Here is a 57,671-nt window from a genome sequence, read left to right as displayed (position 1 = left end):
GGCGGCTTCCGGCCAGAGAGGGATGGGGGCGGGGGCGGCCGAGCGCGGGTTGAGCTCGGGGGAGGGGAGCGCGCCCTGGTCGAACGCCGCCGCGGTGTCGCCCTGGGTGAGCGCGGCGGCCTCCTGGGTGAGCGGGATCTCCTCGCAGTGGTGCCAGCGCAGGCTGCCGAGGCGGTCGAGCAGCTCGGCCTCGCCCCACCAGGCGTCGAGCAGCCCGGCGTGGGCGTTGGCCGCGTACGCGATCAGCACGAGGCGGGTGTCGTCGGGCAGGTCGCCGAGCGCCTCGGCCACCGGCGCCGCGTGAGGGGCGACGTCGTGCAGCGCGAGCTGCCGCATGCGCGGCTCTGGCCCGAACCGGTTGAACAGCGCCTGCACCAGCGCCGACGGCCGTCCGTCGCCGATGCGGGCGCTCATCACGCTGCCCGCCCGGTCTTTGGCGTAGCGGAACGGGAACAGCAGCGTGCCGTCGAGCACCACCAGCTCGTGCTGGGAGCCGCCTGGCTTGACGATGCGCACGTCACCGAGGTCCTGGAACGCCTCGGCCAGCGCCTCGAACTTGCGCGACATGAGCGTGAACCCGAACGGGTGCAGATGATCGGTGCGCGCGACCTCCTGGGCCTCGCGCGCGTTGTCGGCGGCCACCGACAACGCCTCGGCGACGCACTCCCTGACCAGGGACGCCCGCTGCCCGAACATGTCGTGAGCCCACTGCGACATCCGCACGCCGACCTCCCGCCGCTTTACTTTCCAACATCATAGACGCGCTGGGGCTTCACCCTGCCCTCGCGCCACGCCGGTGCTCGCGGTGTGTCACAGGAGGCGGGCCTCTCCGGCACGGCGTGACGGCCACGAGGTCCTGACCTGCCCGCCGCGACGCAGAGGGGGCGGCTCGCCCCAGCGGACGTGGTGCGCGTCACGTAACGATCGGTGGTCGGTGAGCGGGACGGCCACGGACGGAGGAAGCAGCGGACCGTGACACGAAACGTCCGCTGCTTCCTCCTCTCACGGCGTCCGGGTCAGCCGCGCCGGTCGAGCCGGAACGAGGGTTGTCCCGGTCTGCCGGGCTGGGCGTCCAGCGACTTGTCGTCGAGGATCCGTACGGCGTCCTCGGCGACGAACACCCGTACGTCCTCCTTCTCGACGACCTGGTCACCGGCGTGCGGCGTGCTCGCCAGCGTGACCTCCAGCGTTCCTGCCTCGTCTGCCTTCGGGGCGATGCGCAGGCCCGCGTCGGCGGGCACGTTCTCCCCGACCAAGAGGTCGCGGATGGCGACCACGGCGTTATCGGTCAATGTCAGCACGACCTGCTCCTTTGTCCTCTTGGAACCCTCCGACTCCCCCCACCTCGGAGCAGCAAACACATGCGCCGGGCGGCGCCGGGTAGCGGGGACGGCATGGCGAAGACCGATGAAGCCGTCCTGGAGGCGCTGCTCGACCGTTACGGCCGCACGTACGCGGGCGAGGCCGGCATCAAGCTCGCCGACCGCCCCAAACCGCTCTACGAGCTGCTGGTGCTCGCGACGCTGCTGAGCGCCCGCATCTCGGCCGACGTGGCGGTGGCGGCGGCGAAGGAGCTGTTCGCCGCCGGGTACGGCACGCCCAAGGGCATGGGCGAGGCGAGCTGGCAGGACCGGGTTGACGCGCTGGGGCGCGGCCACTACCGCCGCTACGACGAGCGCACGGCCACGATGCTCGGCGACGGCGCGAAGCTGCTGCTCGACCGCTGGAAGGGCGACCTGCGGCGGCTGCGCGACGAGGCGGGCGGCGACGAGCGGCGGATCGCGGAGCTGCTGACCGAGTTCCCCGGCATCGGCCCGACCGGGGCCGACATCTTCCTGCGCGAGGTCCAGGCCGTCTGGCCGCAGGTAGCGCCGCACCTGGACCGGCGGGTGCTGGACGGTGCGGGCAAGCTGGGCCTGCCGCGCCAGGCGGGGCCGCTCGCCGAGCTCGCCGGGTCCGGCGACGAGCTGGCGCGCCTGTCGGCGGCGCTCGTCAGGGTGGCGCGGAGCAAGAAGTCCGTGGACGAGGTCAAGGCGGCGGCCGCGCGGTGATCGGCGGCTGTTAGGTTCTGAGTCATGGGTGAGTTCGTAAGCGTCGAGGTGGCCGACCAGATCGCCACGATCCGTCTGGACCGTCCGAAGATGAACGCGCTCAACGCTCAGGTACAGCGTGAGCTCGCCGAGGCGGCCGCGCTGATCGACGCCGACCCGCAGGTGCATGCGGTGATCCTGTACGGCGGCGCGCGGGTGTTCGCCGCCGGCGCGGACATCAAGGAGATGTCCGACATGTCGTACGTCGAGATGTCCGCCCACTCCGTCGCCCTCCAGGGCGCGCTGACCGCGATCGCCCGCATCGGCAAGCCGGTCATCGCCGCCATCACGGGTTACGCCCTGGGCGGCGGCTGCGAGCTGGCGCTGTGCGCCGACTTCCGGGTGGCGGGCGAGTCGGCCAAGCTGGGCCAGCCCGAGGTGCAGCTCGGCCTCATCCCCGGCGCGGGCGGCACCCAGCGCCTGCCCCGGCTGATCGGCCCCGCGCGGGCGAAGGACCTCATCTTCTCCGGCCGCCACGTCGACGCCGCCGAGGCGCTCGCCATCGGGCTGGTCGACCGCGTGGTGCCGGACGAGCAGGTCTACACCGCCGCGCTCGAATGGGCGGCCACGTTCGTCGGCGGGCCTGCCGTGGCCCTGCGCGCCGCCAAGCAGGCCATCGACCAGGGCCTGGAGACCGACCTGGAGACGGGCCTGGAGATCGAGCGGCTGCAGTTCTCCGGCATGTTCGCCACCGAGGACGCGAAGGCCGGCATGCGCGCCTTCACCGAGCGATCCAAGCCGAAGTTCACGGGCCGCTGAGCGATTCCCCCCGAAGCCATCACATTCGGTTACGCCCGTCCATAGCGGGATTCGTTTACCACTATGGTGGCCTTCCATGAAGCGCGTCCCGGTCCCCGCACGGCTCAGAAAGGCCGTGCGCACGTGGTTCGACTCCCGCTACATCTCGATCGCCGATCACCGTCAGGACATCAGGGACGCACTCTGGGAGGTGCAGACGCTGCGGCGGGAGATGCGGACCCTCCAGGAGGAGGTCGAGCGGCTGCGCAAGGCCCGCCCGCCCGTGATCGACAAGAAGAAGGTGGACGAGACCCACCGGCTCGCCCAGGAGACCGCCAAGGCGCTGGACGGCGTGCTGCAGAACGAGGTCCTCGTCTGGCAGGCCATCGACCAGCTGCGTGACGAGCGGGGCCGCACCGAGGAGCAGCCGTGCGCGTGACCTGGACGGGCGCCGCGCAGCTGAGCTTCCGTCTCGACCCCGAGGACGAGATCACCGGCAGGGCCTCCGACGACTACCCGATCAAGCTGGCCATCAACTCCTGCTCGATCACCGGAGTCCCCGAGGACGCGCACCCCGACCTGTACGCCGTCGCCGCCTGGACGGTCGTGGCCCCGTGGACGCGCCGGCGCGTCACCTTCGACCGGGCGATCTCCGCCGAGCTGGCCGCGGTGCTGCACGACGGCTTCGGCGTCGAGGCGGGCCCGGTGGGCGCGGAGCGGCGGCGGCCGGGGGCACGGCTGGCCATCTCCTACAGCGGCGGCGCCGACTCGGTCGCGGCGGCCGCGATGTACCCGGACGCCCCGTTCGTCCACTTCCAGCGGGTGGCGCATCCGCGCGTACCGAACCGCTGGCCCCACTACCGCTCCGACGTGCTGGCCAAGCTGGCCGCCAAGACCGGCCGCGAGCTGACCACGGTCGGCTCCGACCTCGAGTACACCCTGGCCGAGCCCCGCCCCGGCTACCCCGAGCACCACGCGGTCGCCGCCGGCGCGCTGCTGCTGGCCGACCAGCTCGACCTGGGCGGCCTCGGCTTCGGCTACGAGCTGGGCTCGCGCTGGCTCGGCGGCGACCGCTACCTCGGGCGCTTCACCCCCGACAACCCCATGTGGGCGCCGCACGGCCGCTGGGGGCGCTTATTCGCGGCGGCGGGCCTGCACATCGTGCTGCCCGTCGGCGGCGTCAGCGAGGCGGTCACCATGCGTCTCGCGCTCGGCTCGCCGCTGCGCGAGCAGGTCCGCTGGTGCCTGCAGGGCGTGGACGGCCCCTGCCGCAAGTGCGGCAAGTGCTTCTACAAGGAGCTCATCCAGGCCGCCGTCGAGCGCCGCCCGCTGGACTCGCCGATGAGGGCCGAGCACCCGTCGGTCAGGAAATACCTCAAGAAACCGCCGTACGGCGGCCAGGAGATGATCCAGTACGGGCTCTCCCGCGTCCCCGGCATCGAGAAGACCGTCCTGGCGCCCGCGCTCGACTACTTCGACGTCAGCGAGGAGGCGACGAGCTGGCTCGACCACTGCTACCCGCCGGCCCTGGAGGAGATCCCTGAGCCGTGGCGCGCGGAGGCGGCCGCGTTCGTCGAGGCGAACGTCGGGTTGATGACGGAGTCGGAAGTGCGCCAGGTGGAGACCTGGGGGAGTGGAGCAGGGGCGTGAAGGTTTACCTGTCGGTGGACATGGAGGGCGTGACCGGGCTGACCGACCCGGAGGAGATGCACGCCGGCAAGCGCGGCTACGAGCGCGGCTGCGAGCTGATGACGGCCGACGCGAACGCGGCGGTCGAGGGCGCGTTCGCGGCCGGCGCGGACAGCGTGCTGGTCAACGACGCCCACGGCTCCACCAAGAACCTCAGGATCGACCTGCTCGACCCGCGGGCCAGCCTCATCAGGGGGCCCGGCAAGGCGCAGCGGATGGCGCAGGGCCTCGACGGGACGTTCCAGGCGGCCTGCTTCGTCGGCTACCACGCCCGCGCCGGGGTGCCCGACGGCGTGCTCAACCACACCTGGATGGGCAAGGAGATCCAGAACGTCTACCTCAACGGCGACCTGTGCGGCGAGACCCGGCTGGTGGCGGCGTGCGCCGGGTTCCACGGGGTGCCGGTCGTCCTCGTGACCGGGGACGAGGCGGTCGGCGATGAGGCCCGCGAGCTGCTCGGCGACGTCGAGACCGTGGCGGTCAAGAAGGGCATCGACAAGTTCTCGGCCGAGCTGCTGCCGCCGAGCGTGGCCCAGGGCAGGATCCGTGAGGCCACCGCGCGGGCGCTGGGCCGGTTGAGCGACTTCACGCCGTACGTGGTGCCGGCGCCGTACACGCTGGGCGTGGAGTGGAACTCGACCGCCATCGCCGCCGCCGTGTCGCTGGTGCCGGGCGTCAAGCAGGTGGGCACCCGCCACACCGAGTTCACCACCGACGACTTCGCGCAGATCATGGCCCTGTTCGGGATCTTCGCCACGATCGGCGGCCAGGTCGCGTGCGGCAGCGGGCCCTATGGCTGACGGCAAGGGGGCCGCGCTCACCCGGCGCGGCCTGCTCGTCGGGATCGGCGCGGCGGGCGGCGCGGGCGCCATGTACGCGGCCATGGGCGCGCTCGGCCTCGCCCCCACCGGGCAGGACAAGGAGTTCACGCCGCCGCGCGCGGGCGACTTCACGCTGCGCGGCAAGGCGTCGGCCAGCGTGGTCATCCTGGGGGCCGGGGTCGCGGGGCTGACGGCGGCGTACGAGCTGGGCAAGGCCGGCTACGACTGCACGCTGCTCGAAGCGCGGCCCAAGGCCGGCGGCAGGAACCTCACGCTGCGCGGCGGCGACCGCCTGACCGAGCTGAACGGCCCGGCTCAGGAGGTCACGTTCGGCGAGGGCGTCTACTTCAACGCCGGGCCAGGCCGCATCGCGCCGTGGATGGTCACCCTCGACTACTGCCGCGAGCTGGGCATCCCGATCGAGACGTTCGTCAACTCCAACGCGGCGGCGTACGTGCACGTCAACAACAGGACGGTCAGAGCCCGCACCGCCCGCGCCGACATGTACGGATATGTCGCCGAACTTCTCGCCAAAGTCACCGACTCCGGCGCCCTGAACAGGACCCTCACCAGGGACGACAGAGAACGCCTGCTGGAGTTCCTCAGGCGATTCGGCGACCTCGGACCCAAGCACGAGTACGAGGGCTCGCCCAGGCGCGGCTTCGCCGACTTCCCCGCCGTCGACGGCGGCACCCCGCTCGACGCCCCCGGCACCCTCCGCCAGGTGCTGGCCGCCGGCACCGGCCGCGCGATCACCAACGACTTCGGCTACGAGCAGGCCACCCCCATGTTCCAGCCGGTCGGCGGCATGGACGCGATCGTCGCCAGGCTGCAGGAGGCCGTCGGCGCGGGGCGGATCAAGACCGGCGCCAAGGTCACCAAGATCACCACGATGGACGACGGCGTCGAGGTCGCCTACACCGGCGGCGTGCTCAAGGCCGACTACTGCATCGCCGCGCTCCCGCCGCACGTCCTCGCCAAGATCCCGCACAACCTCGGCGCCCAGGTGACCAGCGCCCTGGCCACCCCCGTCCCGGTCGCCGCCGGCAAGATCGGCCTGGAGTACGGCACCCGCTGGTGGGAGCGCGAGGACCGCATCTACGGCGGCGTCACCGAGACCGACCTCGACATCACCCACATCTGGTACCCCTCGCACGGCTACCACGCCGAGCGCGGCCTGCTCGTCGGCTACTACAACACCGGCCCCGAGGCCGAGCTGTACGGCGCGCTCACCCCGGAGGACCGCAGGCGCAGGGCGCTCACCCAGGGCAAGAAGATCCACGGCGAGAAATACCGCCAGAACGTCCTGGGCAGCGCCTCCATCGCCTGGCACCGGCAGGAGCACATCCTGGGCGGCTGGGTGCGCTGGCCCTCCTTTGATCCGTCGTTCACTCTTCTGCAACGCCCGGCAGGAAGGGTCTACTTCGCGGGCGACTGGCTCACCCACCTCATCGCCTGGCAGGCGGGGGCCATGGAGTCGGCCCGCGCCGTCGTCACCGGGCTGCACCAGCGCGTGTTGCGGTCTCCGTGACGTCGCACGCTGCTCCGGCGGCCGCAATAGGCTCGTCAGGAGAAGCGAGACGAGGAGTTGGAGATGACGTTGCAGTGGGTGCCCGCGACCGGACGGCCCGACCTCCTGGCCGGCCCGGTGGCGCGTGCCGTCGCTGACCTGGAGGGCGTCGAGGTGGCCGAGATCGACCCCGAGCTGGCCGACACGGCGGCGTTCTGCGAGCGCTACGGAGTGTCACTCGACGAGTCCGCCAACTGCGTCGTGGTGGCGGCCAAGCGGGGCGGCGAGACGCGCTACGCCGCCTGCATGGTGCTCGCGACGATGCGGGTCGACGTCAACGGCGTCGTGCGCAGGCATCTCGACGCCCGCAAGGCGAGCTTCGCGCCGATGGCCGACGCGGTCGAGCGCACCGGCATGGAATACGGCGGCATCACCCCCCTCGGCCTGCCCGAGGAGTGGCCCGTCCTGGTAGACACCAGGGTCGCCGAGCATCCGCGCGTGGTGATCGGCAGCGGCGTGCGCGGGTCGAAGCTCGCGGTCTCGGGCGCCACCCTGGCCGGGCTGAAGAAGGCGGAAGTGCTCTCCCTGGCCGGCTGACGGCGGAATCGAGGCCATTTCGAGACCGTCGTTGGGGAAACCGGAGAGGGCTTCTTGGACGTTGTACGAGTGGGAATGTGGCCTCATGGTTCATCTCGTGGGCGGGGATTAAGCCGGTATGGTGCTTCATGCCATGAACGATGACCGACTAGGCCCTTACCGGCTGCTCAGGCGGCTCGGTGAAGGCGGGATGGGCGTTGTCCACCTCGCTGTCGACCCCCAGGGCCGGCAGGTGGCGGTCAAGGTCCTGCGCGCGGAGGTCGCCGGCGACGAGGTCGCCAGGCGGCGGCTCTCGCGCGAGGTCGAGACCATGCGCAGGGTGCGCAGCAAATACATCGCCGAGGTGCTCGACGCCGACGTCACCGGTCATCGTCCCTACATCGTCACCCGCTACGTGCCGGGCCGGCCGCTCGACGAGATCGTCAAGGACGACGGCCCGCTCGACCTGCCCGCGCTGGTCAAGGTCGCGCACGGGGTGGCCACCGCGCTGGCCGCCGTCCACTCGGTCGGCGTGATCCACCGCGACCTCAAGCCGGGCAACGTGCTGATCCTCGACGGCGAGCCCGTGCTGATCGACTTCGGCATCGCCCAGGCGGTCGACGCCACCCGGCTGACCCAGACCGGCATGTTCATCGGCACGCCCGGCTACCTCGCGCCCGAGATCATCGAGGGCCAGGAGGCCGGGCCCGAGGTCGACGTCCACGCGTGGGCCGGCACCCTGCTCTACGCCGGCACCGGCCAGCCGCCCTTCGGCAAGGGCACGCTGGAGATGATCTTCTACAACATCACCGCGGGCAAGGCCGACATCAGCGCCGCTCCGGCCGAGCTGCAGCCGCTGCTCAAGGCCGCGTTCTCGCGCAACCCCGCCAAGCGGCCCAAGGCCGCCGAGCTGGCCGAGCAGACCGCCCGCATGCTGCCCAAGCCGCCGCCGGGCGACGCTCCCGACGAGATCTCCACGGTGCCCCGCACCGACGGCTCGCGCGCGGTCCCGCCGAGGGTGAGCGACAAGCCGTCATACGACGTCTCCACCCCGCCGGTGACCCCGCGGCGGCTGCTGGAGGGCCAGGACCACCAGGCGGGCCCGCCGGTGCCGCCGCCCGCGCAGCCCGAGCAGCAATACGTCTCGCTGCTGCCCGACCAGCCCGACCCCTGGCCGACCCGCCGGGTCTCGCCCGAGGAGCTGCGGCGCATCCAGCGCGAGGCCGGTCTCGGCAACCCGCCGCAGAGCCAGAGCCTGCCCCAGCAGGGGCTTCCCGTGCCGCCGCCGGCCGGCGAGGGCGACGTGCCCACCCGGCGCGTACGTCCCGACTCGCCCGAGTTCCGGCGCCTCACCCAGCCGCCGGTGCCCAACGCGAGCCAGCCCAACGCCAGCCGGCCGCACCCGGGCCTGCCGCACGCGGGCCACCCCAACGCGGGTCACCCCAACGCGGGCCACCCCCATGTGAGCCATCCCAACGCCGGCCATTCCAACGCCGGTCACCCCCACGCAGGCCGGCCCGACCACGCGCGGCCCAACCCGATGCCGCTGCAGCCGCCGCCGTACATCCCGGCGCAGCCGCAGCCCTACCCGCAGCAGCAGCCCGACCCGAGCACCATGCGCGAGCCGTACATCCCGAGCGTGCCGCCCGGCCGGGTGCTGCAGCGCTCCCGCGCGTACGGCGTCTCGGCCGCCATGCTGCTGGTCCTGATGCTCGTGGCGGCCGTGCGGGCGCCCGTCATCGTGGCCGTCCTGGCGCTGCCGGCGGTCATCCTGCTGCGCGCCGCCGACCTGGCGCAGCCGCAGCTGACGGCCCGCAGGGCGGCGGGAGCGGCGGCGCTCGACGTGGTCAGGGTCTTCGCCTACCCCGCCGTGCTCGCCAGATCGGTGGGCATCACGCTGGCGCTCACGCTCTACGCGCTCATCCTCGGTCTGCCGGTGACGCTGCTGCTCACGGTCGTCGTGAACATGAGCCCTTATTACGCTCTGGCCTGGGGGGCATCCATCGCCCTGTGGACGGTCTGCGCCGGCCCAGGAGTGGAAGGCCCGGGCAAACAGATGCGCAGAACGCTCTCATCGCTCGTACCCTCGAGAACAGTGGCGATGGTGATGGCGGGAGTCCTGGTGGCCGCGGCCGCGCTCTCGCTGATCCTCGCTTACGGCACGTTCGGGGACAAGCCAAAGGGGGCCGGTGTATGGACTCCGCTGAACGTCGACGCAGTGGTGGAGCAGCTGGAAGGCTTGAGGGGGAATTCCGGGGGATGACGCGGGGAAGGTGGCGATGAACACCCAAGCACCAGAACGCCTCGGGCCCTACCGCCTGGTCAGGAAGATCGGCGAAGGTGGCATGGGGGTCGTCCACCTCGGCCTCGACGGCGCGGGCAGGGAAGTCGCCATCAAGGTCCTGCATCCCCACGTCGCCGCCGACCTCAAGGCGCGCGACCGGCTCACCCGCGAGGTCGAGACCATGCGCAGGGTGCGCAGCCCCTACGTAGCGGAGGTCATCGACGCCGAGCTCGTGGGCGGCCAGCCGTACGTCGTGACCAGGTTCGCGCCGGGCCGCACGCTCGAGGACACCGTGCTGACCGAGGGGCCGCTGGAGGCCCGCCAGGTCATCAGGCTCGCCCAGGGGCTCTGTCAGGCGCTGGTGGCCATCCACGCGGCCGACGTGATCCACCGCGACTTCAAGCCGTCCAACGTCATGCTGGTCGACGGCGAGCCGCTGGTCATCGACTTCGGCATCGCCCACCTGGTCAACGCCACCCGGCTGACCCAGACCGGCATGTTCGTCGGCACGCCCGGCTATCTCGCGCCCGAGATCATCCGCGACTCCGAGATCACCCAGGCCGCCGACGTGCACGCGCTGGCCTCCACGGTGTTCTTCGCCGCCACCGGGGCGCCGCCGTTCGGCACGGGGACGTTCGAGTCGGTCTGCTTCAACATCATGGAAGGGCGGGCCCAGCTCGACAAGGCGCCCGCCTGGCTGCGCGGCTGGCTCAGCAGGGCGCTCCACGTCGACGCCGAGGCCCGGCCGAGCGCGCCCGAGCTGCTGCGCATGGCAAGGGCGCTCGACCCGTCGGTGACGACGTTCAACGAGGCGTCCTTCGACGGGCCGACCGGCACCAAGCGGCTGGCCGACCGCACCCGCACCATGGACACCTTCTCCGACCTGCTGCCGCCGGTCGAGTACGGCAAGGCCGCCCCGCCGCCGCCCGCGCCCTCGCCGACGCCCACCAGGCGCGAGGAGCGCCCGCCCCCCTACGTGCCCGCGCCGATGGCCGCCAGGCCGCCCGCGCCGCGCCCCGACCAGCGCGTGGCCGGTTACCCTGCGCCCCAACCACAGCCAAAGCCACAGGCCAGGCCCTACGAGCCGCCACCGCCGCAGTACACCCCGCCCGCCGAGCGCAAGCGCTACCTGTTCGGCAGCCAGGTCGTGGGCCTGCTGCTGCTGGTCACGCTGGTGGCGCTGAGCGTGATGATGCCGGTCATGGCGGGCGCGATCGCCGTCGCGCTCGCGCTCGTCCTGCGCATCGGCGAATACCTGTTCGGCGACATGGTCAAACGGCGGCAGGTGCGCGGCAGCAGCGCCGCCGACCCGCTGCTCGTCCTGGTCGGCACGCCGTGGGCGCTGATCAAGTCCGCGCTCGTCACGGTCGTGCACGTGCCGCTGGCCCTGCTGTTCGGCGTGTGCGTCTGGGGCGTGCTGCACCTCGCCGGGCCGTTCACGCTCAACGAGGCGGCCGCGTACGCGGCGGGCGCCTTCACCGCCGGCCTGTTCGTGCTGCCCGGCGGCGGCGCCCCGCGCAAGGCCGTCACCCGCACGCTCACCGGCGTGCTGCGCAGTCCAGGCGCGGCGCTGATCGCGGTGCTGCTGGTGGGCACCGCGGCGCTGTTCGCCGTCATGTTCGCGATGGGGCAGGCCACCGACTGGTATCCGTGGCGGGCTCCTGAATCGGTGATCGACGGCCTCGCCAACGAGGCCAGGCAGAGCACGATCGGCCTGATCACCGGCCTGATCGGCAGCCTGATGGACGGTCTGGGGCTGAGCTTCCTGAATCCCTGGTCCTGAGTGTCCGCCTGGTCCCACGGGGGGAGAGATGAAGTATGAGCGAGCACCTCGGCCCGTACGAGCTTCTCTCCCGTCTCGGGTCCGGCGGCTTCGGCGAGGTGCACCTGGCGCTCGACGCCGATGGGCGTACGGTCGCGGTCAAGGTGCTCCATCCCCATGTCGCCGCCGACGGCGGGGCACTCGCCAGGCTGGCCCGCGAGGTCGAGACCATGCGCATCGTCGGTGGTCCGCACATCGCCGAGGTGCTCGACGCCTCGCTCGACGGTGACCGCCCCTACCTCGTCACCCGCTACGTCCAGGGCCGCCCGCTGAGCGCCGTGCCCGTGCCGGTCGCCGACCTGCGGCGGCTGGCCGCCGGGCTGGCCGACGCGCTGCTCGCCATGCACGAGTCGGGGGTCGTCCACCGCGATCTCAAGCCGGCCAACGTCATGATGACCGAGGGCGAGCCCGTCGTGATCGACTTCGGCATCGCCAGCGCGCTCGACTCGCTGTCCGTCACCGCCTCGGGGGCGGTCGTCGGCACGCCCGGCTACCTGGCGCCCGAGGTGCTGGAGGGGCGGCTCGCCGGGGTGGAGGCCGACGTGTTCTCGTTCGGGGCGACGCTGGCGTACGCGGCCACCGGGCGGCAGCCGTACGGGCAGGGTCCCGCCTCCGCCGTGGCCTACCGGGTCGTGCACCACCCGCCCGACCTGGAGGGCGCGCCGGGCTGGCTGGAGCCGCTGTTACGCGAGTGCCTGTCCACCGACCCGGCGCGGCGGCCCACGGCCGCCCAGATCTGCGACCGGCTCGGCGTGGCGCCCGTCGCCCACGTGCCGCCTCCGCGCCTCGGGCCCGTACGTCCCCGGGCCGCCGAGCACGACGAGATGAGCACCAGGGAGATCCGGCCGCCGGCCAAGGAGCAGCACCGGCGCTCTGTGGAGGAGTCCAGGGCGCGGCACCGGGAGAAGGTGCGCAGGCGGTGGCTGATCGGGTCGGCGCTGTTCGTGGCGCTGCTGGCGGCGGCCGCGCGTGAGCCGCTGCCCGAGGTGTCGTTGTTCCTGCTGGCGGCGTACGCGCTGGCCGTGGTGAGCGACGCGGGGGTGGCGCTGTTCTCGAAGGGCCCCTACCGGCGCAGCCGGATGATCGCGGACCTGCTCAGCGTGGCGGGGACGGTGGGGCTCTGCTTCGGGCTGGCGACGTGGTTCAGCGCGTTCACGCTGGCGCTGTTCGCGGGTACGGCGCTGGTGGTGGGGGTCGTGTTCCTGTTGTCGGCGTAAGAGATGTCACAGGTGCTGACCGAATAAAGTTCGGTATGGTAGGGGCAAGCCGCCGTGCTCGGTTTGCGCGGAAGCTACCCATGGGTAACATAACGGCGAAACCTCGGCAGACCCTCTGTCGGATGCCCCCGGGGCACCTGGCAGTCTGGACAGATGGATTCGGCGCCCACCGCAACGAGGCGGGGGCGCAGGCGAACTACGGGAGGTCGGCCACCGGCCATGAACATCGTCGTCTGCGTGAAGCAGGTCCCCGACACGGCGACCGAGCGCAAGCTGCGGTCCGATGACAACACGCTCGACCGGGACGCCGCCGACGGCGTGGTCAACGAGCTTGACGAGTACGCGGTCGAGGAGGCACTGAAGCTCAAGGAGGCCCACGGCGGTGAGGTCACCGTCCTGACCATGGGCCCCGGCAAGGCCACCGAGACCATCCGCAAGGCTCTGGCCATGGGCGCCGACAAGGCCGTCCATCTGAGCGACGACGCGCTCCACGGCTCCGACGCGCTGTCCACCTCGTACGCGATGGCGCAGGTGCTCAAGAAGATCGGGTTCGACCTGGTCATCCTGGGCTCCGAGTCCACCGACGCTCGCACCGGCATGCTGCCGGCCATGCTGGCGGAGCGGCTCGGCACCCCGCAGCTCACGCTCGCCAACAAGGTCGAGGTCGACGGCGGCACGATCACCGTGCAGCGGCTGGCCGACTACGGCTACGACCGCGTCGAGGCCACGCTGCCCGCCGTCGTCTCCGTGGTCGAGAAGATCAACGAGCCGCGCTACCCGTCGTTCAAGGGCATCATGGCGGCCAAGAAGAAGCCGGTCGAGACGCTCGCCATCGGCGACGCCTCCATCGACGCCGACCAGGTCGGCCTGGGCGCCGCCTGGTCCGAGGTGGTCGACTTCGCCCCGGCCCCGCCGCGGGCGGCCGGCACGATCGTCAAGGACGAGGGCGACGGCGGCGCGAGCGCGGCCGACTTCCTGGCTTCCAAGAAGTTCATCTGAGAACGGGGGATTCACTGATATGTCGGACATTCTCGTTCTCGTCGAGCAGGTCGACGGTGAGGTCAAGAAGGTCACGCTTGAGCTGCTGACCCTGGCCCGCGCCCTCGGCACGCCCGCCGCCGTCTGGGCCGGCCCCGGCATCACGCCCGAGGCCAAGGCCCGCCTCGCCGAATACGGCGCCGACAAGATCTACGTCGCCGCCTCAGGCGACCTGGTCGACCACGTCGTCGCGCCCAAGGCCGAGCTGCTCGCCCAGCTCGTCAGCGAGAAGTCGGCGGCCGGCGTGCTCATCGCCGCCACCGCCGAGGGCAAGGAGATCGCCGGGCGGCTGGCCATCAAGACCGACTCCGGCGTCATCACCGACGCCGTCGGAGTCGGCGATGGCTTCGTCGCCGACCAGTCCATCTTCGGCGGCGGCATCAACGTGCACGCGCGGGTTCGCAAGGGCACGCCCATCATCGCCGTACGCCCCAACTCCACCGCTCCGGTGCCGGCCGCCGGCGCGGGCACGGAGGAGGAGGTCACGGTCGCCCTGTCCGACGCCGCCAAGGCCGCCCGCGTGGTGGAGCGCGTCAAGCAGGAGAAGGGCGCCCGCCCCGAGCTGACCGAGGCCGCCATCGTCGTCTCCGGCGGTCGCGGCGTGGGCTCGGCCGAGAACTTCTCGGTCATCGAGGAGCTCGCCGACTCCCTGGGCGCCGCGGTGGGCGCCTCGCGCGCCGCCACGGACGCCGGCTGGTACCCGCACCAGTTCCAGGTGGGCCAGACCGGCAAGACCGTCTCGCCGCAGCTCTACATCGCGGCCGGCATCTCCGGTGCCATCCAGCACCGGGCCGGCATGCAGACGGCGAAGACGATCATCGCCATCAACAAGGACCCGGAGGCGCCGATCTTCGAGCTCGCCGACTACGGCGTAGTGGGCGACCTCCACCAGGTCGTCCCCCAGCTCACCGAAGAGATCAACAAGCGCAAGTAAGCGAACCACCGAAGGGGCCGGGACGACTTCCGGCCCCTTCCGCTTGCCCAGGAAAGGGGCTTCGCGCCCCCACGCCCCGGCGTCCGACCCTCTCCCGCGCACCTGCGCGTCCCGGCCCCTGCGCGGTCGCGTGGGAGTCCGGGGTCATGTGACGGCTCCCTGGGTGGTGGTGGGCGGTCAGGGTGGGCGGTCTTCGTGGGCGGGGAGGCGGATGCGGAAGGTCGCGCCTTGGCCGGGGGCCGTGCGCAGGTCCACATGGCCGCCGTGGGCTGTGATGATCGAGCGGACGATCGCCAGGCCCAGGCCGGCGCCGCCCGTCGCGCGGGCGCGTGAGGCGTCGGCGCGGTAGAAGCGGTCGAAGGCTCGGGCGGCCTCCTCCGGCGTGAGGCCGGGTCCTTCGTCCTCGATGATCAGCACCGACTCGCCGCCCTCGGTGCCGACGCCGATTCTGACCGGGGTGCCGGTGGGGGTGTGGGTGATGGCGTTGCCGACGAGGTTGCTGACGACCTGACGCAGGCGGGCCTCGTCGCCCAGGACCGGTGCGGTGCCGGCCGGGCCACTGGACGGGCCACTGGACGGGCCGGTGAAGGTGATGGGGCGGGTGGGGTCGAGGGCGGTGAGGTCGTGGCGGGCGTCGGCGGCCAGCGTACGCAGATCCATGGGGGTCAGCTCCAGCCCAGGCCCGTCGTCCTCGTCGAGCCCGGCGAGCAGCAGCAGGTCGTCCACGAGCTTGGCGAGCCGCCCGGACTCGCTCTCGATGCGGGCCAGCGCGGGCCCGGCCTCGGTGCCGCCCATGCGGTACAGCTCGGAGAAGCCCTTGATGCCGAAGAGCGGCGTACGCAGCTCATGGCTGACGTCCGCGACGAACCGCCGCATCCGCGCCTCGGAGCCGACCCTGGCGGTGACGCCCTGCTCGATCTGGGCGAGCATCGCGTTGATCGAGCGGGCCAGCCGCCCGACCTCGGTGGTGGCGGGCCCCGGCGAGGGCACCCGCCTGGACAGGTCGCCCCCGGCGATGGCCGCCGCCGTCTCCTCCACCCGCCGCAGCGGAGCCAGCCCCGCCCGGATGGCCAGCCCGCCGACCAGGGCGAGCACGGCGAGCAGGATCCCTCCGGCGACGAAACACACGACCCACATGCGATCGACCGTGGAGTGCAGCCCGTCCAGCGACACCGCCGCCACCACGCCCGTGTGCCCGACCTCGGCACTGGTACGCCGGGCCGGCAGCGCCACCGCCCGCCACTCGGAGCCGTCCGCGTCCCGCACGGTGAACGGCCGCCCGCCCCGCTGCGCGATGTCCGCCGTGTCGAGCCGGGGCAGGTCGATGCCGCTCTCGCCGAACGCGCGCAGCACCCGCCCGTCGGGCGCCAGGTAGGCCGCGTGGATCCGGCTGACGAGGTCGAGATCGGTGAGGACCATCGGGGTGTCGCCCGCCCGGGCGCTGAGCGCGGTGGCCAGCTCGGGTGGCACCGCCGACATCGCCGCGCCCATGGGGGCGAGCTGGGCGTCCACGCGGGCCGTGAGCTGCGTTTCGAGCTGGCGTACGAGCACCGAACCGATCATCGCCAGCCCTGCGACGAGCAGCAGGACCGTGATGGCCAGCAGTCGCGCGCGCAGCGAGAGCCCGCGCAGCCGGGCGATCACGGCTTCGGGCGGCGCAGGACGTAGCCGACGCCGTGCACGGTGTGGATCAGCTTGGGCGAGTCCCCGGAGTCGAGCTTGCGGCGCAGGTAGCTGACGTAGGTGTCGACGATGCTGGTGTCACCCGCGAAGTCGTAACGCCAGACGTGGTCGAGGATGCTCGCCTTGGGCAGCACCCGGCCCGCGTTGAGCACCAGGTGGTGCAGGAGCCTGAACTCGGTGGGCGACAGGCGTACCGGCCGCCCGGCCCTGGTGACCTGGTGGCCGTCGGGATCGACCTCCAGGTCGCCGACCACCAGCGTGTGGTCGCCGGCGCCGGTGCGCCGCAGGATGGCCCGGATCCGCGCCAGCAGCTCCTCCAGGTCGAACGGCTTGGTGACGTAGTCGTCGCCGCCCAGCCGCAACCCGTTGATCTTGTCGGTCTTGGCGTCGCGGGCGGTCAGGAAGAGCACCGGCACCGGCCGGCCGTCGGCCCTGGGCAGGGCGCGCAGCCGGCGCAGCACCTCGAACCCGTCGAGGTCGGGCAGCATGACGTCGAGCAGCACCAGGTCGGGCGGCTCGTGCCGGGCCTCCTCCAGCGCCTGGACGCCGTCGGCCGCCGAGCCCACCTCGAAGCCCGCGAAGCGCAGCGTCGCCGACAGCAGCTCTCTGACGGTGGGCTCGTCGTCGACCACCAGCAGCCGCTCGGCCAAGTGAGCCACCTCCCGGAGTCCAGGGTAATCAGGCGTCCCGGTTCCTGAACCGGGCGAAGGCCACGGCCACCATGACCGCGACGAAGACCACGACGATCCCGTACGCCGCCGGTTCCGGCAGCACCGACGACCCGTAGATCGCCTTGAAGGGCGCGGCGTTGGGCCAGAACGATTCGACGAAGCCCCCCACGGCGGCGGGCATCACGTCCGACAGCGCGGGCAGCAGCAGGAAGGCGATGGCGACGTTGACCGCGGCGGCGGTGCCGCGCAGCAGGAAGCCGAGCGCCAGCCCGAACAGCGCGATCAACGTCAGCACGACCGGCCCGATGAACAGGATGCGCAGCGCGATCGGCTCGCCCGGCATCGCGGCCGGCGCGCCGCTCGACGCCAGCGTGCTCTGGCTGACCGTGAACATCAGCACGACCGACGCCACGCTCACCGGCAGGGCGGTCAGCACCGTCATGCCCGCCTTGGCGGCCAGCAGCCGGCTGCGCCTGCCGACCGCGGCCATGCTCGCCGCCATGGTGCCGGAGCCGTACTCGGAGGAGACGACCAGCACCCCGATGCCGGCGATGAGCAGCTGGACCAGGAACACCCCACGCATGCCGCTCTCGACGGGGGAGAAGTCGAGCCGCTCCTGCGGGGTGGAGGTGGCGTAGTCGATGGCGGCGGCGTTGCCGAACATCCAGCCGAGGAACGCCGACATGGCCACCGCCGCCGGCGACAGCACCATGGTGGCCCGGACGCTGCTGAACTTGGTCCACTCCGCCTTGAGCACCGGGGTCGCGATCATCGGGCCGCTCCGTACTCGACGGCGCCGCGGGTCAGCTCCATGAACGTCTCCTCCAGCGAGGGGCCGCGGATGCTCAGCTCGTGCAGGGTGACGTTCTCGGCGGCGGCCAGCCGGCCGACGTCGGGCGCGGTCATGCCGGTGACCAGCAGCTCGCCGGAAAGGCCAGGATCGACGCGGGCGCCCGACAGCTCCAGCCGCCGGGCGAAGGAGCCGGCGTCCGGTGTGCGGACCACCACCAACTGGTCCGAGCCGGTGAAGTCGGCGATGTCGCCCTCGGCGAGCAGCCGCCCCTTGCCGATCACCACCAGCCGGTCGGCGGTCAACGCCATCTCGCTCATCAGGTGGCTGGAGACCAGCACCGTACGCCCCTCGGCCGCCCACCCCCGCATCAGCGTGCGCGCCCACCGCACGCCCTCGGGGTCCAGCCCGTTGATCGGCTCGTCGAGCAGCAGCACCGGCGGGTCGCCCAGCAGCGCGGCGGCGATGCCCAGCCGCTGGCCCATGCCCATCGAGAACCGGCTCGCCCGCCGGTCCGCCGCGTCCGCCAGCCCGACCAGGTCGAGCACCTCGTGCACGCGGGTGTCCGGGATGCCGTTCGTCTGGGCAAGGAAGAGCAGGTGCTTGTACGCGGACCTGCTCGGGTGCACGGCGGAGGCGTCCAGCAGCGAGCCGATCGCGCGCAGTGGGTGCCCCAGCTCGCGGTACGGCCGGCCCATGACCGTGGCCGAACCGGACGTGGGCAGGTCGAGGCCCAGGATCATGCGCATGGTCGTGCTCTTGCCGGCGCCGTTGGGGCCGAGGAATCCGGTGACGAGGCCCGGCCGTACGGTGAAGGTGAGATCATCTACGGCGGCGTGCTCGCCGTAGCGTTTGGTCAGTCCATTGAGCTGGATCATGCGACCCAGCCTGCGGCGGCCGTCTGGGGGCGTTCTGAGCTGTCCTGTGAGTTCTCTGTGAGCGCGGACGGCCCCACGTGGTGACGTGGTGGCCGCCCGCGCGGAACCCACAGAGAACTCTCAGGCGGCGGCCCTGACCGGCTCGGGCTCGGGCTCGGGCAGGTGGGTCACCGTGGCCGGCTCGCGGCCCGGGAGCAGCCGCGACGACAGCGCGATGAGCAGGCCCAGGAGGACGCCGATGCCCAGCGCCGTACGCAGGCCCGCGGCGTCCGACAGAAACCCGATCACCACGGGGCCGAGCAGCAGCCCGGCGTACCCCATGGCGCCGGCCTGCGCGATCGCCGGCCCCGGCGTGTCGGTCGCGGTGCCCGCGAGCGACAGCGTCAGCGGCGAGATCGTCGCCACGCCGAGCCCGACGAAGAACATCGCCGCCACGGCCACCACCGCTGCGGGAGCCAGCAGCACGACCGCGAAGAACCCGGCCGTCGCCACCCCCGACACGGTCAGCATGCCGCGCACCCCGAACCTGACCCGCAGCCGGTCACCGGTCAGCCGGGCGATGAGCATGCCCACCTCGAACACCGGGTAGCCGAGCGCCGCCACGGCCTCGGGCGCGCCCAGCTCGTCACGCAGGTAGAGGCCGTTCCAGTCGGCCACCGTGCCCTCGACCATGAACGCGAAGAACATGATCGCGCCCAGCAGGTAGACGACCGGCGGCAGGCGGCGCCGCCCCTGCGTCCTGGCCTCGACGGCCGGCGGCTCAGGCAGGTACGTGCGGCCGAGCAGCACCATGACCGGCAGCGAGAGCAGGCCGATCAGCGTGACGTGCGCGGTGAACGGCAGCCCGGCGGCGATGGCCAGGGCACCCAGCGCGCCCGCCGAGATGGCGCCCACGCACCAGCCGGCGTGCATGCCGTTCATCAGCGGCCGCCGGTACGCCTGCTCGACGGCCGAGCCCTGGGCGTTCATGGCGACGTCCATGACGCCGAAGGCCATGCCGAACAGCACCACGGCCGTCAGCAGCAGCGGCAGGTCGGGGGCGAGGCCCACGCCGAACAGGCTCAGCGCCGTCAGGGGACCACCTGCCCGCAACACCGCCCTGCTGCCCACGCGCGCCATGACGCGGCGCATGGACTGCATCGTCACCAGGGCGCCCAGGCCCCATGCCAGCAGGATCGTCCCGACCATGGCCTCGGAGAGGCCGAGCTTGTCGGTCAGGGCGGGGATGCGCACGGTCATCGTGCCCACCATCAGGCCGGCAAGGACAAAGGTGAGGACCGCCCCGTAACGGGCACTCCTCAGCTCGCGGGTCATAAGGCCACACCTCACTGAAGTCGTACGTGTGCTTGGTCATGTGTCAGAGCGCGCCGGATCGTTCCGGCACGCCGAGCGCCGCACCGGGAGCCGGTGCGGCGCACGTCAAAGGGGCGCCGTAAAGGCGCCCGTGGGGGGAGGGGGAAGGCGTCCGGGGCCGTGCCCGGGAGGGGCGTCGGCTCAGCCGGGGGCGAGCAGCGCGGACAGGCGGCGTTCGAGGGCCTGGAGGTCCTCTTCGCTGTTGAGCTCGGGGTCGTGGCTCGCCACGTCCCACAGCCCTTCACACGCCAGCCGGACGATCTGCGCGGCCAGCGGATCGGGCTCGTCGCTCAGCCCCTCGCGGTGCCATCGGGCCATCGCCTCGCGCAGCGGCGCGAGCAGGAACAGGTTGCCCGACGCCCCCGTGACGACGGCCCACCGTCGCAGGCGGCCGGAACGTACGGCGGCCAGCGTCGCGCCCAGATAGCGCTCGGTGTAGGTCGCGCCCGGCTGGGCGGCCACGAGCTCGTCGAAGTCGTCGATCAGCCGCTCCACCATGCCCCTGATCAGGTCATCCTTGGAGCCATAGTGATAGAGCAGGCCGCCTTTGCTCACGCCCGCCCGTTCGGCCACCGCGGCCAGGGTGAGCGCGGTCGAGCCCTGGTCGCAGAGGAGCTCCTCCGCCGCGTCCAACAGCTCGTCCCTTCGCATGCCTCAACTGTACCGTCCGGACGGTACAGTTGCAAACGAGATACCCTGAACGGGTGACCAGACCGTCGGCCTATCTTGATCATGCAGCCACCACCCCCATGCTGCCCGAGGCGATCGAGGCCATGACGGATCAACTCAAACGCGTCGGAAATGCTTCCTCGCTGCACGCGGCGGGTCGCCAGGCGCGCAGGGTGGTCGAAGAGGCCCGGGAGACGATGGCCGACGCGCTCGGCGCCCGGCCCAGCGAGGTCGTCTTCACCTCCGGCGGCACCGAGGCCGACAACCTCGCCATCAAGGGCCTCTACTGGGCGCGCCGCCCGCGCCGCCGGGTGCTCATCAGCTCCGTCGAGCACCACGCCGCGCTCGACCCCGCCCACTGGCTGGCCGGCAGCCAGGGCGCCGAGCTGGAGCTGCTCGAGGTCGACGAGCTCGGCCGGGTCCACCCCGACACGCTGCGCGCGGCCATCGAGCGCGACCCCGACGACGTCGCCATGGTCAGCATCATGTGGGCCAACAACGAGGTCGGCACCGTGCAGCCGGTCCACGTGCTGGCCGCCATCGCCCACGACCACGGCATCCCGTTCCACAGCGACGCCGTGCAGGCCGTCGGGCAGCTGCCGGTGTCGTTCTCCGGCTCGGGCGCCGACGCGGTCACCATCAGCGGCCACAAGGTCGGCGGGCCCATCGGGGTCGGGGCGCTGCTGCTGGCCAGAGGGGTCACTCCGGTGTCCGTGCAGCACGGCGGCGGCCAGGAGCGCGACGTGCGCTCAGGCACGCTCGACGCGCCGGCCATCGCCGGGCTCGCCGCCGCCGTCTCCGTCGCCGTACGCGAGCAGGAGACCCTCGCCCGCCGCCTGTCGGCGCTGCGCGACGAGCTCATCCTGCGCGTCCGCGACGCCGTGCCCGGCGTGGTGCTCAACGGCGACCCCGACGACCGGCTGCCCGGCAACGCCCACTTCTCCTTCCCCGGCTGCGAGGGCGACGCGCTGCTCATGCTGCTCGACGCCAAGGGGGTCGAGTGCTCCACCGGGTCGGCCTGCTCGGCCGGGGTGGCGCAGCCGTCCCACGTGCTGCTGGCCATGGGCGCCGACGCGGCCACCGCCCGCGGCTCGCTCCGTTTCACCCTCGGCCACACCTCCACCCGCGAAGACGTGGACCGCCTGATCGAGGTGCTGCCCGCCGCCGTCGAACGCGCCCGCCGCGCCGGCCTCAGCTGACCCCGCCTCAACCGGCCCCGTGCCGGCCCCGTGCCGGCCCCGTGCCGGCCCCGTGCCGGCCTCAGCCGACCGCCGCCCCAGGCTCAGGTCAGGAAGGGGGCGATGGCCGTCCAGGCCGGGTCGTGGGCGACGTCGACCCGCGGCTCGCCCTCGTCCCAGCCGGCGGCAAGCTCCTCGGCGTGGGTGACGGCGTCGCCGGCCGGGTCGGCGTAGACGTGGACGACGCGGTGCCCGTCGGCGCTGAGGTGCACCGCGATCACCGCCTCGTCGCGCCGCTTGGCCAGCCGCGCGGCCAGCCGCTCCTCGAAGTCGCGCAGCGCGGTCACCGAGTCGCCCGCGGGCAGGCCGTCGTCGTCGCGGTGCGCGTAAGGGAGCGTGATCGCGATGTGCCGGTCGCAGAGCGGATGATCGACGGGACGCAAGGGATAGCGGGCGGTGGCCACCAGCGCGGCGCCGCCGGTCTGACCTTCCATCAGCACGTACTCGTCGTCGCCGGCCCCGGAGGCCCCGGAGGCCACGTCGGCGACGACGGCGGGCAGGTGGACGGCCGCGACGGCGTCGATCGGCTCGAACGTGACCGCCGTGATCTCGCCCACCCACCGGGCGACGTCGTCCTCGCCGAGCAGCCAGTCGAGGGCGAGCAGCGCGCTCTCCAGCCGGGTGTCCTCGTCGAGCTCGCCGAAGATCGGGTGGTAGGCGGCGACGTCGACCCTGGCCTGGTTGCGCGGCACCCGCAGCCCCAGCGTCAGCCTGTCGAGCCCGAACGTCAGCCCGCCCACGTCGAGGGTCAGCTCGCCGGCGCGCGGATTGGCCTGGCGCGACGGGTGGAACTCCCACAGCAGGTCGGCGGGCGGCGCCGCCTTGACCCAGCGGTGGGCCAGCGAGCGCAGCTCGGCGTCGCCGGCCGCGGTCACCACGAGGGCGTGCGCGGCCTCCTTGCCGGGCGCCACCTCCCAGACCAGCCCTGGATCGACCGCGGAGACCGCGGGAGCCAGCAGCTCCTCGAGGTCGCCGGTCTCGCCGGATGCCACCAGCGAGTCGAGCCGCGGCCTGGTCTCCTGCCACCACGTCCAGAATCCGGCGATGGCCTCGCCCTGCCGGCCCGCCCCTTCGTCTGCGTCTTTGCGCCCGAACAGTCGCATGGCCGAATCCTTCCAGACCGAGCCCATGGTCGCGCACTCCCGGCCGGACAGTACGCTGGAAGCGTCATGGGACTGCGAGTGCTTGCCGCCATGTCGGGCGGCGTCGATTCAGCGGTGGCCGCTGCCCGCATCGCGGAGCAGGGTCACGACGTCACGGGTGTGCATCTCGCGTTGTCGGCCAACCCCCAATCCCATCGCACGGGAGCCAGGGGCTGCTGCACGATCGAGGACTCCCGTGACGCGCGCCGCGCGGCCGACGTCATCGGCATCCCGTTCTACATCTGGGACATGGCCGAGCGTTTCCAGCGCGACGTGGTGGAGGACTTCGTCGCCGAATACGCCGCGGGCCGCACGCCCAACCCGTGCCTGCGGTGCAACGAGAAGATCAAGTTCTCGGCGGTCCTCGACCGCGCGCTGGCGCTGGGGTTCGACGCGGTCGCCACGGGCCACCACGCGAGGCTGGTCGACGGCGTGCTGTCGCGCAGCGTCGACGAGGGCAAGGACCAGTCCTACGTGCTGGGCGTGCTCACCCGCGAGCAGCTCGGCCACGCGATCTTCCCGCTGGGCGACTCCACCAAGGCCGAGGTGCGCGAAGAGGCCGCCCGGCGCGGCCTGACCGTGGCCGACAAGCCCGACAGCCACGACATCTGCTTCATCGCCGACGGCGACACCCGCGGCTTCCTGGCCGAGCGCCTCGGCTCGGCCGAGGGCCCGATCGTCGACCAGAGCGGCGAGGTGGTGGGCAGCCACCAGGGCGCGCACGGGTTCACCGTCGGCCAGCGCAAGGGCCTGCGCATCGACCGCCCGGCGCCCGACGGCCGGCCCCGCTACGTGCTGTCCATCGAGCCGGTCTCCAACACGGTCACGGTGGGCCCGCGCTCGGCGCTGCAGGTCACCACGATCGTCTGCGGCCGCCCGGTGTGGAACGGCCCGTCCCGCTTCGACGACCTGACCGTGCAGCTCAGGGCGCACGGCGAGGTCTATCCCTGCCGGCTCGACGAGACCGGCGGCGGGCTGACCATCGAGCTCGACCGGCCCGCGACGGGCGTCGCCGCCGGCCAGGCCGCCGTGCTCTACTCAGGGCCGACGGTCATCGGGTCGGCCACGATCATGTCGGCCGGCTGATCGTCACCGACTCGCCGACCGGGATGCGGCGGATGTCGGCCCGCTGCTTGTCGGCCTCCATGCGCAGCCAGTTGTCCACGAGGCCGAGGCCGATCTCGCTGTAGAGGGCGTCGTGCGTCGAGTACGCCCGCGCCGGCCGGAGCTTGCGCAGATATTCCACCACCTCGCCGAGCTTGAGCCACGGAGCACCCGTCGGCACCAGCAGCGTGGGCACATCGACGCCGGGGTCGGTCAGCGCGTCACCCGGGTAGAACACCTCGTCGTCCAGCAGGAAACCGACGTTCTGGACGATCGCCATGTCGGGGTGGTTGAAGGCGTGCCACTCGCCGAACACCCGCACCCTGAACCCGGCCGCCTCGAAGCCGTCGCCCGCGCGGACGACCTGGACCTTCCCCGGCACCTCGGTCAGCCCGGCCGCGACGGCCTCGCACGTGTAGATCTCCAGGCCGGGCGATGCGGCCTTGAGCTTGTCGACGTCCACGTGGTCGGCGTGCTCGTGGGTGATGAGCACCGCGTCGGCGCCGTCGAGCACCGGGCCCTTCGTGAACGCGCCCGGGTCGATGACCAGCACCTTGCCGTTCTTCTCCACGCGTACGCAGGCGTGGTCGTGTTTCGTGAGCTTCATGCGGCAGAGCCTACGCTTGTGCCCATGTCTACTGAGCCCGTGTCCACATGGGAAGCCTCAGGGGTCGGCTCGCACCCCGGCACTGATCATCTCGAGGCTGTCAGAGTCGTGTTCGGCGAGGTGCCGGGGCTGCCGTACCTCCCCGAGCTGCCCGCCAGGGGCGTCGGCGCCGACATGGTCGGACGGACGGCGGCGCTGCTCATCGACCTGCCCGTCGAGGTGCAGCCGTCGGGCTGGCGGCTGACCGACCGGCCGGGGCGCGACCACCAGCGGGCCGTCGATCATCTGCGGCGCGACCTCGACGGGCTGGAGGAGGTCGGCCACGACTACGCGGGGCCGCTGAAGCTGCAGGTCTGCGGGCCGTGGACGCTGGCGGCGACGATCGAGCTCAAGCACGGCGACAAGATGCTCTCCGACGCGGGCGCCGTACGCGACCTGACGGCCTCACTGGCCCAGGGGGTGGCCGAGCACTGCGCGGAGGTGCGCAGGCGGCTGCCCGGGGTGACGGACATCGTGCTGCAGCTCGACGAGCCGGGGATGCCTGGGGTGCTGGCCGGCACGGTGCCGACGGCGTCCGGGTTCGGACGGCTCGCGGCGGTCGAGGAGTGGCGGGTGGAGGAGTCGCTGCGCTCGTTCGAGGCCGCGGTGGTGCACTGCTGCGCGCCCGGGGTGCCGTACGCGCTGCTGCGGCGGGCCGGCGTGCGCGGCGTGTCGGTGGACGCCTCGCTGATGCGGCGGCGCGATGAGGACGAGCTGGGCGAGCTGTTCGAGGCGGGGATGACGCTGTTCATGGGCGTCGTGCCCGGCAGGGACACCCGGCTGCCCGACGTGGGCGTGGTCGCCAAGCCGGCCGTCGAGCTGTGGCGGCGGCTCGGGTTCGCCGCCGACCGGCTGGCCGGGCAGGTCCTGCTGACCCCGGCGTGCGGGCTCGCGGGCGCGTCTCCCGCGTACGCGCGGGCGGCGCTGGCGGCGTGCAGGAAGGCGGCTCAGGTGCTGCGCGACGATCCCGCGAACCAGGGCGGCTGAGGCATGGTTTTGTCGGTGGTCGGCGGTAGCGTTTGCTCAGGTCGTCGTACGGAAGGAGACGCTGCGTGAGTGAGCCAGGCGCCGAGGTCGAGGGCGTGCCGGTGGCCGCGCTCAAGCGGCATGCCGAGCTGAGTGATCTGGTCGACGACGCGCGCTGGCGCTACTACGTGCTCGACCAGCCCACGGTGAGCGACGCCCAGTTCGACGAGTGGTTCAAAGAGCTGCTGGCGCTGGAGGAGGCGCACCCCTCGCTGCAGACCCCCGATTCGCCCACCCAGAAGGTGGGCGCGCCGGTGTCGGGCGACTTCGCGAAGGTCCAGCACCTCAACCGCATGGAGAGCCTCGACAACGCCTTCAACGCCGACGACATGCTCGCCTGGATGCAGCGGGCCGAGCGGCTGGCCGAGGGTGACCCGGGCCCCTATCTCTGCGAGCTCAAGATCGACGGGCTGGCCATCGCGCTGGTCTACCGCGACGGCAAGCTGGAGCGCGGCGCCACCCGCGGCGACGGCCGCACCGGCGACGACGTCACGGCCAACGTCCGCACGATCAAGGGCATCCCCCACCGGCTCAAGGGCGACGACGTGCCGAGCCTGGTCGAGGTGCGCGGCGAGGTCTACATCCCGGTCGAAGACTTCAAGAGGCTCAACGAGCAGCTCGTCGAGCAGGGCAAGCCGCCGTTCGCCAACCCGCGCAACTCCGCGGCCGGCACGCTGCGGCAGAAGGACCCGCGCATCACCGCGCAGCGGCCGCTGCGCATGCTGGTCCACGGCATCGGCGTGTGGGAGGGCGCGGCGGAGCCGCGGGCCCAGTCCGAGGTCTACGACCGGCTGCGCGAGTTCGGGCTGCCGGTCAGCGACCTCTACAAGGTGGTGCCGGGGCTCGACGAGGTCAACGCGTTCATCGAGCACTACCGCGTGCACCGCCACGACCCGCCCTACGAGATCGACGGCGTCGTGGTCAAGGTCGACGACTTCCGCACCCAGCGGGAACTGGGCTCCACCTCGCGGGCGCCGCGCTGGGCGATGGCGTACAAATATCCGCCCGAAGAGGTCAACACCAAGCTGCGCGACATCCAGGTCGGGGTCGGGCGCACGGGGCGGGTGACGCCGTTCGGGGTGATGGAGCCGGTGTCGGTGTCCGGCTCGACGGTCGAGCGGGCCACGCTCCACAACGCCGCGATCGTGAAGAAGAAGGGCGTGCTCATCGGCGACACGGTGGTGCTGCGCAAGGCCGGCGACGTCATCCCCGAGATCGTCGGTCCCGTCGTGCCGCTGCGCGACGGGTCGGAGCGCGAGTTCGTGATGCCGACCCACTGTCCCGAATGCGGCACGCAGCTGGCGTACGAGAAGGAGGGCGACGCCGATCTGCGCTGCCCCAACGCGCGCGGCTGCCCCGCGCAGATCCGTGAGCGGCTGTTCTTCGCCGCCGGGCGGCGCGCCCTCGACATCGACGGGCTCGGCTACGTCGCGGCCACCGCGCTCAGCCAGCCGCTCCCGCCGCAGGAGCCGGTGGTGCGCACCGAGGCCGACCTGTTCGACCTGACCCTCGATCGGCTCATCCCGATCAAGTCGGTGGTGCGCGACCAGGAGACCGGGCTGCCCAAGATCGACCCGAAGACGGGTCAGGAGAAGGTCGTCACGTTCTTCTCCAACATCAACGGCGAGCCCAGCCAAAACGCGCTGCGGCTGATGGAGGAGCTCGACCGGGCCAAGGAGTCCTCGCTCGCGCAGGTGCTGGTGGCCCTGTCGATCCGGCACATCGGCCCGCCCACCGCCCGCGCGCTGGCCGACGCCATGCGCTCGATCGAGGCGATCATGAACGCCTCCGAGGAGGAGCTGGCCGCCGTCGAGGGCATCGGGCCCAGGGTGGCGGCCACGATCAAGGAGTGGTTCGAGGTCGACTGGCACCGCGAGATCATCGAGCGGTGGCGGGCGGCCGGGGTCCGCATGGAGGACGAGCCCGCGCCCGAGAAGGGGCCGCAGACCTTGGAGGGCCTGACCTTCGTGGTGACCGGCACCCTCGAGGGCTACACCCGCGACACCGCGGCCGACGAGCTGACCAGCAGGGGCGGCAAGGTGTCCAGCTCGGTGTCGAAGAAGACCTCGTTCCTGATCGCGGGGGAGAACGCGGGCTCGAAATACGACAAGGCGGTCGATCTCGGGGTCCCCATCCTCGACGGCGCCGGCTTCGAGGTGCTGCTGAACGACGGCCCTGAGGCAGCGGCCGAGGTCGCCACCAAACCCGAGGCCTGACGGAGGCAGTGATCGGGGGTTCGCTCGCGGACGCGGGCGGACCCCCTTTCGCTTGGCGCGGTCCCGGGGACGACCCGCGGAGCCCTGAGGCCGTCGCGCCGGCCGGAAACCCGCGTCGGCACGCTCTTCACAAGACCGACCCCGACCTGCGTGTCGCCGACGCCGCTCGGAGGGTCAGGGGGCGGGTCCCCAGCGGAATTTCGGGTCGTTGTGTTGTGCGGCCGGCGGTTCTTTTTCGGGGGTGTGGGGGTGCCGGACCGGTCCGGCGGGTCGTCGTAGTGTGCTCGGTTTGCTACAGAGGGTGCTTTTTGGGTATATGTCGGAAAGGAGAAGTGACGGAACGTACGCGCTTGGTTTCGCGAAGTGGGGTGAAGGTCGTACCCTCCCATAGTGACCTAATGGGGGTTCTGTTACCGATGACTGACCCAACCGACACCCGCGACACCGGACCACGCGTCGGCACGCCGCTGTGGAGCTATCTCGCGGGCGTCACCGTGATCGGCTTCACCGGCCTCGTGGTGGCCATGCTCCGGCTCGACCCGTCCGGTCTGGTGGAGCTCGCCCGCACCCCGCTGTTCTGGGTGCTGGCGGTGCTGGTGATCCTGGGCGAGCTGCGGCCCGTCATGGTGTCGTCAGCGACCGCCGTGGGCGGCACGTACCCGTCCACCATGTTCACCTTCGCGGTGCTGCTGCACCTTGGGCTGCCCGTGGCGGTCCTCATGCAGGCCGTGGCGGTCACCATCAATGGCGTGGTGACGCGCAAGTCGTGGCATCGGGTCATGTTCAACATCGCTCAGTCCTCCCTCGCGCTGATCGCGGCGGCCGTGGTGCTGGGGACGTTCGGCATCGTGCCGAGCCCGGCCGTGCCGTGGGTGCCGAAGGGCGGCGATCTGCTCGCGATCGCGCTGTCCGGCGTCGCGTACTTCCTGGTCAGGGGCGCCCTGGTGTGCAGTGCCGTCGCGCTGCACGAGCGGCGCTCGCTCGTGCGCGTGCTCAGGGCCAGCGTCGGCCCGCAGGGCCTGGTCTACATCGGCCTGCTGGGCCTGGCGCCGCTGGTGGTGGTCGTGATGAGCCATTCGCCGGGGCTCGTCCCGTTGTTCGTGGCGCCGCTGGCCGCCGTCTACTTCACCGCCACGCTGTCCATGCGCCGCGACCACCAGGCCATGCACGACGAGCTGACCGGCCTGCCCAACCGCAAGATGCTCGTGGTCAGCACCGAGGAGGCGCTGGCCGAGGTGCGTCACGACGAGCGGGTGGGGCTGTTCCTCCTCGACCTCGACCGGTTCAAGGAGGTCAACGACACGATGGGCCACCCGGTCGGCGACCGGCTGCTGCAGCTCGTCGCGCACCGGCTCACCCACTCCGTACGCCCCGGCGACGTCGTGGCCAGGCTCGGCGGCGACGAGTTCGCCGTGCTGCTGCCCTCGATCAGGGACGCCCACGCGGCCAGGGAGGTCGCGGCCCGGCTGCGCGCCGCCCTGACCGAGCCGGTACGCCTGGAGGGCATGACGTTCGACCTCGACGCCTCGGTCGGCATCGCGCTCTATCCCGACCACGCGCCCGACTTCGAGCTGCTGCTCCAGCGGGCCGACGTGGCGATGTACCTGGCCAAGGAGGGACGGACGGGCGTCGAGCTCTACCAGCCCGACAAAGACCGCAACTCACCCGAACGCCTGACCTTGCTCGGCGACCTGCGCCGCGCCATCGACAACCACGAGCTGCGCCTGCACTACCAGCCCAAGGTGGCGCTCGGCACCGGCGACGTGCAGGGGGTCGAGGCGCTGCTGCGCTGGCGGCACCCCGTGCACGGGCCCGTGTCGCCGGCCGACTTCGTGCCGCTGGCCGAGCAGTCCTACCTGATGCGGCAGCTCACGGCGTACGTGATCGAGGAGGCCCTGCGGCAGGCCGCGTCCTGGTGGCACACCGGGCTGCGGGTGCAGATCTCGGTCAACATCTCGGCCCGCGACCTGCTCGGCTCCGCGCTGCCCGAGCAGCTGGAGGTGGGCCTGGCGAAATACGCGCTGCCGCCCGCCGCCATCCAGCTGGAGGTCACCGAGCGCATTCTGACCGGCGACCAGGCGTACACGCAGGAGACCATCAAGGCACTGGCCGCGCTAGGCGTGCCGCTGGCGCTCGACGACTTCGGCACCGGCTACTCCTCGCTCATCCGGCTGCAGCGGCTGGCCGTCTCCGAGGTCAAGATCGACGCCTCGTTCGTCCGCCGGATCGCCGAGTCGGAGGACGACTACCGCATCGTCCGCTCGATCGTCGACCTCGTCCGCTCGCTGGGGCTGCGCTCGGTGGCCGAGGGCGTCGAGTCGGACGACGTCGCGATGCGGCTGGTCGAGCTGGGCTGCGACGTGGGGCAGGGCTGGCTGTTCTGCCAGCCGATGCCGGCCGACGAGACCGCCGTCTGGCTGCGCGACAGGACCGGGGGGTCGGTGGAGTACGAATACCAGCCGGAGGTCAGCTCCGCCTGACCGGATAATGCGTTCAGGGCTGCTACGTCAAGACCCCTAGGATGGCAGTGTCCAAGACTCCATCCACGAAACGGGTTCAACGACTCATGTCCGCCATAACCCGCGACGAGGTCGCACACCTGGCCCGGTTGTCCAGGCTGGCGCTCACCGACGACGAGCTCGATCACTACGCCACCCAGCTCGATGCGATCATCGAGTCGGTCGCGAAGGTGGCCGAGGTCGCCGCCGAGGACGTGCCGCCTTCGTCGCACGCGCTTCCGCTGACCAATGTCTTCCGTGCCGACGAGGTGCGACAGTCCCTCACTCCCGAGCAGGCGCTCTCCGGCGCGCCCGCCGTCGAGGACGACCGCTTCCGGGTGCCGCGCATCCTCGGGGAGGAGGCATGAGCTTGATCCGCAAGACCGCCGCCGAGCTGGGCTCGATGATCGCCGCAGGTGAGGTGTCGGCCGTCGAGGTGGCCGAGGCGCACCTCGACCGCATGGCCGCGGTCGAGCCCAAGGTCCAGGCGTTCCTGCACGTCGATCGGGAGACGACGCTGGAGCAGGCGCGGGCCGTGGACGCCCGGCTGCGCGCGGGCGAGAAGCTGGGGCCGCTGGCCGGCGTGCCGATCGCCCACAAGGACATCTTCACCACGCGCGACATGCCGACGACGGCCGCGTCCAAGATCCTCGAGGGCTGGCAGCCCCCCTACGACGCCACCGTCACCGCCCGCCTGCGCGAGGCCGGCCTGGTCATCCTGGGCAAGACCAACCTCGACGAGTTCGCCATGGGCTCCTCGACGGAGAACTCCGCCTACCAGGTCACCCGCAACCCGTGGGACCTGAGCAAGGTGCCCGGCGGGTCGTCGGGCGGGTCGAGCGCCGCCGTGGCCGCGTACGAGGCGCCGCTGTCCACCGGCACCGACACCGGCGGCTCCATCCGGCAGCCCGCCTCGGTCACCGGCATCGTCGGCATGAAGCCCACCTACGGCGGATCGTCGCGTTACGGCCTGATCGCCTTCGCCAGCTCGCTCGACACGCCAGGGCCGTTCGCCCGTAACGTGCTCGACGCCGCGCTGCTGCACGAGGCGTTCTCCGGCTACGACCCGATGGACTCCACCTCCATCGACGCGCCCGTGCCGTCCGTGGTCGAGGCCGCCAAGCACCCCGACGTCGCGGGCATGCGCATCGGCGTGGTGAAGGAGTTCTCCGGCGAGGGCTACCAGGCGGGTGTGCTGGCCCGCTACCACGAGGCCGTCCAGCTGCTGGAGTCGCTCGGGGCCAAGGTCGTCGAGGTGTCCTGCCCGTCGTTCACGACCGCGCTGCCGGCCTACTACCTGATCGCGCCGTCCGAGTGCTCGTCCAACCTGGCCCGCTTCGACGCCATGCGCTACGGCCTGCGCGTCGGCGACGACGGCACCCGCAGCGCCGAGGAGGTCATGGCGCTGACCAGGGCCGCCGGCTTCGGTCCCGAGGTCAAGCGGCGCATCATGCTCGGCACGTACGCGCTGTCGAGCGGCTACTACGACGCCTACTACGGCCAGGCGCAGAAGGTCCGCACGGTCATCGCGCGCGAGTTCGAGGCCGCCTACCAGCAGGTCGACGTCCTGGTCTCGCCCACCACGCCGACCACGGCCTTCCCGATCGGCGAGCGCGCCGACGACCCGATGGCGATGTACCTCGCCGACCTGTGCACCATCCCGTCCAACCTGGCGGGCAACGCGGCCATGTCCGTGCCGGTCGGCCTGGCCGACGAGGACGACCTGCCGGTCGGCCTGCAGATCATGGCCCCGGTCCTGGCCGACGACCGCTGCTACCGCGTCGGCGCGGCCGTGGAGCAGGCCCTGGAGAGCCGCTGGGGCGGCGGCCTGCTGGCGAAGGCACCGCAGCTGTAGGGCGAGAGGAGGGACGGCGGCATGCTCACGCGCATCGAGATCGACGGGTTCAAATCGTTCGCGCGATTCAAGCTCGACGTGCCGCCGTTCCTCGTCGTCATTGGTGCGAACGCCAGTGGCAAGTCCAACTTGTTCGATGGGATTCAGCTGCTTCGCCGACTCGTCGACACCGCCGGCCTCTACGACGCCTTCGCGGCGGCCAGAGGCGACTTGGGTGAGCTGTTCAGACGGCGCGGGGACGGCCAGGTGGTGGACCGCATGACGTTCGCGGTCGAGGTCCTCCTGGACCCCAAGGTGGTGGACCAGTTCGGCGCGGAGCTCGAGGTATCGCACACCCGCATCCGCTACGAACTGGAGATCGTGCAGCGTCAGAGCGAGGATGGGTTCGTGCGGCCCTACGTGGCCAGGGAAGAAGCCTGGCCGATCAGGGCAGCCGAGGATAACTGGGCCCGGCGGCAGCGGGTAGGAAGGGGCTTTCGGTCCACATTCCTCCGTTACAAGCGACAGTCGCCGCTGCTCGAGACGACTGTGGACGACGCAGGCCGTCAGGTCTTCCGCATCGCGCAAGAAGGACGGCAAGGGCGTAAGCGCGAGCTGGCCGCTCATGCAGCGGAGTCCACCGTCCTATCGAGCATCACCTCGGCGGGAGAGTTCCCTCTTCTGTACGCGCTCAGGAGGGAGATCGCGTCGTGGCGGTTCCTCCAACTGGACCCGGCCTCCCTCCGTATGCCTAGCTCACGCCATCAGAGGGGAGAGCAGCTCGATCCGAGCGGGGCGAACCTCGCCAAGGTCCTGCGCAGGATCGAACAGACGACCGCCGACGAGTACGGCAGCTCGCTGAATGAGATCGCGACGGACATGGCACGCATCGTCCGCGGCTTCGCCGGCATCGAGGTGGAGGAGAACGCCGCCAAGGAGCAGTGGGAGATTTATCTCCGCACCCGGGACGAGGGCAGGGTGAGCGCCCGGGTCGCCTCAGATGGCACGTTGCGGGTCCTGGCGTTGCTCGCGGCGCTCTACGATCCCGCTCATCGCGGACTGATCTGCTTCGAGGAGCCTGAGAACGGCATCTATCCGCAGCGGCTGCGGGAACTCGTTCGTCATCTGAGGAAACTCGTCACGGATCCCACCGGGGACGTAACGGAGGAAGAGCCTCTCGCCCAGCTCATCATGAGCAGCCACTCGCCGCTGATGCTCGTGGCCTTCGACGACCGCGAGGCACTTCTGGTCATGGACTGGATCACGGTGCCGGAGCCCGGCGAGCTGGGCGTCAGGAGCCGGGTCTCACGTGCCCGCCGCTTGGCGCCGGTCTCGCCCGGTGGGACGCCACCCCTTGACGAGGTCGGTCTAGTAGTGCCTGAGCCCGAGTGGCGTGCTTTCGCGGCCATCTCGGAAGAGGACGCACATCGCCGAAACGATGAGCCTGCACTACCTGGAAAGCGTGCCCTCGTATCGTCTGTGGGTCACCGAGACGTGCGAGGCTCTGAAAGAACTGAGGTTGATCCGTGATTGACACAGCAGGAACGATGCCGTACGACGAAGCGCTCGAGCGCTTCGAGCCGGTGCTCGGCCTTGAGACGCATGTCGAGCTGGGCACCAAGTCGAAGATGTTCTGCGGCTGCAAGACGACCTTCGGCGCTCCGCCCAACACGCAGGTCTGCCCCACCTGCCTGGCGCTCCCCGGGGCGCTGCCGGTGGCCAACGCGCAGGCCATCGAGTCGACGATCCGCATCGGCCTGGCGCTGAACTGCTCGATCGCCGAGTGGTGCCGCTTCGCCCGGAAGAACTACTTCTATCCGGACATGCCGAAGAACTACCAGATCTCCCAGTACGACGAGCCGCTCTGCTTCGACGGCTACCTCGACGTCGAGGTCGACGGCCAGACGATCAGGATCGGCATCGAGCGGGTGCACCTGGAGGAGGACACCGGCAAGTCCACCCACGTGGGCGGCGCCACCGGACGCATCCACGGGGCCGACTACTCGATCGTCGACTACAACCGCGCCGGCATCCCGCTGGTCGAGATCGTCACCAAGCCCATCCCCGGCACCGACCGGCTCGCGCCCGAGGTCGCCAAGGCGTACGTCACCGAGCTGCGCGAGATCATGCGCTCGCTGGGCGTCTCCGACGTGCGCATGGAGGAGGGCTCGCTGCGCTGCGACGTCAACGTCTCGCTGATGCCGCGCGGCTCGTCCGAGTGGGGCACCCGTACGGAGACCAAGAACGTCAACTCGCTGCGCAGCGTCGAGCGGGCCGTGCGGAGCGAGATCGAGCGGCAGGCGGCGGTGCTGGCCGACGGCGGGAAGATCATCCAGGAGACCCGCCACTTCCACGAGGACACCGGCACCACCACGTCCGGCCGGTCCAAGGAAGAGGCGCAGGACTACCGCTACTTCCCCGAGCCCGACCTGGTGCCGATCGCGCCCGACAAGGCGTGGGTGGCCGAGCTCAAGGCCGCGCTGCCCGAGCTGCCGTCGGTCAAGCGCAAGCGGTTGCAGACCGAGTGGGGCCTGTCCGACCTCGACATGCAGGCCATGCACAACGCCGACGCGATCGAGCTGGTCGAGGCCACGGTCGCGGCCGGCGCGCCGGCGGCCGACGCGCGCAAGTGGTGGATGGGCGAGCTGGCGCGGCGGGCCAACGAGAACGGCGTCGCGCTCGCCGACCTGCCGATCACGCCCGAGCAGATCGCCCGGGTGACCGAGCTGGTCGCCTCCGGGGCGCTCAACGACAAGCTGGCGCGTGAGGTGCTCGAAGGCGTCATGGCCGGCGAGGGCGCGCCCGACGAGGTCGTCGAGCGGCGCGGGCTGCGCATCGTCAACGACGAGGGCGAGCTGTCCGCGATCATCGACCAGGTGATCGCCGACAACGCCGACGCGGCCGACAAGGTCCGCTCCGGGAAGATCGCCGCCGCCGGTGCGCTGGTCGGTGGCGTCATGAAGGCCAGCAGGGGCAAGGCCGACGCGGCCAGGGCCCGGCAGCTCATCCTGGAGAAGCTCGGCGTCCAGGAGTGACCCTTGCCAGGAGGGCCCCGCAACGTCGGCGGGGCCCTCCTGGCGTGTCTGGCCCGGTTCCTGTCAGGGGCGAGTGCTGGTGGTGTCTGCGTCGGTCCTGTTCCTGGTGCGGCGGGCGTACCGGGTTCTGAGGAGTGGGGTCAGGAGGGCGAGTACGGAGAGAAGGAGCAGGACGACGGCGACCGGGCTGCGGATCAGGACGGTCACGTCGCCCGCGCCGATGGCCAGGGCGCGGCGGAGCTGGATCTCGGCCATCGGGCCCAGGATCATCCCGATCACGGCAGGCGCGACCGGCAGGCCGAAGCGGCGCATGGCGTAGCCGAGCAGGCCCAGGACGTACAGGACGAAGAGGTCCACGATCGTGGCGTTCAGCGCGTAGACGCCGAGCGCGGCGAACAGCACGATCCCGGCGTACAGGTACGGCCGGGGGATGCGCAGGATGCGCGCCCACAGCGGCGCCAGCGGCAGGTTGAGCACCAGCAGCATCACGTTGCCGACGAACAGCGACGCGATCATGCCCCACACCAGCGCCGGGTTGTGGTCGAAGAGCTGCGGTCCGGGCTGGAGGCCGTACTGCTGGAAGGCGGCCAGCATGATCGCGGCCGTGGCGGACGTCGGCAGGCCCAGCGTGAGCAGCGGGACCAGGGTGCCGGCCGCCGAGGCGTTGTTGGCCGCCTCGGGCCCGGCGACCCCCTCGATGGCGCCCTTGCCGTACTCCTCCTTGGCGACGCCCTTGGCCAGGCGCTTCTCGGCCGCGTACGACAGGAAGGTCGGGATCTCGGCCCCACCGCCGGGCAGCGCGCCGAACGGGAAGCCCAGGGCGGTGCCGCGCAGCCACGGCAGCCACGAGCGCCGCCAGTCGGAGCGCCCCATCCAGGCCCGGCCGACCGGCACCACCTCGGGAGGGGCGTGCCGCAGGCGGGAGGCGACGTACAGGGCCTCGCCCAAGGCGAACAGGCCGACCGCGACGATCACCACGTCGATGCCGTCGAGCAGTTGCGGGATGCCGAGCGTGAGCCGCGCCTGCCCGGTCTGCTGGTCGATGCCGATCAGCCCGATCACCAGTCCGAGGCCGAGCGAGGCGAGGCCGCGCACGATCGAGCGGGACAGGACGGAGGACACGGCCGTGAAGGCGAGGATCGCCAGCGCGAAGTAGTCCTCGGGCCCGAACGAGATCGCGAAGGCCACCACCGCGGGCGCCGCCACGACGAGCAGCGCCGTGGCGATCGTCCCCGCCACGAACGAGCCGATGGCCGCGGTGGCGAGGGCCTGCGCCGCCCGCCCGCGCCTGGCCATCTTGTTGCCCTCCAGCGCCGTGATCATCGAGGAGGACTCGCCGGGCGTGTTGAGCAGGATGGAGGTGGTCGAGCCGCCGTACATGCCGCCGTAGTAGATGCCGGCGAACATGATGAACGCGCTGGTCGGCGGCACCGTGAAGGTGATCGGCAGCAGCAGCGCCACGGTCATCGCGGGCCCGATGCCGGGCAGTACCCCGACGAGGGTGCCGAGGGTGACGCCGATGAGCGCGTACAGGAGGTTGACGGGGGTGAGGGCGGCGGCGAAGCCGTCGAGCAGGAGCTGGAACGAGGTCACCTCAGATCAGCCCCTCCAGCGGCCCGCCCGGCAGCGACACGCCGAGCCCCTTGACGAACAGCAGGTACGTCGCCACCCCCATGACCACCGCGATCCCGGCCGCGCGCAGCTTGTGCCCGGCCCCGAGCGCGACGGACAGGCCGAAGAACAGCAGGCTCGCTCCGATGATCCAGCCGAGCACGTTCAGCAGTGCGGCGAAGGCCAGGAAGATGCCGCTGACCAGGCCGAGGCTGCGCCAGTCCGTGGGCGCGTCGGCGTCCACGTCCTCGCTCTCCTCGGGGTCGGCGCGGCCGCCGCGCAGCACGTCGGCCACGTAGAACAGGCCGATCACCACCATCGCGCCGCCCACCAGCATGGGGAAGAAACGCGGCCCGAGGCCGAGCTGGGAGGCCGCGGCCGACACGTCGAGCGTGCCGACCACGACGAGCACGCCCAGCACCAGCACCACGACCGCCAGCCCGAGCTCGGGCCGCCACCGGCGAGCCATCAGGAGACGAGCCCCATCTCGGCGATGATGCCCTTGACCCGGGTCTGCTCGGCGGCGAGGTAGTCGGCGAACTGCTGCCCGGTCTGGAAGGAGTCGATCCAGCCGTTCTTGGCCACCGCGTCCTTCCACGGCTGCGCATCGTGCATCTTGGTGACCAGGTCGGTCAGGGCCTGCTTGTCGGCGTCGGAGAGCCCGGCGGGGGCCACGAAGCCGCGCCAGTTGGACAGCTCGACGTCGAGGCCGGCCTCCTTCAGCGTGGGGACGTCCAGGTCGGGCAGCCGCTCGCCCGAGGTGACGCCCAGCGCCCGCAGCTTGCCGGACTTCACGTGCTCGGCGAACTCGCCCACGCCCGAGATGCCGGCGCTGACCTTGTTGCCGAGCAGCTCGTTCAGCGCCTCGCCGCCGCCGGAGTGCGCGATGTAGTTGACCTGCTTGGGGTCGACGCCTGCGGCCTTGGCCATCAGGCCGGCCACGATGTGGTCGGTGCCGCCCGCCGAGCCGCCCGAGATCGACACCTTCGCCGGGTCGGCCTTCCAGGCCGCGACCATGTCGGCCAGCGACTTGAACGGGGACTCGGCCGGGACGACGACGATCTCGTACTCCTCGGTCAGCTTGGCGATGGGCGTGGTCTCGGCCAGCGAGACCTTCGACTTGTTCTGCTCGATGGCGCCCACCATGACCAGGCCCATCGTCATCAGCAGGTTGCCGTTGCCCTTCTCGCCCGCGAGCTGGGCCAGGCCGATCGTGCCGCCGGCGCCCGGCACGTTGTACACCTCGACCTTGCGCTGCGGGTCGGCGGCCTTGAGCGCCTGCTCGGCCACGCGGGAGGTCTGGTCCCAGCCTCCGCCCGGCGCGGCGGGGGCCATGATGCGCAGCGTGGCGTTCGCGGACGTGCCGCCGCCCGTGTCGCCGCAGGCCGTCAGCGCGCCGAGGGAGAGTGCCGCGAGGGCGGCGAATACGCGCAAGCGCATGATCACTCCAAGGGGGATCTCACAGTCGTCAGGACTGGCATGGTGAGGTTCGTTCCCCGCCGGCGTCGAGCCTTTGCGTGGTTGCCGTCGTAGTGGTCGTATTGGTCGCGACCCGGACGTGACCTCCGTTTGTTTCCATGTGCAGGGTGAGACGGGTTCGTGACGCCTCCCTCGGGACCCAGCTGTTCGCGCTCCAGATGGTGATCGTGCTGCTCGCCGTCGGGGGCACGGCAGGCGTGTGGGCGGAGCACACCCGCGACCAGCTCGACGCGCTGCACGAGCAGCGCGCGCTGGCGATCGCGCAGTCGGTGGCCGCGCTGCCGCAGGTACGCGAGGCGTTCGAGCTGGAGCGCCCGGAGAGCGTGCTGCAGCCGCTGGCGATGAGCGTGCAGCAGGAGACCGGCGCCGACTACGTGGTGATCGCCAACACCGCCCAGCGGCGCTACGCCCACCCCAACGCCTCGCTGATCGGCAAGCGGTTGTCGACCGACGGCAGCACGGTCCTGCGTACCGGCAGGAGCTGGGTCGGCACCGAGACGGGCACGATCGGCACCACGGTCAGGGGCAAGACGCCCATCAGGGACGAGTACGGCGAGATCATCGGCCTGGTCTCCGTCGGCGTGCTGGAGACCACGGTCATCAGCCAGCTCTCCGACGCCCTGCCGCCGCTCATCTGGACCGCGCTGGCGGTGCTGCTCGCGGGGCTGGCGCTGGCGGCGTTCATCACGGCGCGGGTGCGCAGGCAGACGTTCGGGCTGGAGCCGCGCGAGATCGGCGCGCTGCTCGAGCAGCGCGAGGGCGTGCTGCACGGCGTCAAGGAGGGCGTGCTCGCCCTCGACATGGACGGGCGCGTGACGCTGGTCAACGACGCCGCCCGCGAGCTGCTCGGCGACGTGGGAGAGGACCTCACCAGGATGCCCGTCTCCGACCGCATGCGGGACGTGCTCGGCGGCGCCGACCCCGGCGAGGACCGCGTCGTGCTGCACGGCGAGCGGGTGCTGGTGCTCAACCGCACCCCCGTCTGGGTACGCGGCCGCCAGCTCGGCTGGGTGGTCACCCTGCGCGACCGTACGGAGCTGGTCCGCCTGGCCCGCGAGCTGGACGACACCAGCAGCGCCACCGACGCGCTGCGGGCGCAGGCGCACGAGTCCGCCAACCGCATGCACACCGTGGTCGGCCTGCTGGAACTCGGCGAGCACGAGGCCGCGATCGGCTTCATCACCCGCAGCACCCACCACACCAACGCCATCGACCTGCGCGAACGCGTCCAGGACCCGACCCTCGCGGCCCTGCTCATGGCCAAGTCGGCCGAGGCGGCCGAGCGCGGGGCCGGGTTCGTGCTCTCCGACGACTCCTCGGTGCCCGAGGGCGTGCTCGGCGACCCGCGCGACGCGGTCCTGGTGGTCGGCAACCTGGTCGCCAACGCCATCGACGCGCTCGACGGCGCCGAGGGCACGATCGAGGTCTCGGTACGGGCCGACGCGGACGGCTTGCACGTGCGCGTCGGCGACTCAGGCCCCGGCATCGCGCCCGAGCTGGTGGAGGAGGTCTTCAGGGAGGGCTTCACCACCAAGGCCGCCCACTCGGGGCCGCGCGGGCTGGGGCTGGCGCTCACCCGGCAGGCGTGCCTGCGCAGGGGCGGATGGGTGCGGGTACGCAACAGCGGCGGCGCGGTCTTCACCGCCCTGCTCCCGGCGAGGGCCGCCTCATGAGCGGCCGCGCGCTGCGTCCTGAGGGGGCGGTCTCATGACCGACCGGGACATCCGCGTCCTCGTCGTGGACGACGACTTCATGGTGGCCCGCATCCACAGCGGCTACGTAGGCCGGGTCCCCGGCTTCGACGTGGTCTCGGTCGCCCACAGCGGCGCCGACGCGCTCGCCGCCGCGAAGGAGTTGCGGCCCGACCTGGTGCTGCTCGACGTCTACCTGCCCGACATGTCGGGCCTGGAGGTGCTCAAGGCGCTGCACGACGTGGACGTCCTCATGATCAGCGCCGCCCGTGACGTGCCCACGGTCAGGGAGGCCATGCGGGGCGGGGCGGTCAACTACCTCATCAAGCCGTTCACCGCCGCCGCACTGACCGAGCGCCTGCGCCAGTACGCCGCCACCCGCGAACGTCTGACCGCCATCGGCCCCGAGGCGCGCCAGGACGACGTGGACCGGCTCTTCGGCGTCCTGCCGTCCGCCGCCCCCATGCCGAAGGGGCTGTCGCCGGCCACCTGCGCGCTGGTCGCCGACACGCTGCGGGAGGCCGGCGGCGACCTGTCCGCGGCCGAGGCCGCCGAGCTCACGGGCCTGTCGCGGGTCAGCGCCCGGCGCTATCTGGAGCACCTGTGCGCGGTCGGCCAGGCCGAGTTGCGGCCTCGTTACGGCACCGCTGGACGGCCCGAACATCGCTACCGGTGGCTAGGTTGACACACTTCCGTAGCCATTTCCCGTGACATATGCGGATCTGCGTGCCTTACTGTTGCCTGAGACTTGGCTGCGGACCGGGAGGAGATTGAGGCGTGCGAAACGCCGGACCGATCGAATCACCGACCGACCCGTTCGCCTCGGTGCCCTTACCTACGTCGGGCGTCTCCAGGAAGCCGCGGATCGAAGGGCTGCCCCCCGGGGTCTCCCGCGACATCTTCGGCCCGCCGGAACGTCAGGAGCCCCGACCGGCCCAAGGTCCGAGCGCCGCGGGCGGTACGCCGGGCAAGGGCGGGCTGCCACCGGCCGCTCCGCCGGCCCAGCCCTGGCCCATGGCCTCCGAGAAGGAGCCCGCGCAACCCGCGCCCGTCTTCGGGACGCCACAGCGCCCGTCGTCGTACGAGCCGGAGCCGCCCCGCCGTCGCCGGCTGCTGCCCGCGATCATCTCGCTGGTCGTGATCCTGGCCGCGCTCGCGTACGTGGTGCCGGCCGTGCTCATGTCCGGCTCCGTGCTGCGCGGCACCCGGGTCGCCGGGGTGGACATCGGCGGGCTGACCGTGACCAAGGCCGCCGACAAGCTGCGTACCGAGCTGGCCAGCAAGCTCAGCAAACCCGTCATCGCCGACGTCGGTGAGCAGAAGGAGACGATCCAGCCCGACGAGGCCGGGCTCGAACTCGACGTCGTCGGCACCATCGGGCAGGCGCCCAGCGGGTTCCCCACGCCTGAGGAGGTCTGGCGGGGGCTCACCGGCACCACCGACCTCCCGCCGAAGATCACCCTGGACGCCGCCCAGCTCACGCGGACCGTCGAAGGGCTCGCCGGGTCCGTCGACAAGCCCGCTCGGGAGGGGCGCATCACGTACTCAGGGCTAGAGCCCCAGGCGCGGACGCCGGCGAACGGGGTGCTGCTCGACCGCGAGGACGCCGTACGCAGGATCGGCGCCGCCTTCCTCAGCGGTGGCGGGTCCGTCGTGCTGACCCTCCGGCCGGCCAAGCCCGTCACCAGCTCGGGGGCCGTCGAAGAGGCGCTGACCAAGGCCAGGGCCGCCGTCGCCGCGCCGCTGACGCTCACGCTCGGGCCCAAGCAGGTGCAGATCCCGCCGGCCATGATCGCCGCCAACCTCACGTACGGCGTGGACGGCGAAGGGCGGCTCGTGCCCCGGTTCAACGCCAAGGCCGTGCTCGAACAGGTCGAGGGCGACCTGGTGGACGCGGCGCAGCAGCCGCGTGACGCCACGTACGAGATCGTCGATGGCAAGCCCGTCCTCGTGCCCTCGCGGCCCGGGCGGGGCGTCAACGACAAGCTGCTCGCCAGGGACGCCGAGAAGGTCTTCGACGAGGGCGGCAGCCGGGTCGTCGCGGTCCGGCTCGGCACCGTCGCGCCGACCGTCGAGACCTCCCGCATCGAAGGGCTCGGCATCAAGGAGATCGCGGCGTCGTTCACCACGACGTTCGACTGCTGCCAGCCGCACGTCACGAACATCCAGCGCATGGCGCAGAAGCTCGACGGGTACGTGGTCAGGCCGGGCGAGACGTTCTCGCTCAACGACGCGCTCGGAGAGCGGACCGTCGAGGACGGGTACGTCCAGGCCGGGCAGGTCGTCGGCGGGCGTACGGTCAACGTCGTCGGCGGGGGCGGGGCGCAGTTCGCCACCACCATGTACAACGCGGCGTACTTCGCCGGGTTCGACGACGTCGAGCACCAGCCCCTGGACTACTTCTCCTCGCGCTACCCCGCCGGCCGCGACGCGACCCTCCTCTACCCGGAGCCCGACCTGAAGTGGCGCAACGACTCGGAGAACGGGGTCCTCATCAAGACCGCGTCCACGCCGACGTCGGTGACCATCACGCTGTGGGGCGTCAAGCGCTACGACAAGATCGAGGCCGTGGAGTCGGAACGCCGTGCCTTCACCCCGTTCCGCCGCGAGGTGAGCTCCGCCCCGGATTGCGTCCCGACAACCGGCGAACAGGGCTTCACCATCGACGTGACCCGCGTCTTCCATAAGGACGGCGAAATCCTCAAGAAAGACAAGAAGGTCACCACCAAGTACCGCCCCCGCCCCCAAACCGTCTGCACCCGCTGACGGCGTGCGGGAGGACCTCAGCTCTCAAGGGGCTGAGGTCCTTGCGGCGTGCGGGCGGGATGCGGCACCCCCTCGGTCCGGCGGTCCACAGCGCGGCTCGGTGTCCATGGGCGCGGGCGACTTCTGATGCCCCCTGGCCTGCCCCTCACCCCTCTTCACCCGAAGGACCTCGACCCCTGCGACGGGAGAGACAGGGGCCCGTCTTCACCGTGTGTGAAGGGTGGATCGGTGGGTTCAGGCGGTGGTCGTGGGGGAAGGGGCGACTGCCTGTATGCGGAGGTTGGGGAGGCAAGGGGGAAGGGTGCCGCGACAACGGTTCGGGTCAGGTGGGGGGCAGGGTCATGAGGCGGTCGTCGCCGGGGTTCGGCGAGCCGCGGCCGTCCTTGTTGCTGGTGCCTATCCACAGGGTGCCGTCCGGTGCGGACGCCACCGCGCGGAGGCGGCCGTAACGGTCGGTGAAGTGGGCGGTCGGGGTGCCGGCGGAGCCGTCCTGGCTCAAGGGGATCTGCCACAGACGCGCGCCGCGCAGGGCGCCGACCCACAGCGAGCCGTTCGCGTAGGCCATGCCCGAGGGGGAGGCGTCCGAGGTGGGCCAGGTCAGGATGGGGTTGATGTAGCGCTGGTCGGAGCCGCGGCCTTCGACCTCGGGCCAGCCGTAGTTGCCGCCGGGCCTGATCAGATTGACCTCGTCCCACGTGTTCGCGCCGAACTCCGAGGCGTAGAGGCGCCCGGACGGGTCCCAGGCGAGGCCCTGGACGTTGCGGTGGCCGTAGCTGTAGACGAGGGTGCCGAACGGGTTGCCGGGCGCGGGGGCCCCGTCCACGGTCATGCGCAGGATCTTGCCTCCGAGCGAGTCGCGCTGCTGCGCGAGGTCGCCGTCCCCGACCTCGCCGGTGGTGGCGTACAGGTGGCCGTCGGGCCCGAAGGCGAGCCGGCCGCCGTTGTGGATGCCGGCCTTCGGGATGTCGCGGACGAGCAGGTGCTCGTCGGTGAGCGCGTCGCCGGCCAGGCGGTAGCGCACGATGCGGTTGTCGGTCTCGGCGGTGTAGTACAGGAAGACCTGGTCGTCCTTGACGGCGACGCCCATCAGCCCGCCCTCGCCGTCGGGCCGCGCCTCCCGGACGGTGGCCAGCTCGGTGACCCGGCCGGCGGGCGTGACGCGGAGCAGCCGGGCGGTGTCGCGCTCGGTGACGAGCGCGTCGCCACCCGGCAGGTACGCGATCCCCCACGGCACGGACAGCCCGGTCGCGACGTCCTTCGGCTCGCCGGGAGCGGCGGCGGCGGACACCGCGGCCGTGGGCAGCACCTCGCCGTCACCCGCGGAGCACGCGGTCAGGACGGCCAGCAGCATGATCGTCCAGAGCTTCCTCATGTGTTCCATCCTGCCCCCGGAGTCGTAAGGTTCTCGGCATGAAGACCTGGGTTCCGTCCGATTCGGTGGCAGATGCACTTTCAGACCTCCCCGGCGTCGAATGTGCCGTTTACAACAGCAAGATCCCGATGCCGGACGGCGTGGAGGACGTCGAGGTGTGGGTGCCGCCCCTGGTGACCGTGCCCGACGTGCCGGGGACGCTGGCGAGGATGACGTCGTTGCGGCTGGTGCAGACGGTGACGGCGGGCGTGGAGCCGTACCGTCCGCACATGCCGGAGGGCGCGGTGCTGTGCAACGCGCGCGGCGTGCACGACGCGGGCACCGCCGAGTGGGCGGTGGGCGCGATGATCGCGGTGCTCAGGGAGTTCCCCGGTTTCGTGGACGCGCAGCGCAGGGGCGAGTGGACCTATCACCACACCGGCGTGCTGGCCGACTCGCGCGTGCTGATCGTCGGCTACGGCTCGATCGGGTCGGCGCTGGAGCGCCGGCTGGAGGGGTTCGAGGTGGAGGTCGTCAGGGTGGCGAGGAGGGCGCGCGACGGCGTGCACGCCATGGACGAGCTGCCCGCCCTGCTGCCCGAGGCGGACGTCGTGGTGCTGCTGGTGCCGGCCACCCCCGACACCGCCGGCATGGTCGACTCCTCGTTCCTCGCACGCATGAAGGACGGCGCCGTGCTGGTCAACGCGGCCAGGGGCGGGATCGTCGACACCGACGCCCTCCTCGCGGAGCTGAAGACGGGCCGGCTGCGCGCCGCGCTCGACGTGACCGCGCCCGAGCCGCTGCCCGAGGGCCACCCCCTCTGGAGCGCGCCGGGCGTGTTGATCACGCCGCACGTCGCGGGCAGCACCCCCGCGTCCGAACGGCGGACACTGCGTCTCATCCGGGCTCAGCTGGAGCGCTACCTCGCCGGCGAAGACCTGGTCAACGTCATAACCGACGCGTACTGAGAGGATCCCGGAACGTGGCTGGTCCGTGACCTTCGGTGCGTACGGTTACGTTTGCAGGGAGTTCCTGACTCACTGTCAAGGAGCTCTTGGCGGCAATTGGTCTGTCTGGTTATCAGATCGGTGACGACATCGGCGTTGTCACCACCCGCGCACCTTCGACCGCACACACTGGCAAAGGTGATCGGCCGGGCTTCGGCGGTCGCGGGTGCAGAGTTCGAGACGGGATGGGCAACGACTGTGATCCGCTGGCGTGATCCTCGGGTGCCGCCGGCCGCAGCGGCGGTGGCAGGCGCGGTGGCGTTCGCCGCCGTCCTCCTGGCGCAGACCCCTGCCACGATCACCGGCGCGATCGCCGGTGGGCTCGCGGCGCTGATCGCCGCCGCCTCCCTGCTGATCGCCTCGGTACGACGGGTCGCCACGCACCGCCCCTCGGCGGCGGGCGCCCGCTGGATGGGCGGCGGCGCGGTCATCTGGGCCGCGGGCGTCACGCTGCGGCCGTTCGCCGACGGCTTCGTCGTCAACTTCGCGGACATGTTCGTCCTGCTCGGCACCGTGGTCACGGCCGGCGGCGCGCTGATCGCCGCCGACCGCAGGTTCCCGGCCAGGACGGCTTTACGGCAGCTCACGGACTCCTACCTGTGCTCCGTCGCGCTCTTCCTCATCGGCTGGGTCATGGCGCTGCGGCACGTCTACGCCGACTCCGCCGACCCGGTCGGGTTCACCCTGGCCCTGCTGCCGCCGATGATCGCGCTGCTGGTGACCTGCTCCATGATCCCGTCGGTGGTCACCAGCAAGTCGCCGTCGTGGCTGCTCGGCCTGGCGGGGCTGGGCGTGCTGGCCACCATGACGGTGGCGGGGGTGGGGTCCGCCGTGGGCCGGCTGCTCGAAGGCGAGCCGCAGCTGTGGAGCGTCATGCTCGCGCCGGTCGCGTTCCTCTTGCTCGCCGCGGTGCCGTGGGGCCCGAAGGGCAGGGCGGCGACCCGGCCGGCCATCGGCCACGCGGTCAGCCTGGCGCCGCTCGCGCTGGTCGCGGTGGCGGTCCTCACGATGCTGATCCACCAGATGGGCAGCCGCCCGGAGCCGCCGGTCGCGGGCGTCGCGGCGCTTGAGGCGTCGGTCGTGCTGCTCCTCCTCGTGCGCCTGTTCGTGCTCGCGGCCACCAACGTACGCCTGCGCGGCCAGGTCAAGCTGGGCCGCCGCCAGCTCATGGACCTCGCGGAGAGCACCGGCGACGTGGTGTTCACCTGCGACTACGAAGGCGTCGTCCGCGAGATCGGGGCCGGCGTCGAGGCGACGTACGGCTACGCGCCCGCCGACGTCGTGGGCGGCTCGATCTTCGACTACATCCACCCGGAGGACGTGCCGGGCATCCAGGTCGCCATGCGCGCCCTGACCCTCGACGACGAGCCGGCGGCGCCGGGCGCGTGCCTGATCGCCTGCCGCGTCCGCGCGGCCGACGGCACCTGGCGGCCCACCGAGTCGGTGGCCACCCGCCAGGTCGGCGGCGACGACCTGCTGCTGGTCACCACGCGCGACGTGAGCGACGAGGAGGCGCTGCGCAACCAGGTGGCCCACCTGACCTTCCACGACGGCGTGACGGGGCTGCCCAACCGCGCCTACTTCGAGGAGCGCACCAGGGAGGTGCTGTCGGGGCGCACGTCGGGCAACGTCGCGGTGATCTTCCTCGATCTCGACGGGTTCACCTCGGTCAACGACTCGGTCGGGCACGCCAGTGGCGACTACCTGCTCGGGCAGGCGGCCAGGCGGCTGCGCGGCGCCGTACGCGCGGACGACACGCTGGCCCGGTGGGGCGGCGACGAGTTCGCGGTGCTGGTGGAGACCGGAGGAGACGCGCAGGTGGCGGTCGATCTGGCCGAGCGGCTGGTCGGGGCGGTCTCGCAGGAGCCGTTCCGCGTCGCCGACCGCGACGTGGCGCTGACGGCGAGCGTCGGGGTGGCCTTCACCGAGGACGGCATGCCGGCCGGCGATCTGATGCGCAACGCCGATGTGGCCATGGCGCGCTCCAAAGAGCTGGGCGGGCGCCGGGTCGAGGTGTTCGCCGCGCAGATGCACGCCGACGTCGTACGCCGCCTTGAGCTGGCGGCCGACCTGCAGCGGGCGCTGATCGAGCAGCAGTTCGCCATCGAGTACCAGCCGGTGGTCGACCTGGCCACCTCGCGGGTGACCGCGGTGGAGGCCCTGGTGCGGTGGTGGCGCGGCTCGGTGTTCGTGCCGCCGGAGCAGTTCCTGGGCCCGGCCGAGGACACCGGGCTGATCGTGCCGCTGAGCGAGTGGATCCTGCGCGAGTCGTGCAGGGAGGTGGCGGCCTGGCGGGCCTCGTCGTGGGACATCGGGCTGTCGCTGAACCTGTCGGCCCGGCAGATCATGGCGCCCAGGTTCGTCGAGACGGTGGAGGAGGCGCTGCGCGAGAGCGGGCTGCCCGCCTCGTCGCTCACGCTCGAAGTCATCGAGGAGATGCTCGTCGAGGACGCCGAGGAGACGATCAAGCGGCTGTCGGAGCTGCGCTCGCTGGGCGTGCGGCTGGCCATCGACGACTTCGGCACCGGCTACGCCTCGCTGGCCTTCCTGCGCCAGCTCCCCGTCGACATGATCAAGATCGACCCGTCGTTCGTGTCGGGGCTCGGCAAGGACGACACGCTGACGCTGCTCACCCGCACGATCGTGCGGCTGGGGCACGACCTGGGGCTTATCGTGGTGGCCGAGGGGATCGAGCGTCCTGAGCAGCTCGAACTGCTCAAGCAGATGGGCTGCACGCGGGGGCAGGGCTTCCTGGTGGCACGGCCGATGGCGGCGCGCGGGGTCGACTCGCTGATGCGGACGAGTCTCACGGTTTGAGACATGTGTCCACCAAGTTGACACTGGGGCGTTCGGAGCGGCTATCGTGTAAGCCATGCTTCGCAGTGAGATTCTCGTAGTACTTCGCCGGCGCGCAGGCCGATAGCGAAGCACGACGACCTGCGCGCCGCCCCAGACCCGCCGTTCCGGCGGAGAGGGGCATTTTTTATGTCCTTAAGCGAGTAGCCACGCAAGGAACGAGCCGATGACCGAACGGATGACAGGTGCACAGGCCCTGGTCAGGGCGCTGGAGCACGTCGGAGTCGACACAGTGTTCGGGATCCCGGGCGGTGCCATTCTTCCGGCCTACGATCCCCTCTACGACTCGACCAAGGTCCGGCACGTGCTCGTACGTCACGAGCAGGGTGCGGGTCATGCGGCCGAGGGCTACGCGCAGGCCACCGGCAAGGTCGGGGTGTGCATGGCGACCAGCGGTCCTGGCGCCACGAACCTGGTGACACCGATAGCCGACGCGTTCATGGACTCGGTGCCGATCGTGGCGATCACCGGACAGGTGGCCGCGCCGATGATCGGCACCGACGCTTTTCAGGAAGCCGACATCTCCGGCATCACCATGCCGATCACGAAGCACAACTTCCTGATCACCGATGCCGGCGAGATCGCGCGTACGATCATGGAGGCCTTCCACATCGCCTCGACGGGGCGTCCTGGCCCGGTGCTGGTGGACATCTCGAAGGACGCGTTGCAGGCCGAGACCACGTTCAGCTGGCCGCCCACCATGCAGCTGCCCGGCTACCGCCCGGTCACCAGGCCACACTCCAAGCAGATCCGCGAGGCCGCCAAGCTCATCGCCGAGTCCCGCAGGCCCGTCCTGTACGTCGGCGGCGGCGTCCACAAGGCCGGCGCGGCGGCCGAGCTGCGTCAGCTCGCCGAGCTGACGCACATCCCGGTCATCACCACCCTGATGGCCCGCGGCACGTTCCCCGACAGCCACCCGCAGCACATGGGCATGCCCGGCATGCACGGCAGCGTCGCGGCGGTCGGCGCGCTGCAGAAGTCAGACCTGATCATCGGCCTGGGCGTGCGGTTCGACGACCGGGTGACCGGCAACCTGTCGTCGTTCGCGCCGCACGCGAAGGTCGTGCACGCCGACATCGATCCGGCGGAGATCTCGAAGAATCGCCACGCCGACGTGCCGATCGTGGGCGACTGCAAGGAGGTCATCAGCGACCTCGTCTCGGTGATCCAGGCGTCCGGCCAGCAGGGCGACTACGACGAGTGGTGGACGCTGCTCAACGGCTACAAGGAGACCTACCCGCTGGGTTACGAGCAGTTCGAGGACGGCTCGCTGGCCCCGCAGTACGTCATGGAGCGCCTGAGCGCCATCGCGGGCCCCGACACCTACTACATCGCCGGCGTCGGCCAGCACCAGATGTGGGCCTCGCAGTTCATCCACTACGAGAACCCCGGCACGTTCATCAACTCTGGCGGCCTCGGCACGATGGGCTTCGCCGTCCCGGCCGCGATGGGCGCGAAGATGGGCCGCCCCGACGCCACGGTGTGGGCGATCGACGGCGACGGCTGCTTCCAGATGACGAACCAGGAGCTGGCCACCTGCGCCCTGGAGGGTGTGCCGATCAAGATCGCGGTCATCAACAACGGTAATCTCGGCATGGTTCGTCAGTGGCAGACCCTGTTCTACGACGAGCGCTACTCCAACACCGACCTGCAGACGGTCCGGCGGATCCCGGACTTCGTCAAGCTGGCCGAGGCCTATGGCTGTGTGGGCCTGCGATGCGAGCGTCCCGAAGACGTGGACGCCGTGATCAAGAAGGCCATGGAGATCAACGACGTGCCCGTCGTGGTCGACTTCGTCGTCCACCAGGACGCCATGGTCTGGCCCATGGTGGCCGCGGGCACGAGCAACGACGACATCAAGATCGCCCGTGACATGGCGCCGAAGTGGGAGAACGAGGATGACTAGGAGCGCGACGCGGTGCCCGCGCGGCGCACGAAGGAGAGTGAGCGAGCGATGAGCCGTCACACGCTGTCCGTGCTGGTCGAGAACCGGCCGGGTGTCCTCGCGCGCGTCTCCGCGCTGTTCAGTCGCAGGGGGTTCAACATCGACTCCCTCGCCGTCGGGCCGACCGAGCACGACGACATCTCCCGCATCACGATCGTGGTGAGCGTCGAGGAGCTGCCCCTTGAGCAGGTCACGAAGCAGCTCAACAAGCTGGTGAACGTGCTCAAGATCGTCGAGCTGGACCCGTCGCAGTCCGTTCAGCGCGAGCTGATGCTGATCAAGGTCAAGGCCGACGCGGAGAGCCGCTCCCACGTGCTGGAGCTCGTCCAGCTCTTCAGGGCCCGCTGCGTGGACGTGGCGGCCGACGCCGTGACCATCGAGGTCACCGGCACCCCCGACAAGCTCGAGGCGTTCGTGAAGGTCCTTGAGCCGTTCGGGATCAAAGAACTCGTCCAATCGGGCATGGTGGCCATCGGCCGCGGCGCCCGCTCCATCACCGACCGGTCCCTCAGGGCACTGGACCGTACCGCCTGAAAGGTTTAGCAAGTGACCGAGATCTACTACGACGACCAGGCCGACCTCTCGATCATCCAGGGACGTCACGTGGCCGTGCTGGGGTACGGCAGCCAGGGCCACGCCCACGCGCTCTCCCTGCGTGACTCGGGTGTCGACGTGCGCGTCGGCCTGCCCGAGGGCTCCAAGAGCCGCGAGAAGGCGGAGAACGACGGCCTGCGGGTGCTCACCCCGTCCGAGGCGGTCGAAGAGGCCAACCTCACCATGATCCTCGCGCCCGACCACATCCAGCGCGACCTCTACACCCAGCACGTCGCCCCCAACCTGGTGGAGGGCGACGCGCTGTTCTTCGGCCACGGCCTGAACATCCGCTACGGCCTCATCGAGGCGCCCGAGGGCGTCGACGTCTGCATGGTGGCCCCCAAGGGTCCCGGCCACCTCGTGCGCCGCCAGTTCGAGGCCGGGCGCGGCGTCCCGGTGCTCGTGGCCGTCGAGAAGGACGCCTCGGGCAAGGCGCTCGACCTCGCCCTGTCGTACGCCAAGGGCATCGGCGGCACCCGCGCCGGCGCGCTGCGCACGACGTTCAAGGAGGAGACCGAGACCGACCTGTTCGGCGAGCAGGCCGTGCTGTGCGGCGGCGTCTCCGAGCTGATCAAGGCCGGCTTCGACACCCTCATCGAGGCGGGCTACCAGCCCGAGGTCGCCTACTTCGAGTGCCTGCACGAGATGAAGCTGATCGTCGACCTCATGTACGAGGGCGGCATCTCCAAGATGTACTGGTCGGTCTCCGACACGGCCGAGTACGGCGGCTACACCCGCGGCCCGCGCGTGGTCAACGACGAGACCCGGCAGGAGATGCGCCGCATCCTGGGCGAGATCCAGGACGGCACCTTCGCCCAGCAGCTCGTCAACGAGTTCGACAGCGGCCAGAAGGAGTTCCAGCGCTACCGCGAGGAGCTCTCCGAGGACGCCATCGAGAAGACCGGCGCCACGCTGCGCCCGATGATGAGCTGGCTCAAGGGCTGAGCCGGGCCGCATCAGGCTGAGCGCGGCGGGCGAGGGGGAGCACCCCTCGCCCGCCGCGCTTTTTCGTGCCCCCCACAGGAGGCCATGGAGAGGTAAAGTCGTCATATGTCAGAAATTCCTTTCAGGTGTAAGAGAGGGCGCTATGACGATGCAAGCCATCCGTTACCGGGCTTACGGCCCGCCTGAGGTCGTCGAGCTGCACGAGGTGCCCATACCCGTGCCGGGCGAGGGCGAGGTGCTGGTCAGGGTGCGGGCCGCCGCGGTCAACCCGGGCGACTGGCACTTCATGCGCGGCAGCCCGTACGCCTTCCGCGCCGTCGCGGGGCTCACCCGGCCGAAGGCCCCCGAGCTGGGCAACGACTTCGCGGGGGAGGTCGAGGCCGTCGGCAAGGGGGCCGGCGGGTTCCAGCCGGGCGACCGGGTCTACGGCTGCCGCAGGGGCGCGTTCGCCGAGTACGTCACCGTGGCCTCCGACGGGCCGCTCACGGCGATGCCGGGCGGGCTGGGGTACGAGGAGGCGGCGGCCATCCCCACGTCGGGCCTGACGGCCTTACAGGCGCTGCGCGACAAGGGCGGAGTGCGCGAGGGGCGCCGGGTGCTGGTCAACGGGGCGTCGGGCGGGATCGGCACGTTCGCCGTACGGCTGGCGAAGGCGTACGGGGCCGAGGTGACCGGGGTGTGCGGCACCCGGAACGTCGAGCTGGTCCGCTCGCTGGGCGCCGACCACGTCATCGACTACACCCGGCAGGACTTCACCGCGTCAGGCCGGCGCTACGACCTCGTCCTCGACAACGTCGGCAACCACGCCCTGCGCGCTCTGCGGCGCGTGCTGGCACCGGGCGGGACGCTGATCCCCAACAGCGGCGACGGCGGCCGCTGGTTCGGCCCGATAGGTCGCATGATCGCCGGGCACCTCACGTCGCGGTTCGCGGGCCACCGCTTCGCCACGTTCCTCACCAGCGAGAACGCCGCCGACCTCGCCACCCTGCGCGAGCTGGCCGAGTCGGGCGCGCTCACCCCGGTCATCGACCGCACGTACCCGCTGCGCGAGGCCGCCGCCGCCATCGCCCACCTGGAGGGCCGGCACGCCAGGGGCAAGGTCGTCCTCCTCGTCTGAAAAGAAGTCCGCGCGGCGATCGCCGAGCGTGCGTCCCGAGGGGAGCCTCGTGCTGCGTCCCGTTCTGGACGCCCGGCAAGAAGGGGCTGGACTGATCGGCGCGTGACTCCTCCCCGGTGTCGTCATGCCCATGGAGCGTGATAATAATACCGGTATAGTTATCGCTTAGGAGGAGCCGTGATCGAGCTCAAGTCAGCCGGGGAGATCGCCGCCATGCGTGCGGCGGGCCGGGTCGTGGCCGCCGTGCACGCCGCCACGCGGGCGGAGGCCGGCATCGGGGTGACGCTGAAACACCTCGACGACGTGGCGCGGACCGTCATCGAGGAGGCGAAGGCAGGGGCGTCGTTCCTCGGCTACCACCCGTCCTTCGGCGCCACCCCCTACCCGGGCGTCATCTGCACCTCCGTCAACGGGGTGATGCTGCACGGGCTGCCGACCCAGTACCGGCTGCGCGACGGCGACCTCATCAGCGTGGACTGCGCGGCGTACGTGGACGGCTGGCACGCCGACGGCACGGTCAGCTTCACCGTCGGCACGCCGCGCGCCGAGGACCTCAAACTGATCAAGGTCGCCGAGGAGACGCTCGGCGCGGGCATCGAGGCGGCGCGGCCGGGCGGCAAGATGGGCGACATCGGCCACGCGATGTCCACGGTCGGCCGGGGCGCCGGCTACGGCATGCAGAACGACTTCGGCGGCCACGGCATCGGCCGGGCCATGCACGAGTCGCCGTGGGTGCCCAACGAGGCCCGTCCCGGGCGCGGGCTGCGGCTGCGGCCAGGACTGGTGATCGCCATCGAGCCCAGCCTGATGGCAGGGGGCGGCAACGACTACTACATGGCCGACGACGGCTGGTCGGTCTGCTCGGGCGACGGCAGCAGGAGCGTGCACGTCGAGCACACGGTCGCCATCACCGAGGATGGGCCGGTCATTCTGACTTGTCCGTGAAAGCCCGCTTGTACGATCTCCGCGGCCCCCGCCGCGCGGTCACGAATCGGCAAGGGTGAAGGCTGCTCGGGTTCATCGGGGCACACCTGCTCGTCAAGCGAGGTGATCTTCGGTATTCGTTCGGCCAGACGCCGTATTCGTCCTGGTCAAGAGCGAAAATATGGGTGTTTGTCGAACTTGGGCGAGGGGCAGATCTTCCTCCGATAGCTACGGAGAGTAGTCGAGAGGTATCAGGGGGAAACACTATGTATCGCAAGGGACTCGTCCTGGCCGGGCTCGTCGGCGGGATGGTCATGTTCGGAGGTACCGCGCTCGCCGCGTCGCCCGTCGTCACGGCCGAGTCTTCTCAGACTCGCATCCTTCCTGGCCCGAACCACGGCAAGGACGATGCCAAGTGGGACTTCGGCGAGTGGAACAACTTCGGTGAGGACAACGACATCCTCGACCTGGACCTCCTGAACCAGCTCCTCTCCCGCGTGCTGAGCGGCTGACGGGACACATACGAAGGGGCTCGCCCACTGAGGGCGGGCCCCTTCGCCATGCTCACCCCCACGCTCACCCCCGCTCAACCCCGCTCACCCTTCGTACGCGAAGGAAGCCTCGAACGAGTTGCGGGCGATCCCGTCGAGCTGGTCGTCACTCATCCCCAGCTCCCCTGCTCAGTGCCGCGTAGTTGTCCTCCACGTAGCCGCCGAAGTAGGCGGGGTCGTCGGAGTTGACGGTGACGAGCAGGCCCTCGTCCAGCATCGCGGGCAGGATGTGGTCGCGCAGCGACGGCACCACCCGCAGCCGCACGTTCGACAGCGGGCACACCGTCAGCGGGATGCGCTCGGCCCGCAGCCTGGCCACGAGCTGCGGATCCTCCATCGCCCTGATGCCGTGGTCCACCCGCTCGACGCGCAGCACGTCCAGCGCCTCCCCCACGTAGTCGGGCCCGCCCTCCTCGCCCGCGTGCGCCACCCGGTGCAGCCCCTCGGCGGCGGCGATCTCGAAGACCTTGCGGAACAACGACGGCGGATGGCCCACCTCCGCCGTGGCCGGGTGGTGGCTGGCGCTTGAGGCGTTCGGCATCAGCCCGCTGGTGGGCAAGCGGCCGCCGCAGGTCTGGGAGTATCTGACGTCCGCGCAGGAGCACCAGGACGCGGTGTTCGGCGCGCTGGGCATCACGGTCAGGGACGCCGCCGTCGGCTTCGTCTCCGGCATGGTCGCCGCGACCGTGGTGGCCGTGCTGTTCGTGCTGTTCAGGACCGTCGAGCAGACGTTCATGCCGGTCGCGATGCTGCTGCGCTCGGTGCCGCTGGTCGTGATGACACCGCTGATCACCCTGATCTTCGGGCGCGAACTGCTCGGGGTGGCGGTCATCGGCGGCATCGTGGTGTTCTTCCCCGCGCTGGTGAACATCGCCTTCGGCCTGCGCTCCGCCTCGCCGCAGGCGACCGACCTGATCATGGCGTACGGCGGCACGCGGATGACCGTGCTGCGCAAGGTGGCGGTGCCGACCGCGATGCCCTCGGTCTTCGCCTCGGCCCGCATCTCCGTGCCCGCCTCGATCATCGGCGCGCTCATCGCCGAGTGGCTGGCCACCGGCGAGGGCATCGGGGCCGAGATCCTGCGGGCGATCGGCGGGTTCCGCTACGACGAGGTGTGGGCGGACATCGTCGTGGTCACGGGGGTGTCGATCGTGGCGTACGCGGTGGTCGGCGTCGTCGAGTCGCTGGTCCTGGCCCGTTTCTCCGACCGGCCACAAGGGTCATGAGCCTGGCTCGTGTTGTGCGGACCCGGCCGCGGTCCTGTGTGCGGGGGGAGGCGCGGCCGGGTCCGCCCGAAGGGGAGCGCTTGGGCGTGCGGTGGGATACCGGCTCGGGGTGGGGCCGGTGAAAGCCCGTTCGCTCCCATGGTCTGCGTGAGCGTCGGCGGGCGGGCCAGAAGGACACTCAATGTCGAATTCTGTCCTGGCCGGGCCGCGTTTGTAGGGAAATGGCCGACTAACCTGGAGCTCCAAGTAGCCGAATCGTGATGACAGCCGTTCTCACCTCGGTAAACCCCGGCGGCTTTCCGCGCGTCCGCGGTCGGCCGCCGGGGTTTCTCCGGTCAGCAGGAGGCCGGCTTCATCCAGGAGCACTCGAGGTCGCCCGCCTGGGCGCCCTCAGCCGCACGGAGCTGCGTGGTGTCGGCGACCGCCGTCGTCCGCGAGAACTGGGCGAGCCGGACCGCGATCTTGTCCTCGATGTCCTTCGGCGAGCCCGACAGGTACTGGTTCAGCATGATCGAGAAGATCAGCGGCTCGCCGTCCGCGCTCGTCACATAACCGGACAGCGCGGTGACCCCGGTCAGCGAGCCGGTCTTGGCGTGCACGTTGTTCGCCGCGGGCGTGCCCTGCATGCGGCTGCGCAGCGTGCCGCCGGTGAACCTGTCGCTGTTGCCGGCGATGGGCAGCGACTCGTACCAGGTCGAGAACCAGGGCTTGCCGCGTACGGACGACAGGAGCTGCACGATCGAGGCCGGCGAGAAGCCGTCACGCCGCGACAGCCCCGAGCCGTCCCGCATGTTGAGCAGCTCGACGCCGTTCGTCTTGGCGAAGTCGGTGGTGACCTTGAGCCCGGCCGACCACGTGCCCCGGTCCGACACCTTGCGGCCCATCGCCTTGGTGAGGATCTCGGCGTGGATGTTGTTGCTCAGCTTCATGAACGGCACCAGCAGCTCGCCCAGCGGCATCGACTCGTGCTCGGCCAGCTTCTTCGCGCTCTCCGGCGCCGCGCCCGCCTCGGTCCGGCCGAGCACCTTGACGCCGTGCTTGCTCAGGCCCTTGCGGAAGAGCGAGGCGGCGTAGGCGGTGGGATCGTCGACCGCCACCCACTCCTGGTACGAGCCCGCGACCGTGCCGGTGATGACCACCGTACGGGTGCCGTGCTGCCGCTCGATGAGCACGTCCGTCTGGTCGCCGACCGTGGCCTTGTTGACGATCTTCAGGTAGTCGGTCTCCGGCGTCGTGGTCACCTTGACCTCGCCGCCGCTCGCCGACACCGTCACGACCACCGAGCCCGCGTCGTAGTCGCGATCGGGAGACGCGGTCAGCGCCGAGATCGGGGCGGCGTAGTAGGCGGTCTCGTCGTCCCACGCCCAGTCGTTGCCGAGCCGCTGGCCGTCGAACCACGTGTCGTCGGCCACCAGCTTGCCGGTGACGACCTTGACGCCCGCCTTCGCGACCTGTGCGGCCAGCGCCTCGTAGTCCTCGGCCAGCATGGTCGGGTCGCCGGTGCCGCGCAGCACCAGGTCACCGGTCAGCACGGCGCCCGCCTTACGGCCGGTGCTCAGCACGGTGGTGGGGAAGCGGTAGTCGAGTCCGAGCGTCTCCGCGGCGGCGGCCGAGGTGAACAGCTTGGTGTTGGACGCGGGGATGAGGAGTTTGCCCGCGTCGGTGGCGTACAGCTCCTCGCCGGTCTCGGCGCTCCTGACCACGACGCCCGCGCGGGCGATCGTCAGCCGGGAGTCGCTGAGGATCTGGTTGATGTCCTGGGTGAGGTCCGCCACGCCCACGGAGGGGTCGAGCGCGACGGCGGGGGATGAGGGGCCTGACGCCCACGCGAGGGCCGCGACGAGCGCGCCCGCGACGAGGGATGCTGAGGTGCGCCGCATGGGGTCTCCAAGTGACTGGGGGATCGCAGAAGAGCATGATTCAGCGCAGGCAGCCTGTAATCCGCAAATATCCGTATTTATCCGAGACCCCGCCGTTGTGAGACCTCGCCGGCCCCCGCCCGCCCGGCCCGCCTAGTCCGAAAATCGGAGAATTAGTGGGCAGGCGGCAGCGGACCCCGGCGTGCTGTGGCTGGTCGGGGTCGGTAACCAGCTGGCCGGATCAGGC

Annotated in this window: 47 protein-coding genes and 2 pseudogenes (1 of these 49 running past the window's edge); 33 read left to right on the top strand and 16 right to left on the bottom strand. The window is 71.2% G+C overall.

From position 1 onward, the window contains the following. Together ABZW11_RS09720 and ABZW11_RS09715 are read right to left on the bottom strand one after the other, a co-directional pair. Nucleotides 1–723, bottom strand: the 5' portion of a protein-coding gene (locus ABZW11_RS09720) for a hypothetical protein (protein ID WP_355414550.1). Its footprint begins 12 nt before the window's first position; the window shows 723 of its 735 coding nt (coding positions 1–723); its start codon is at nt 721–723; its stop codon lies off the left edge, out of view. A 293-nt stretch (nt 724–1,016) separates the two neighbouring features. After that, nucleotides 1,017–1,301, bottom strand: coding sequence for a Fe-S cluster assembly protein HesB (locus ABZW11_RS09715; protein WP_345389333.1), 285 nt, complete (start codon nt 1,299–1,301; stop codon nt 1,017–1,019). Between the two features lie 93 nt (nt 1,302–1,394). On the opposite strand from ABZW11_RS09715, the gene ABZW11_RS09710 reads away from it, so the two are divergent. The 12 genes from ABZW11_RS09710 (at nt 1,395) to ABZW11_RS09655 (ending at nt 14,719) form a co-directional block, all read left to right on the top strand. Continuing rightward, the gene (locus tag ABZW11_RS09710; RefSeq protein ID WP_355414548.1) at nt 1,395–2,051 is read left to right on the top strand and encodes an endonuclease; all 657 of its coding nucleotides are present in this window, start codon (nt 1,395–1,397) and stop codon (nt 2,049–2,051) included. A 24-nt stretch (nt 2,052–2,075) separates the two neighbouring features. After that, nucleotides 2,076–2,849: an enoyl-CoA hydratase-related protein gene (locus ABZW11_RS09705; protein WP_355414546.1), complete on the top strand. Its 774-nt coding sequence runs from the start codon at nt 2,076–2,078 to the stop codon at nt 2,847–2,849. A 76-nt stretch (nt 2,850–2,925) separates the two neighbouring features. Continuing rightward, entirely contained in the window at nt 2,926–3,267 is a 342-nt protein-coding gene (locus ABZW11_RS09700) for a hypothetical protein (protein ID WP_355414544.1), read from the top strand. Continuing rightward, entirely contained in the window at nt 3,258–4,478 is a 1,221-nt protein-coding gene (locus ABZW11_RS09695) for a DUF6395 domain-containing protein (protein ID WP_355414542.1), read from the top strand. The genes ABZW11_RS09700 and ABZW11_RS09695 overlap by 10 nt, the downstream gene beginning before the upstream one ends. After that, nucleotides 4,475–5,317: a M55 family metallopeptidase gene (locus tag ABZW11_RS09690; RefSeq protein ID WP_355414540.1), complete on the top strand. Its 843-nt coding sequence runs from the start codon at nt 4,475–4,477 to the stop codon at nt 5,315–5,317. Before ABZW11_RS09695 ends, ABZW11_RS09690 begins: the two co-directional genes overlap by 4 nt. After that, the gene (locus ABZW11_RS09685) at nt 5,310–6,869 is read left to right on the top strand and encodes a flavin monoamine oxidase family protein (protein WP_355414538.1); all 1,560 of its coding nucleotides are present in this window, start codon (nt 5,310–5,312) and stop codon (nt 6,867–6,869) included. Before ABZW11_RS09690 ends, ABZW11_RS09685 begins: the two co-directional genes overlap by 8 nt. 63 nt (nt 6,870–6,932) lie before the next feature. After that, nucleotides 6,933–7,445 (top strand): YbaK/EbsC family protein, encoded by a 513-nt coding sequence (locus tag ABZW11_RS09680; RefSeq protein ID WP_355414536.1) that lies wholly within the window; start codon nt 6,933–6,935, stop codon nt 7,443–7,445. Nucleotides 7,446–7,578: 133 nt separating this feature from the next. Beyond that, on the top strand, nt 7,579–9,687 hold the full coding sequence (locus ABZW11_RS09675) for a protein kinase (protein ID WP_355414534.1): 2,109 nt from the start codon (nt 7,579–7,581) through the stop codon (nt 9,685–9,687). Nucleotides 9,688–9,703: 16 nt separating this feature from the next. Next, a complete protein-coding gene (locus tag ABZW11_RS09670) occupies nt 9,704–11,491 on the top strand; it encodes a serine/threonine-protein kinase (protein ID WP_355414532.1) in 1,788 nt (595 codons plus the stop codon). A gap of 35 nt (nt 11,492–11,526) precedes the next feature. Further along, a complete protein-coding gene (locus ABZW11_RS09665) occupies nt 11,527–12,747 on the top strand; it encodes a serine/threonine-protein kinase (RefSeq protein WP_355414530.1) in 1,221 nt (406 codons plus the stop codon). A 219-nt stretch (nt 12,748–12,966) separates the two neighbouring features. Then, complete coding sequence (locus ABZW11_RS09660; protein WP_355414528.1) at nt 12,967–13,746, top strand: electron transfer flavoprotein subunit beta/FixA family protein; 780 nt, start codon at nt 12,967–12,969, stop codon at nt 13,744–13,746. A gap of 19 nt (nt 13,747–13,765) precedes the next feature. Then, complete coding sequence (locus tag ABZW11_RS09655; RefSeq protein WP_355414526.1) at nt 13,766–14,719, top strand: electron transfer flavoprotein subunit alpha/FixB family protein; 954 nt, start codon at nt 13,766–13,768, stop codon at nt 14,717–14,719. A gap of 177 nt (nt 14,720–14,896) precedes the next feature. Here the strand turns inward: ABZW11_RS09655 and ABZW11_RS09650 are convergent, their stop codons facing one another. From ABZW11_RS09650 to ABZW11_RS09625, 6 genes are all read right to left on the bottom strand, one after another. Further along, nucleotides 14,897–16,363: a HAMP domain-containing sensor histidine kinase gene (locus ABZW11_RS09650; protein ID WP_355414524.1), complete on the bottom strand. Its 1,467-nt coding sequence runs from the start codon at nt 16,361–16,363 to the stop codon at nt 14,897–14,899. Then, on the bottom strand, nt 16,360–17,061 hold the full coding sequence (locus tag ABZW11_RS09645) for a response regulator transcription factor (protein ID WP_355414522.1): 702 nt from the start codon (nt 17,059–17,061) through the stop codon (nt 16,360–16,362). Before ABZW11_RS09645 ends, ABZW11_RS09650 begins: the two co-directional genes overlap by 4 nt. A gap of 19 nt (nt 17,062–17,080) precedes the next feature. Next, a complete protein-coding gene (locus ABZW11_RS09640; RefSeq protein ID WP_355414520.1) occupies nt 17,081–17,845 on the bottom strand; it encodes a hypothetical protein in 765 nt (254 codons plus the stop codon). Continuing rightward, nucleotides 17,842–18,741: an ATP-binding cassette domain-containing protein gene (locus ABZW11_RS09635; protein ID WP_355414518.1), complete on the bottom strand. Its 900-nt coding sequence runs from the start codon at nt 18,739–18,741 to the stop codon at nt 17,842–17,844. Before ABZW11_RS09635 ends, ABZW11_RS09640 begins: the two co-directional genes overlap by 4 nt. A gap of 120 nt (nt 18,742–18,861) precedes the next feature. After that, entirely contained in the window at nt 18,862–20,055 is a 1,194-nt protein-coding gene (locus ABZW11_RS09630; RefSeq protein WP_355414516.1) for an MFS transporter, read from the bottom strand. A 180-nt stretch (nt 20,056–20,235) separates the two neighbouring features. After that, entirely contained in the window at nt 20,236–20,745 is a 510-nt protein-coding gene (locus ABZW11_RS09625) for a TetR/AcrR family transcriptional regulator (RefSeq protein ID WP_355414514.1), read from the bottom strand. Between the two features lie 53 nt (nt 20,746–20,798). On the opposite strand from ABZW11_RS09625, the gene ABZW11_RS09620 reads away from it, so the two are divergent. Beyond that, on the top strand, nt 20,799–21,962 hold the full coding sequence (locus ABZW11_RS09620; protein WP_355414512.1) for a cysteine desulfurase family protein: 1,164 nt from the start codon (nt 20,799–20,801) through the stop codon (nt 21,960–21,962). Between the two features lie 83 nt (nt 21,963–22,045). Here the strand turns inward: ABZW11_RS09620 and ABZW11_RS09615 are convergent, their stop codons facing one another. Continuing rightward, entirely contained in the window at nt 22,046–23,104 is a 1,059-nt protein-coding gene (locus tag ABZW11_RS09615) for a DUF695 domain-containing protein (protein ID WP_355414510.1), read from the bottom strand. A 66-nt stretch (nt 23,105–23,170) separates the two neighbouring features. Here ABZW11_RS09615 and mnmA point away from each other — a divergent pair, with 66 nt between their 5' ends. After that, nucleotides 23,171–24,229 carry a tRNA 2-thiouridine(34) synthase MnmA gene (mnmA, locus tag ABZW11_RS09610; RefSeq protein WP_355414508.1) on the top strand — a complete coding sequence of 353 codons (1,059 nt, stop codon included), beginning with the start codon at nt 23,171–23,173 and terminating at the stop codon, nt 24,227–24,229. Here mnmA and ABZW11_RS09605 read toward each other — a convergent pair. Next, complete coding sequence (locus ABZW11_RS09605) at nt 24,213–24,854, bottom strand: MBL fold metallo-hydrolase (protein WP_355414506.1); 642 nt, start codon at nt 24,852–24,854, stop codon at nt 24,213–24,215. The genes mnmA and ABZW11_RS09605 overlap by 17 nt on opposite strands. Nucleotides 24,855–24,878: 24 nt before the next feature. On the opposite strand from ABZW11_RS09605, the gene ABZW11_RS09600 reads away from it, so the two are divergent. The 7 genes from ABZW11_RS09600 to gatB all read left to right on the top strand — a co-directional run bounded on the left by ABZW11_RS09600 (nt 24,879) and on the right by gatB (nt 35,502). Beyond that, nucleotides 24,879–25,880, top strand: a complete 1,002-nt coding sequence (locus ABZW11_RS09600; protein ID WP_355414504.1) for a methionine synthase — start codon at nt 24,879–24,881, stop codon at nt 25,878–25,880. 65 nt (nt 25,881–25,945) lie between these two features. Then, entirely contained in the window at nt 25,946–28,135 is a 2,190-nt protein-coding gene (gene ligA / locus ABZW11_RS09595; protein ID WP_355414502.1) for an NAD-dependent DNA ligase LigA, read from the top strand. A 416-nt stretch (nt 28,136–28,551) separates the two neighbouring features. Beyond that, the gene (locus ABZW11_RS09590; protein WP_355414500.1) at nt 28,552–30,615 is read left to right on the top strand and encodes an EAL domain-containing protein; all 2,064 of its coding nucleotides are present in this window, start codon (nt 28,552–28,554) and stop codon (nt 30,613–30,615) included. Nucleotides 30,616–30,701: 86 nt separating this feature from the next. Continuing rightward, nucleotides 30,702–31,001 carry an Asp-tRNA(Asn)/Glu-tRNA(Gln) amidotransferase subunit GatC gene (gene gatC / locus ABZW11_RS09585; protein WP_101787882.1) on the top strand — a complete coding sequence of 100 codons (300 nt, stop codon included), beginning with the start codon at nt 30,702–30,704 and terminating at the stop codon, nt 30,999–31,001. Then, nucleotides 30,998–32,488: an Asp-tRNA(Asn)/Glu-tRNA(Gln) amidotransferase subunit GatA gene (gatA, locus tag ABZW11_RS09580; protein ID WP_355414498.1), complete on the top strand. Its 1,491-nt coding sequence runs from the start codon at nt 30,998–31,000 to the stop codon at nt 32,486–32,488. The genes gatC and gatA overlap by 4 nt, the downstream gene beginning before the upstream one ends. A 21-nt stretch (nt 32,489–32,509) precedes the next feature. Next, nucleotides 32,510–33,997 (top strand): AAA family ATPase, encoded by a 1,488-nt coding sequence (locus ABZW11_RS09575; protein ID WP_355414496.1) that lies wholly within the window; start codon nt 32,510–32,512, stop codon nt 33,995–33,997. A 17-nt stretch (nt 33,998–34,014) separates the two neighbouring features. Continuing rightward, nucleotides 34,015–35,502, top strand: a complete 1,488-nt coding sequence (gatB, locus tag ABZW11_RS09570; RefSeq protein WP_355414494.1) for an Asp-tRNA(Asn)/Glu-tRNA(Gln) amidotransferase subunit GatB — start codon at nt 34,015–34,017, stop codon at nt 35,500–35,502. Between the two features lie 63 nt (nt 35,503–35,565). On the opposite strand, the gene ABZW11_RS09565 is transcribed toward gatB, so the two are convergent. From ABZW11_RS09565 to ABZW11_RS09555, 3 genes are read right to left on the bottom strand one after another with little or no spacing between them, the layout of a single operon-like run. Further along, the gene (locus ABZW11_RS09565; protein WP_355414492.1) at nt 35,566–37,095 is read right to left on the bottom strand and encodes a tripartite tricarboxylate transporter permease; all 1,530 of its coding nucleotides are present in this window, start codon (nt 37,093–37,095) and stop codon (nt 35,566–35,568) included. A 1-nt stretch (nt 37,096) separates the two neighbouring features. Then, entirely contained in the window at nt 37,097–37,582 is a 486-nt protein-coding gene (locus tag ABZW11_RS09560) for a tripartite tricarboxylate transporter TctB family protein (RefSeq protein WP_355414490.1), read from the bottom strand. Continuing rightward, nucleotides 37,582–38,553: a tripartite tricarboxylate transporter substrate binding protein gene (locus tag ABZW11_RS09555; RefSeq protein ID WP_355414488.1), complete on the bottom strand. Its 972-nt coding sequence runs from the start codon at nt 38,551–38,553 to the stop codon at nt 37,582–37,584. The genes ABZW11_RS09560 and ABZW11_RS09555 overlap by 1 nt, the downstream gene beginning before the upstream one ends. Nucleotides 38,554–38,690: 137 nt before the next feature. Between ABZW11_RS09555 and ABZW11_RS09550 the strand changes: the two genes are divergently transcribed. The 3 genes from ABZW11_RS09550 (at nt 38,691) to ABZW11_RS09540 (ending at nt 43,049) form a co-directional block, all read left to right on the top strand. Continuing rightward, nucleotides 38,691–40,265 carry a sensor histidine kinase gene (locus ABZW11_RS09550; RefSeq protein ID WP_355414486.1) on the top strand — a complete coding sequence of 525 codons (1,575 nt, stop codon included), beginning with the start codon at nt 38,691–38,693 and terminating at the stop codon, nt 40,263–40,265. Nucleotides 40,266–40,299: 34 nt separating this feature from the next. After that, entirely contained in the window at nt 40,300–40,968 is a 669-nt protein-coding gene (locus tag ABZW11_RS09545) for a response regulator (protein ID WP_355414484.1), read from the top strand. Nucleotides 40,969–41,060: 92 nt separating this feature from the next. Next, nucleotides 41,061–43,049, top strand: coding sequence for a VanW family protein (locus tag ABZW11_RS09540; RefSeq protein ID WP_355414482.1), 1,989 nt, complete (start codon nt 41,061–41,063; stop codon nt 43,047–43,049). 322 nt (nt 43,050–43,371) lie between these two features. Here the strand turns inward: ABZW11_RS09540 and ABZW11_RS09535 are convergent, their stop codons facing one another. After that, a complete protein-coding gene (locus ABZW11_RS09535; RefSeq protein ID WP_355414480.1) occupies nt 43,372–44,421 on the bottom strand; it encodes a PQQ-dependent sugar dehydrogenase in 1,050 nt (349 codons plus the stop codon). 128 nt (nt 44,422–44,549) lie between these two features. Between ABZW11_RS09535 and ABZW11_RS09530 the strand changes: the two genes are divergently transcribed. From ABZW11_RS09530 to ABZW11_RS09495, 8 genes and pseudogenes are all read left to right on the top strand, one after another. After that, nucleotides 44,550–45,368 carry a 2-hydroxyacid dehydrogenase gene (locus tag ABZW11_RS09530; RefSeq protein ID WP_355414478.1) on the top strand — a complete coding sequence of 273 codons (819 nt, stop codon included), beginning with the start codon at nt 44,550–44,552 and terminating at the stop codon, nt 45,366–45,368. A 261-nt stretch (nt 45,369–45,629) separates the two neighbouring features. Beyond that, on the top strand, nt 45,630–48,224 hold the full coding sequence (locus tag ABZW11_RS09525; protein ID WP_355414476.1) for a GGDEF domain-containing protein: 2,595 nt from the start codon (nt 45,630–45,632) through the stop codon (nt 48,222–48,224). A gap of 199 nt (nt 48,225–48,423) precedes the next feature. Then, nucleotides 48,424–50,169, top strand: a pseudogene (locus ABZW11_RS09520) (acetolactate synthase large subunit); the annotation flags it as partial. A 48-nt stretch (nt 50,170–50,217) separates the two neighbouring features. After that, on the top strand, nt 50,218–50,742 hold the full coding sequence (gene ilvN, locus ABZW11_RS09515; protein WP_355414474.1) for an acetolactate synthase small subunit: 525 nt from the start codon (nt 50,218–50,220) through the stop codon (nt 50,740–50,742). A gap of 21 nt (nt 50,743–50,763) precedes the next feature. After that, entirely contained in the window at nt 50,764–51,747 is a 984-nt protein-coding gene (gene ilvC / locus ABZW11_RS09510) for a ketol-acid reductoisomerase (RefSeq protein ID WP_355414807.1), read from the top strand. A 142-nt stretch (nt 51,748–51,889) separates the two neighbouring features. Further along, a complete protein-coding gene (locus ABZW11_RS09505) occupies nt 51,890–52,864 on the top strand; it encodes an NAD(P)-dependent alcohol dehydrogenase (protein WP_355414472.1) in 975 nt (324 codons plus the stop codon). A gap of 177 nt (nt 52,865–53,041) precedes the next feature. Beyond that, a complete protein-coding gene (gene map, locus ABZW11_RS09500) occupies nt 53,042–53,809 on the top strand; it encodes a type I methionyl aminopeptidase (protein ID WP_355414470.1) in 768 nt (255 codons plus the stop codon). A gap of 245 nt (nt 53,810–54,054) precedes the next feature. Beyond that, complete coding sequence (locus ABZW11_RS09495) at nt 54,055–54,300, top strand: hypothetical protein (RefSeq protein WP_345389249.1); 246 nt, start codon at nt 54,055–54,057, stop codon at nt 54,298–54,300. 84 nt (nt 54,301–54,384) lie between these two features. Here the strand turns inward: ABZW11_RS09495 and ABZW11_RS09490 are convergent. Next, nucleotides 54,385–54,844 (bottom strand): annotated as a pseudogene (locus tag ABZW11_RS09490) (adenosine deaminase); the annotation flags it as partial. 166 nt (nt 54,845–55,010) lie between these two features. Between ABZW11_RS09490 and ABZW11_RS09485 the strand changes: the two are divergent. Beyond that, nucleotides 55,011–55,565 (top strand): ABC transporter permease subunit, encoded by a 555-nt coding sequence (locus tag ABZW11_RS09485; RefSeq protein WP_355414805.1) that lies wholly within the window; start codon nt 55,011–55,013, stop codon nt 55,563–55,565. Nucleotides 55,566–55,900: 335 nt separating this feature from the next. Here ABZW11_RS09485 and dacB read toward each other — a convergent pair whose 3' ends face one another. Then, complete coding sequence (gene dacB / locus ABZW11_RS09480; protein ID WP_355414467.1) at nt 55,901–57,445, bottom strand: D-alanyl-D-alanine carboxypeptidase/D-alanyl-D-alanine-endopeptidase; 1,545 nt, start codon at nt 57,443–57,445, stop codon at nt 55,901–55,903. Nucleotides 57,446–57,671: the final 226 nt, after the last annotated feature.

The sequence above is a fragment of the Nonomuraea sp. NPDC004580 genome (assembly GCF_040609855.1).
Lineage (GTDB): Bacteria > Actinomycetota > Actinomycetes > Streptosporangiales > Streptosporangiaceae > Nonomuraea > Nonomuraea salmonea.
The sequence above is the reverse complement of the archived record's forward strand: the minus strand, read 5'-3'. Positions and strand labels throughout refer to the sequence as shown.

Excerpts from the sequence above, each read along its gene's own strand:
- ABZW11_RS09675 (WP_355414534.1), top strand. The coding sequence starts at position 7,579 with ATGAACGATGACCGACTAGGCCCTTACCGGCTGCTCAGGCGGCTCGGT.
- gatA (WP_355414498.1), top strand. The coding sequence starts at position 30,998 with ATGAGCTTGATCCGCAAGACCGCCGCCGAGCTGGGCTCGATGATCGCC.
- ABZW11_RS09710 (WP_355414548.1), top strand. The coding sequence starts at position 1,395 with ATGGCGAAGACCGATGAAGCCGTCCTGGAGGCGCTGCTCGACCGTTAC.
- ABZW11_RS09555 (WP_355414488.1), bottom strand. The coding sequence starts at position 38,553 with ATGCGCTTGCGCGTATTCGCCGCCCTCGCGGCACTCTCCCTCGGCGCG.
- ABZW11_RS09545 (WP_355414484.1), top strand. The coding sequence starts at position 40,300 with ATGACCGACCGGGACATCCGCGTCCTCGTCGTGGACGACGACTTCATG.
- ABZW11_RS09485 (WP_355414805.1), top strand. The coding sequence starts at position 55,011 with ATGGTCGCCGCGACCGTGGTGGCCGTGCTGTTCGTGCTGTTCAGGACC.
- ABZW11_RS09575 (WP_355414496.1), top strand. The coding sequence starts at position 32,510 with ATGCTCACGCGCATCGAGATCGACGGGTTCAAATCGTTCGCGCGATTC.
- ABZW11_RS09560 (WP_355414490.1), bottom strand. The coding sequence starts at position 37,582 with ATGGCTCGCCGGTGGCGGCCCGAGCTCGGGCTGGCGGTCGTGGTGCTG.
- ABZW11_RS09530 (WP_355414478.1), top strand. The coding sequence starts at position 44,550 with ATGCCGGACGGCGTGGAGGACGTCGAGGTGTGGGTGCCGCCCCTGGTG.
- ABZW11_RS09535 (WP_355414480.1), bottom strand. The coding sequence starts at position 44,421 with ATGAGGAAGCTCTGGACGATCATGCTGCTGGCCGTCCTGACCGCGTGC.
- ABZW11_RS09680 (WP_355414536.1), top strand. The coding sequence starts at position 6,933 with ATGACGTTGCAGTGGGTGCCCGCGACCGGACGGCCCGACCTCCTGGCC.
- ABZW11_RS09670 (WP_355414532.1), top strand. The coding sequence starts at position 9,704 with ATGAACACCCAAGCACCAGAACGCCTCGGGCCCTACCGCCTGGTCAGG.
- ABZW11_RS09640 (WP_355414520.1), bottom strand. The coding sequence starts at position 17,845 with ATGATCGCGACCCCGGTGCTCAAGGCGGAGTGGACCAAGTTCAGCAGC.
- dacB (WP_355414467.1), bottom strand. The coding sequence starts at position 57,445 with ATGCGGCGCACCTCAGCATCCCTCGTCGCGGGCGCGCTCGTCGCGGCC.
- ABZW11_RS09705 (WP_355414546.1), top strand. The coding sequence starts at position 2,076 with ATGGGTGAGTTCGTAAGCGTCGAGGTGGCCGACCAGATCGCCACGATC.
- ABZW11_RS09700 (WP_355414544.1), top strand. The coding sequence starts at position 2,926 with ATGAAGCGCGTCCCGGTCCCCGCACGGCTCAGAAAGGCCGTGCGCACG.
- gatB (WP_355414494.1), top strand. The coding sequence starts at position 34,015 with ATGCCGTACGACGAAGCGCTCGAGCGCTTCGAGCCGGTGCTCGGCCTT.
- ABZW11_RS09660 (WP_355414528.1), top strand. The coding sequence starts at position 12,967 with ATGAACATCGTCGTCTGCGTGAAGCAGGTCCCCGACACGGCGACCGAG.
- ABZW11_RS09600 (WP_355414504.1), top strand. The coding sequence starts at position 24,879 with ATGTCTACTGAGCCCGTGTCCACATGGGAAGCCTCAGGGGTCGGCTCG.
- mnmA (WP_355414508.1), top strand. The coding sequence starts at position 23,171 with ATGGGACTGCGAGTGCTTGCCGCCATGTCGGGCGGCGTCGATTCAGCG.
- ABZW11_RS09550 (WP_355414486.1), top strand. The coding sequence starts at position 38,691 with ATGTGCAGGGTGAGACGGGTTCGTGACGCCTCCCTCGGGACCCAGCTG.
- ABZW11_RS09630 (WP_355414516.1), bottom strand. The coding sequence starts at position 20,055 with ATGACCCGCGAGCTGAGGAGTGCCCGTTACGGGGCGGTCCTCACCTTT.
- ABZW11_RS09655 (WP_355414526.1), top strand. The coding sequence starts at position 13,766 with ATGTCGGACATTCTCGTTCTCGTCGAGCAGGTCGACGGTGAGGTCAAG.
- ABZW11_RS09615 (WP_355414510.1), bottom strand. The coding sequence starts at position 23,104 with ATGCGACTGTTCGGGCGCAAAGACGCAGACGAAGGGGCGGGCCGGCAG.
- gatC (WP_101787882.1), top strand. The coding sequence starts at position 30,702 with ATGTCCGCCATAACCCGCGACGAGGTCGCACACCTGGCCCGGTTGTCC.
- ABZW11_RS09505 (WP_355414472.1), top strand. The coding sequence starts at position 51,890 with ATGACGATGCAAGCCATCCGTTACCGGGCTTACGGCCCGCCTGAGGTC.
- ABZW11_RS09665 (WP_355414530.1), top strand. The coding sequence starts at position 11,527 with ATGAGCGAGCACCTCGGCCCGTACGAGCTTCTCTCCCGTCTCGGGTCC.
- ABZW11_RS09590 (WP_355414500.1), top strand. The coding sequence starts at position 28,552 with ATGACTGACCCAACCGACACCCGCGACACCGGACCACGCGTCGGCACG.
- ABZW11_RS09605 (WP_355414506.1), bottom strand. The coding sequence starts at position 24,854 with ATGAAGCTCACGAAACACGACCACGCCTGCGTACGCGTGGAGAAGAAC.
- ABZW11_RS09635 (WP_355414518.1), bottom strand. The coding sequence starts at position 18,741 with ATGATCCAGCTCAATGGACTGACCAAACGCTACGGCGAGCACGCCGCC.
- ABZW11_RS09495 (WP_345389249.1), top strand. The coding sequence starts at position 54,055 with ATGTATCGCAAGGGACTCGTCCTGGCCGGGCTCGTCGGCGGGATGGTC.
- ilvN (WP_355414474.1), top strand. The coding sequence starts at position 50,218 with ATGAGCCGTCACACGCTGTCCGTGCTGGTCGAGAACCGGCCGGGTGTC.
- ABZW11_RS09625 (WP_355414514.1), bottom strand. The coding sequence starts at position 20,745 with ATGCGAAGGGACGAGCTGTTGGACGCGGCGGAGGAGCTCCTCTGCGAC.
- ABZW11_RS09685 (WP_355414538.1), top strand. The coding sequence starts at position 5,310 with ATGGCTGACGGCAAGGGGGCCGCGCTCACCCGGCGCGGCCTGCTCGTC.